Source organism: Bradyrhizobium septentrionale, from assembly GCF_011516645.4.
Taxonomy (GTDB): Bacteria; Pseudomonadota; Alphaproteobacteria; order Rhizobiales; family Xanthobacteraceae; genus Bradyrhizobium; species Bradyrhizobium septentrionale.
In genome coordinates this window covers 4655666-4713336 of record NZ_CP088285.1, presented here as the reverse complement: position 1 = coordinate 4713336, position 57671 = coordinate 4655666, and the positions used below count along the sequence as shown (strand labels likewise).

Sequence of the window (57671 nt, the reverse complement as noted above, 5' to 3'; positions counted from 1 at the left end):
CTCCGAACTGATCCCACAAGTTAGGACCACTCGGGGCCAGCGCGTAAGAGAATCGATCGACGAAGCCGGTAGGCTGCCGCTCTCAGTGGTGTCTTCATTCTGTTTCGCGCCGGGGCCCCACTCATCAGCTAATTCCCTATGTCGGCACACAGGTCTCGGGCACCGGGCAAACGACGGCGCACTGCGGCGCGTCAGAATTTCCTTCGCATTGGGTGCACTTGGTCGGATCGATCACATATATGTCGTTCTTCAGGCTAATCGCAGCGTTGGGACATTCGAACTCACACGCACCGCAGACGGTGCACTGGGACGCGATTATCTTGTAGGCCATCACTGCGGTTCCATAAGCAGAAGGTGCGGGACAGCGTCTTGCCTTCAAGTCTCGTGCCAATCAGTCTGGGCTGATTTGCCTCGGCTATCTTCCAGAGCGCATGTCGCCGCCTCGACGGCGTGTCGCAAACTCTACATTCGGAATCATAGTGGCTTGATCTCGGTGCCGTGGCGCGCACGATCAATGACGGCGGTCAGCCAACCACGTGAACTGCGTCCGCCAGCCCTATGGCGCGATCCTTCCCATGGCCGCGGTCACGCGGCTGCGATCGGGTCGCCTCTTCCCGAGTGCTCCGCCGCCAGGTCGGCCGGGCCCCATGTTATTGGTTCTGCTCACCGGAATGGCGGCGGATTCGACTAAAGCGCCACGATGAACAACCGGCGGGGGTTACACCGGCACGACGCACATCTCCACCGCAGAGCCAGAAACTGTCGCGGCGATCGCGCCAGACAAAGTCACTCCGATGATCGCGGCGTTTAGGTGCCGCGGCACCCGCTTTTCAAGCCCCGAAGATGACCGGTAACCTGCATTCATATGCCCTGTACGGGCAAAGGCACATTGCCTCGCATCATGGGGCAACTGAAAGCCAAGCGCGATCATCTGGTGTTCCCCGGCTTCGCTTCGCGTTTCAAACATCCGCCCGCGCTGGTTAGCAGTATCCGTCCGAGGGCGGCCGTCTTGCGAGTTTTTCCGATCTGTAGCTGACTGTCCTTATGGACGGACATAAGGACAGTGCGGTGCTGAGCCGCATGGATTTGGTGGAGACCGGTCGGCGGCGACGCTGGACGCGTGCGGAGAAGCTCAGAATCGTAGAGGAGAGCTTCTCGGGGCCACGACTGGTGTCGGCGACGGCTCGCCGGTATGGGATATCACGTCAGCTTCTGCTGAGCTGGCGCAAGGCTTGGACCTGTCATGATCCGGCCGAAGAGGATTCGATCGGCCCGACATTCGTCCCTGCGATAGTTGCGGCAAGTACGCCGCCAACGACGGAAGCTGTCGAGACAGGTCAGATCGAAATCGTGAGCCCTCAGGGGCTGCGCGTGGTCTTCGGCCCCGGTGCGGATATCGAGGCGGTCGTTCGAATTGCTCGGGGCCTGGCGCGCCGATGATCCCGATCCCGACGGGCGTGCGGGTGTGGCTGGCGACGGGCCATACCGACATGCGGTGCGGCTTTCCGAGCCTGGCTCTGCGCGTGCAGGAAGTGCTCAAGCGCGACGCCATGGGCGGCGGTCTTTTCTGCTTCCGGGGCAAACGCGGTGATCTATTGAAGGTCATTTGGCACGATGGCCAGGGCGCCTGCTTGTTCACCAAAAGACTCGAGAGAGGCAGGTTCATCTGGCCATCGGTTGCTGGTGAATCGGTAACGATCTCTCCGGCGCAGTTGAGCTATCTGTTGTCCGGGATCGATTGGCGCAACCCTCAAGAAACCCAGCGTCCGACGCGGGTCGGATAGTCGTTTTACGGTTTGAATCTGCTGCTCGATCTGATTCAATGGCTCCATGATATCGAAGCCGGATGATCTTCCATCGGACCTTGTCAGTGCCCTGGCGGCGCTGCAGGCCGAGCGTGAGGCGCGACAGAAAGCCGAGGCGAAGGCCGCCAACTGGCAGGCGCAAGCCGCGAATGCGCAGGCGAAACTGTCGGATACCGAGGCGCTGATCGCTCATCTCGAGTTGCGCATCGAGAAGCTGAAACGCGAACTGCACGGGCAGCGATCCGAGCGCTCGGCACGGCTGCTCGAGCAGTTGGAGTTGGAGCTCGAAGAACTCGTCACCACGGCGAGCGAGGATGAGCTTGCCGCACAGGCCGCAGCGGCGAAGACGCAGAACGTCCGCCCCTTCATGCGCAAGCGGCCGGTGCGCAAGCCATGGCCTGACGATATCGAACGCGAGCGCGTCGTCATTGAGACTCCAACGACCTGCGCCTGCTGCGGTGGATCGCGGCTGGCGAAGATCGGTGAGGATGTGACCAAGACGCTGGAGGAGATCCCGCGCCGCTTCAAGCTGATCGAGACGGTACGCGAGAAGTTCACCTGCCGCGATTGCGAGAAGATCAGCCAGCCGCCCGCGCCGTTCCATGCCACGCCGCGCGGCTTCATCGGCCCACAATTGCTGGCGACGATCCTGTTCGACAAGTTCGGCATGCATATCCCGCTCAACCGCCAGAGTGCGCGCTTTAAGGCCGAGGGGATCGACCTGCCGTTGTCGACGCTGGCCGACCAGGTCGGCCACGGGACCTTCGCCGTCATGCCGCTCTTCCACTTGATCGAACGCCACGTGCTCGCTGCCGAGCGCCTTCATGGCGACGACACCACCATCCGTATTCTGGCGAAGGGCAAGTGCACGACCGGGCGGATCTGGACTTATGTGCGGGATGACCGGCCGTTCGCCGGGCCTGCGCCGCCGGCAGCGGTCTATTACGCCTCGAGCGACCGACGAGGCGAGCATCCACAGAGACATCTGGCCGCCTTCGCCGGCATCTTGCAGGCGGATTGCTACAGCGGCTTCGAGCCGCTGTTCGACCCGCAGAAGAAGGCGCTGCCGATTACGCCGGCGTTTTGCGTGGCCCATGCGCGGCGGGGCTTCTTCGAGCTGGCTGATATCGAGAAAAATGCTCGGGAAGGCAAGAAAGGCAAACCGGTCTCCCCGATCGCGCTGGAGGCTGTCAGACGCCTCGATACGTTGTTCGAGATCGAGCGCGCCATCAACGGCCGCGGTGCCGGCGAGCGGCGTGCCGCTCGCCAGGAACAGAGTAAGTCACTTCTCGAGGACATGCATGCCTGGCTGCTCCGCGAGCGCGAAACCCTCTCGCGTTCCTCCGAGGTCCTGAAGCCGATTAACTACATGCTCAGGCGCTGGGACGGCTTCGCCCGCTTCCTCGACGACGGCAGGATCTGCTTGACCAACAATTGCGCTGAGCGCGCATTGAGAGGCATCGCCTTGGGAAGGCGCAACTGGACCTTCGCCGGCAGCCAACGCGGCGCCGACCGTGCCGCCATCATGCTGACGATGATCACGACCTGTCGCCTCAACGACGTCGATCCCAAGGCCTGGCTCGCCGACGTCCTGGCCCGTATCGCCGATCATCCCGCATCGCGTCTGCACGAGCTCTTGCCCTGGGAATGGAAGCTCCTGCGCCAGGCCGACAAGCCAGCCAATCAGCAGGCCGCCTGACCTTCACCCTTCACCCAATGCCATCATAGACCTCGCCGTGCCCGCGCGCATGCGTCAATCAGGCGGCCTCCGTCGTATGCGTACGGTTAGCAAATTGATCGAGCCGAAAAAAACCACCCCGAAGGGTGGCCCAAGTCAGGGAGGAAACGCCCGTAAGGGCCTCTGGGATCAGGCCGCAGCCTGTTCGATCGGTGAGAAAGGCAACCCGAGGCTCTCGGCCACGGCCTTGTAAGTTAGCCGGCCCCGATGGACATTGAGGCCCGCGCGCAGGTGCGGATTTTCGAGCGCGGCGACAAACCCCTTGTTGGCCAGTGCCAAACCAAACGGCAGCGTGGCGTTATTCAGTGCCTGGCTTGAGGTCAGCGGCACGGCGCCGGGCATATTGGCCACGCAATAATGAATGACGCCATCCACTTCGCAGGTTGGATCAGCGTGAGTGGTTGGGTGCGATGTCTCAAAGCAGCCGCCCTGATCGATAGCGACGTCCACGATCACCGCCCTCTTACGCATCGAACTCAGCATACCCCGCCGAACGAGCTTCGGCGCGCTCGCACCTGGAACAAGTACCGCACCAATCACAACATCGGCCGCAAATACCTCTTCCTCCACGGCGTCGATGGTCGAGAATCTGGCCCGAACGCGCCCTTCAAAAAGCTCGTCCAGTTCGCGGAGCCGGGGTATCGAGCGGTCGATGATGGTGACCTCTGCACCCAAACCGATCGCCATGCGCGCCGCGTGCGTACCAACGACGCGACCTCCAATCACCACGATCCGGGCCGGCTGAACACCGGGCACTCCACCGATCAACAGCCCTCGTCCGCCAGCACTACGCCTCAGGGCGCTACCCGCCCCTTCAATCGCAAGCCTATCCGCGACCTCGCTCATAGGCGCCAGCAATGGCCCCTTGCTCATCAGTTACGGTCTCATAGGCGATCTCGGTGCACCCAGATTTTAGGAGCCCCTTGGCCTGCTCGGGGTCCGGGGCCAGATGCAGATAAGTGAAGAGGATCTGGCTCTCCCGCAGCTGGCTCCATTCGGACGGCTGAGGCTCCTTAACCTTTGCGATCATCTCGCTCGACGCGAATACCTCGACTGCGGACGCCAGAATCGTTGCGCCGGCGTTGCGATAATCTTCATCCGTCGCGCCAATGCCCGCGCCAGCATCGGTCTCGATCATCACGCGGTGGCCCGCCGCCACGTATTCGCGGACAGCTCCAGGGGTAAGGCCCACGCGATATTCGTGCGCCTTGATTTCCTTGGGGACTCCGACCTTCATTTGAAAACTGCCTGCCTGGAGCGGCTTTCTAATCGGAAGTACGTAACGATACTGCGACGCGAGCGCCACAATAGCGCAGGAATTCAGCGATCTTTGACCAGCTGCGCAGGATTTCAAACAAGATGCGGCAAGATGCTGAGTGGCTTAGATAACCATACTCGCTGAGCTCAACGATCGAGCCCTCCGCAGCCGACGCGAACTGAGCTGCTGCCGGTTTGATGGACACCCGCTTAAGCTAATCCCACCTTGCGCTCGAACTCAACCGGGCTGAGATAGCCGATGGTCGAGTGCCTGCGGGTCGTGTTGTAAAATCGTTCGATGTAGTCGAACACATCGGCGCGTGCCTCATCTCTGGTTTGATAAATCTTGTTGGCCGTACGCTCGGTCTTGAGCGAGGAGAAGAAGCTCTCCATCGCCGCGTTGTCCCAGACGTTGCCGGAGCGGCTCATGCTGCAAACGATGCCGTGGTCGGCCATCAGGCGCTGGAACTGCTCGCTGGTGTACTGGCTGCCCTGGTCGGAGTGATGCAACAGCGCATCCGGCTTGCCGCGCCGCCAGACGGCCATCAACAATGCGTCCGTCACGAGCTGTGCCGTCATGGCGGCACTCATCGACCAGCCCACCACGCGGCGTGAGAACAGGTCGATCACCGCTGCGACATAGAGCCAGCCTTCGGCCGTCCAGAGATAGGTGAAGTCGGCGATCCACTTCTGGTTCGGCCGCTCGGCGGCGAACTGCCGGTCAAGGAGGTTCGCCGGTACGGTCTCGAGCTGTCGATCGCCGCTGTCCTTCGGTAAGCGCCGACGTCGCGGCCGCGCCCGCAAGCCTTGCAGGCGCATCAGCCGCTCAATCCGGTGCAGGCCGCAATCCGCCCCGTCGGCGAGCAGGTCACGCCACACCCGGCGTGCGCCATAGGTGCGGTCGCTGGCGGCGAAGCTGGCCTTGACCTTGCCGCCGAGCTCCTCGTCGCTGCGGGATCTGGCGCTGGGAGAGCGGTTCAGCCAGGCATGGAAGCCCGACCGCGACACTCCCAGCGCATCGCATAGCCATGCCACCGGCCAGATCGTCCGGTGCTTCGCGACGAAGGCGAACTTCATGTCGCTTCCTTCGCGAAGTAGGCTGCGGCCTTCCTAAGAAACAGCCTGATTGGCGTTGCACGGAATGGCCTGCAAGACAAAGCCGAGCGATTTGGCCCGGCGCTGAAGGTTAGCGAGGACGCGGCTGCGATATTGTCGCTCATATTGGTCGGCACCTGGATCCCTGTAGCTCATGCCATGCCGGAGTGTGTTGTAGAATAAAACTGCAATCTTGCGGGCGGTCGCCGTCACCGCCTTCGACTTGCCCGCGCGTGAGGACAGCCGGCGATAGAATGCTCCGAGCGCCGTATCGCTCCGCCCCACGGTTGTGGCTGCCAATCGCAGTAGTGCGGCTGCCCGGCTGGAGGATCTCCGCGTGCGTGAAGATAGTACCTTGCCACCGGAGATTTTGTTGCCGGGTGCGAGGCAGAGCCAAGAGGTGAAGTGCTTGGCGGTTGGCCACGCCCTCAGATCCTTGCCGCACTCGCCGACGAGCTTCAATGCGAGTGACGGACCCAGCCCATGGATCTCAGTCAGATCAACGCCGAGCACACCGTACAGCGCGGTCCTGACATCGAAGGTGGGTGTGTTGACCTGCTTGGTCTTTACGCGTGGCTGGGATAGCTTTCCGACCGGCTTTGCTTCTCTGTTGCTAAGCGCGGCGATCAAGACTTCGAGCTTGCGGTCGCAGTCCAGCATCTTCGCCTGGTAGATGTCGTAGAGTTCCAGCGATTGGGTCAGAGCGAAGACATGTTCCTCCCGGTCGTTGCCGATCAGCGCCGCGCGGATCGTCTCCGTTGAAGAATGGCAGCGCACGTCTCGATAGGTTGCCAGAACGTCGGGATTGCGCTCGCCTGCAACAATGGCTCGGATAATCCGCATACCAGTCGCTCCGGTGATATCCGAGACGACATGATGGAGCTGCAGGTTCATCTCCATCAGAGCCTTCTGCATGTGCTGGATATGGGCGGCAGCATATTCAACCAGCCGCTCCCGCTGGCGCAGATAAGCGCGCAGGGTCGCAATCTCGGCATCGGGACGGAAGCTGCCGCGTAACAGCCCATAGGAATGAAGCTGGCGTAACCACGCAGCATCGCTGACATCGGTCTTGCGCCCGGGCACATTCTTGGCATACCGCGCGTTGACCAGAATGACCTCGAACCCGCGCTGCTCCAGAATCTCGTAGACCGGGATCCAATAGACGCCAGTGGATTCCATCGCGACGCTGGTCACACCGCATGTCTTGAACCAGTCCGCCAGACTATGCAGGTCCTGTGTGAACGTGCTGAACGTGCGCACTGGGACATCGGTGCAGGCCGGGTTCACGGCGGCCATGTGCATCTTTGATCCGATGTCGATGGCAGCCGCCCCGACGTTGACTGGCTTCAATTCCGGGCGATCTGCAGTTGTCGTCTTGAGCATTGCGGGTCCTCCGTCCAATCATGGGCAGGAGGGTCTGGGTTATGCCAATTTGTCATCTTCCTAATCGGGATCGCCGCCGGAGCGCCGTCACCACTCTCAAGTCCGCATGCACCCATGGACCACGTTTTTTAACGGGGACAGTGCCTCCAATAAGCTGACGGCCGCTACCCTCCCGGCCTCAGACGATAGCACAAGGCTGTTTCTACCCCGCGCAGGCACGCCACGGCGCTGGACAGTTTTTTAGGATATCCCGCTCGGCCTTCAGCTTGGCGACCTCACGGCGCAGCCGCTCGATCTCCTGCTGCTCCGGCTTCATCTGCCCGTGGCCGGGAAAGGCTTGCGCCGGGTCGGAGCCCAACTCCTTCACCCATTTGCGGAGAACATTCTCATGAACATCCAGGTCACGGCCAGCTTGCGCCACCGACACCCCACGTTGCCGCACCAGCTTGACCGCCTCGACCTTGAACTCGCGGCTGAACTTCCGTCTTTTCATCGCCACCTCCGGCTTCATGAAACACCTAATCTCGGTGTCCATCAAACCGGCAGCAGCTCAAACAGGCTCTCGACCGCAATGGCACCCGCGCTGAAAAAATCATATAACGGATCCGTGGGCGTCTTGAAAACGTCTACAGAACTACCTTCGCCGCGATGACAGGGTCCTTCCGCTCTGGACCAAACCTATTCTCATCTCATTACCTGCGAATCACGCGTTGGCTATGCACGAGGTCGGCGAATGCACGGACCTCGGTGTCAGTGCCTTCTCCTAAGCCGCCGAGATTCAGGGGAGCAGATCGATGATCTCTTATTTCTAAGCTGCTCTTGTGCGACACTAGGCTACAAACTAAGCGGCGCGACTTGAGCCAAGGCGCTGTAAAGAGCCTCGTAAGAGCGCCTTTCGCCTCACCTTAACCTCGAAGTGTCAAGTGGGGAGCAACGACTTTGGGTGTGCGACGGATGGCGCATGAATAAAACGCTTGGGACTGGGTTCGCGGCTTGGGAATGCCACAAATGAAAATCCAGCCTTGCCGAATTTCTGGAAGAGCGAGCATCACAGTCCGCCAGCTGGGCAGGTCGTAGACTTTAGCTCATTTTTTTGAATGGCTAATAACCGCTGATGCGTGCCCCCTCATGCCCGCCGCAGTTGGGCGTGACATGTTCAACAGATCCGAGGCAATTGTTCGCCCGACAGCCAATCGACAACTCGTCCGCCACCGAAACTGGTCGCCATCTGCACAAACTTGTGATCGTCAGCTACCGCCTCTCCAATATCAGCTGCATCGCACCCGAGCGGATGCGCCTTCATGGCTGCAAGCACAGCATCAGCAGAATCAGGCGCGACGATCGCAACGAGCTTGCCCTCGTTAGCGACATGGATCGGATCAAGCCCAAGGAGTTCGCAGGTCGCCGCAACCGCAGGCTTCACAGGAATGGCGGCTTCCTGCAGACGGAAGCCGAGGCCCGATTGATGCGCAATCTCGTTGAGCGAGGCGGCAAGGCCGCCACGCGTGGGGTCACGCATCACCCGGATACCGCTGCCACCGGCCGCAACCATGACGGCTACGAGGTCGTGCAGCGCGGCTGATTCCGAGCCGATCTCGATTTGAAAGGCGACGTTCTGGCGCCTTGACATGATCGCCACCCCATGATCGCCGAGGCTACCGGACACCAGGACACGGTCGCCAACCCTTGCCTTGTCGGCCGAGAGATCGAGCGCATCGGCCAGGAACGCCGGCGTCGCGCGCCGCTACGCCCATCGAATCCGCAATCGTTTGCAGATCCGAAAATCGGAACCCCTCCTCGATGATAAAGCTAGCCGATAGATAGAGCGGACGCGCGCCGGCCATAGCGACATCATTGATCGTGCCGTTCACAGCGAGTGACCCGATATTGCCGCCAGGAAAGAACAGCGGTGAAACCACATAGCCGTCCGTCGTCATCACCATTCTGCCTGTTGCAACATCAAACGCCGATTGATCATTGCAGCGGGCGAGCCATTCGTTACCGAAGGCTCGGTGAAAAATGTCCGAGATTAGCTGCGCCATGGCACGGCCCCCGGACCCGTGAGAAAGATCAATGCGTCCGTTCTCGACATCAAGTCTGCGTTGATTGGCCTTTACGCTCATGACAACCGTCCCAGCTGATCATCGCGAACTCGGCCATACGTCCAATACGCGGCGCAAGCGCCCTCCGATGAGACCATGCAGGCTCCTATGGGATTTTCCGGCGTGCAAGCAGTTCCAAACAGCTTGCAGTCGACCGGCCGCTTGGCGCCGCGCAGAATTGCGCAGCACTCGCACGCTGGATTGTCAGCGACACGCAGTTCGTGCATCGCAAAACGCGCCTCGGCGTCAAATCTCGCGTATGCCCGCTTCAGCTTCAGTCCGCTTTTGGGTACGAGTCCAAGTCCACGCCATTCGAACTGCTCACGCAGTTCGAATATCTGCGAGACCTCGTCCTTGGCGCGCTGATTGCCTTCGCGCGTAACCGCACGGCTGTATTGATTTTCCACGCCGCAGCGGCCTTCGTTCACTTGCCGCACCAGCATCAGGATCGCCTGCATGACGTCGAGCGGTTCAAATCCCGCGATCACGATCGGCTTACCGAATTGTTCTGCCAGAGGTTCGTAAGGTCGCGTACCGATGATGGTGCTGACATGTGCAGGCCCGACGAAGCCATCAATTGCGCCCCCGCCGATATTGCGGATCTTCGGGTTCTCGAGAATGCTGTGCATGGCGGACGGTGTAAGCACGTGGTTGCAGAACACGCTGAGGCTCTTCAGCCGCTTCTTCTCGGCAATCCGGATCATCACCGCCGTCGGTGGCGTCGTAGTCTCAAATCCAATGGCAAAGAAGACCACGTCCCGGCTCGGCGCCTGTTCGGCGAGCCGAATAGCGTCGATCGTCGAGTAAACCATCCGAATGTCAGCGCCTAGCGCCTTGGCTCCCAGCAATGACTGTCCTTGCGACCCGGGCACGCGCATCAGGTCGCCGTAAACGCACAGGATGACCCCCGGGCGCTCGGCGAGCCGGATCGCCATGTCGATCCGGCTCGCGGGCAGAACGCAGACGGGACAACCAGGCCCGTGGATCATGCGGACGTTCGCGGGCAGCAAGTCCACCAGGCCGTAGCGGGAGATCGCATGTGTGTGTCCGCCGCAGAATTCCATGAACCGATAGGCCCTATGCGGACCAGCTTCGGCGCCAATCGCACGCGCTATTCCCTGCGCCAAGGTCTTGTCGCGAAATTCGTCGGCATATTTCATGATCGGAGTTCCGGTGCTGCACTGCCTAGCTCTTGCAGGAGCTTCAACGTACGCTTGGCTTCGATCGGGTCGATCTTGGCCAGCGCGTAGCCGACATGAACGAGGACCCAGTCGCCGACGTCGAGCTCGTCGATGAGTGCGATCGATATTTCCAGGCTGACGCCATCTATGGATACGATCGCCATGTCGTCGGGAAGCATTTTTGCGATCTTAGCCGGGACCGAAAGACACATATCAGACTGTTCCTTCCAGGGCTGACGCTGTTCAGCAATCCGCAGGGCGGCAATCCACGCCTGGCCAAGGCTCAAACCGCCATCATTGGGAGGTACCTGCCGTGGCATCAGCGGGGTGAGACCGGCGCTGCTGCACCCGCGCGTAATTTGGTCAGCCAGCACCGCGTTCAAAAAGCAGCCGCCGCTTAGGACGACGGTATTGACGCCGGTTGTTCGCGCAAAGCGCGTAACCCAGTCAATGCAAGCGGCGGCGAGAGTGCCATGAAACAGCCCCGCTCCGTCCGTGGCGCCTACGTTGTCTGTAATCAAGTGCTCAAAAAGCGGACGAAGCGACAGCACGCCGCCATCCATCGTCCAGCCGGCATCGAGAATCTCAGTCCGCCGCACCAGCGCCTCGAGCTTCATTGCGGCCTCGCCCTCATAGCTCTGCAAACTCGCAATGCCCAGCAGCGCCGCCGCCGCATCAAACAACCGGCCCGCGCTGGTTGTGATGGTCCCGCCCTGCTGATTTAGCAATGCGCGCACGCGCTCAGACTGGCGTTGCGCTGCAAAGCGATGGCCGATTTCGGTTCCCCTGCCAAGCAACTGCAACATTGCGCTCGCCATGCGCCACGGCTCGCGCGCAGCACGATCTCCACCAGGCATTTGCAGAGGAGCGAAATGTCCGATGCGCCGACACCTCGTTCCTTCGCACAACAACAGCTCGCCACCCCAGTTTCCGCCGTCCGAGCCAAAGCCATGGCCGTCGAGCACCAGGGCAAGCGTAGGTCCCGCATGACCGTGCTCAGCGATGACGGCGGCAGCATGCGCGTGGTGATGCTGGACAGCGACCAGCGCGCGGCCGCTTGCCTCCGCAAAGCGCGTGGACGCCATATTGGGATGCAGATCATGGGCGATGATGGCAGGTTCGACGTCAAGAATCGATGTGAGATGACGAATCGTCTCTTCAAACACACGAATGCTTTCGGCCGTATCGAGATCGCCAATATGCTGGGAGACGAACGCTTCGTTGTTCCGCGTGACGGTGATGGTCGACTTCAACGCACCGCCAACAGCGAGTACGGACGGCACAGATCTCGCAAGCCGGATCGGTTTCTGGAACATAGCCACGGGCGCGACGAATGCGTTGGGGGCGGCCCGCCACAACCGACACGACGGAGTCATCCGCACGCGTTAGGATCTCGCGATCATGGGTCACGACAAGGTCGGCGATTCCCTCAAGCCGCCGCAGCGCCTGCGCGTTGTCGATCAGCAGCGGTTCGCCACAAAGATTGGCACTGGTGGCAACGATGACGGGGCCAGTCCCCACAAGCGATACTCCGGTCGAACGAAGCACCTGAAAGATGAGGTGATGCAGCGGGGCCGCGGGCAGCATGACACCTACCCGCGATAAGCCGGGAGCTATCGCGGGTGCTAAATTATGGCGCGAACGTAGAAGGACGACGGGACGAGCTACGGATTCGAGTAGCGCGAACTCGGGCTCATTCGCTTCCGCGATCTCATTGACCCGCTCTATGGAACCGACCATGACCGCGAATGGCTTCTCAAGACGCCGCTTTCTGCCGCGCAAACGCTGCACCGCGCCCTGGTTGCGCGCGTCGCAAAGCAGCTGGTATCCGCCCAGCCCCTTTATCGCCACGGTTTGGCCCTCGACGATTGCCGCGACAATAGCGTTGATTCCATGGCTGAGCCGTGGGCCGCATGTCGGACACGCGATCGCCTCCGCATGGAACCTGCGACTCGCCGGATCGAGATATTCGCTGACGCAGGCGGCACACAGCCTAAAGGCCTTCATGACCGTGTTTCGGCGATCGTAGGGAAGCTGTTCGGAGATGGTATAGCGCGGGCCGCAATGCGAGCAACTAATGAAGGGATAACGGTAATGGCGACTTTTCGGATCGAACAACTCACTGATGCACAGCTGGCAGGTCGCGGCATCGGCGACGATCCGCGTTGACGACTTGCCACCTTCGCTGGTGCCGATCGAAAAGTCTTTCGCCGCGAGCGCTCCGGTCTCCTGAACGCAGATGTGGTCGATGCATGCCAGTGGTGGTGCTTCAAGCGGCAAAGCGGCGACAAACTCCGACGCACGGTTACCCTCCACCTCGATCGTAACGCCCTCTGGATCATTGACGACAAACCCCGCCAATCCGTACCGCGTGGCCAGGCCATAGACGTAAGGACGAAATCCGACCCCTTGCACGGCTCCGCTCACGCGCACGCGTAGCCGAGTTTGGCCGCAGGTGGGGGCGGCGCTCATCGCCTTGTGTCCCTCTCGGCGAGTCTCTGATGCGCCTGATTGTCGATCCAGGCATAGAGCGCGCCGAAACCCTCGCCAGTACGCGCCGAGACCGTGAGCACTTCGATCCTTGAATTGACGCACCTTGCATACTCGATGGTCTTGCTCACATCGAACTCAAGGAATGATGTCAAATCAATCTTGTTAATCAGCATGAGCGACGAAGCGGCAAACATATCCGGATATTTGAGCGGCTTGTCTTCACCTTCGGGGGTCGATAGCATCACGATCTTGCAGGCTTCGCCTAGGTCGAAGGCTGCGGGACAGACCAGATTACCGACGTTCTCGATGAAGAGAATACCGCGCGTGAGCCGCGGCAAGCGGCGGTAGGCCTCGCCGATCATTGAAGCATCGAGGTGGCACCCCCTGCCGGTATTGACTTGAACAACCGGCACGCCAGCCGCGCGAACGCGTTCGGCATCATTCGAGGTCTGTTGGTCGCCTTCGATGACCCCGATCGGGCGAGTGCGCTTGAGCTCGGACACGGCGCGGACGAGCAGCGACGTTTTGCCTGCACCGGGACTGGACACAAGATTAAACGCCAGCAGGTCATCGGCCACGAAGAGCGCGCGATTATCCGCCGCGATCCTATCGTTCTTGCCAAGTATGTCGCGTCCGACCTGAATGACCCGCTCGCGGTTCGTGTCCGCTACCTTCAAGGTAGCCGCACCGGCCCCGCAGCTCTGAATGGCCTGCCCATCATGAGCCTGCGGATGGCCAGGATGATGATGGCGAGCATGTTCTTGGCGAGCATGGTAGGAATGCAGCAAGCTTTGATCACCATGCACATGGGCGCCGTGGCGATCACCGTCCTGCACACGAGCATGATAGCGCCAGTGGTCTTGCGCATCATGAACTTCGACGCGTCCGGTCGAATACATTCCTTCACTGCAACCGCATACGGTACACATCAATTGACCTCCAGCTCTTTCACGCGCATCTGTTCGCCTGCCGTTATCTGCAACTGATAACTGCCGCAGTAAGGACAACACTCAGCGCGCAGAGCAATTTCGACACTCTTCGAACAGGCCATGCACCAGGCCATGCCAGGCACTTCGATGATTTTAAGAACCGCGCCGTCGGCGACGGTCCGTGTTGCGACAGCTGTGAAGCAGAACTTAATAGCTTCGGGCGCGACATGGCTCAGGGCCCCGATCTCCAGACAGATGCTCCGCACCTGCGAAATCGATCGGCGACGCGCCTCCTCCTCGACAATTTCGATGATGCCCAGACAAAGCGCCATTTCATGCATCGCCAACCTCGCGAAAATTGAGCGTGAACCCGGCGCAAGGATCGAGCGATGCAATCACCGCACGAACCCCTTCCTAATGTGGTCTCGCCGTCAGCACCGCGCCCCGAAGGCCCCGGACAAGTGGTCCGCACCGATGGAAATTCCATTCCGTCGGCGCTAGGAATTCGAAGTGGGATATCCGGCCCCGAGGATCAAGCTCAACCGCGTGATAGAGGCGCCCCCTGGCGCATTCGACTGCTGCCGCTGCACGGCCAGGACCTAGCCTGTAGCTTTCGATGATCCCATGTTCCGCCGACTCGAGATGAGCACCAGCCTCGAGCCAAGCGCACAGCCGAACCATCTCCGTAATTCTGGCCATCAGCCGCTCAACCGCACCCGGCCGGCCCGGCGGAAGCCGATCACGCGTCATTTGGCGCGCCAACGGCCCCGTTTCGGGCGCATGCCCCTCGAGATCCGGACAACAGCAGAACGTGTCGTCGTCCGCGAGTAGCCGTTCAACGATATTGCGGTCGTCGGCAACGGACAGGAACGAGTGCTCGATCGAAATTGACTTCAAGTCGACCTCATCAAGCTCTGCAATGCGAAGCGCGAACGGGCTGCCGGACTTCAGCGCGCCAGCCTCTCTCGTTATGCCGAGCGCGGCCATCGCGGCCCCAATTCGCGCTATTGCTTCGCGTCGAGCAGGGCCGCGGATTGGCTGTTCGCTGCCGATAAACACTGATATTCCGTGCATCACGGATCGAACCGCTGCCGCACTGCCGACGTTCGGCGTAAGATGACCGACAAAGAGGCCACGCAGCAATTCCGCGATACGCTCGGCAACGACCAAGGTAATACGATGCTGCTTTGTCGCGAGGATGATCTCTTCTTCGCGCGCCGCCTCGATCGCGGCCAGTAAGGCAGATTGCTGCGCAGCGGCACATAGCGCGAAGAGCCGCGGCAGCCCCTCAAGCACCGACGAGGCCTGTTTGCCGGCGAACAGCCACGCCAGCGGCGGCCGGGCTCGGGGCACGATCTCGACTGCGGCGATTACGTCGGCAGCAATCGATACGGTGACATCAATCTTGTTGCGGGAGGCGAGGCTCATGGGCGGCGCTCCTCCATCATCTCACGCGACAAATTAGGGCGCTCAGCTGCGGACCCGTTAAATGAGGCGGTCCTTATAGAGAATGGCCCCAGCAACCTTGGGGCCTGTAGGGGCAGGCGGTTGCTGGGGCCATCTACCAGCCCGTTTGGTGCGGGCGGGCTAGGTAGTCAGATGAACAAAGCAAATGCAGCAAGGGCGACCGGGCAAATTCCCAGCACGACAATGCCGATGCGAAAGAAAATCTCTGGCATAGAGCAATCCTCCGGTGCTTGCTAAATCAGCACACGGCTCAGCTCTCGTCTGAGCAAAATTGCTCACTTCCTCTTGCAGAGGGGCGCTCGACTACATCGTCAGGATGAAAACTAAGATCAGCACGGAAAGTGCAATTGTGGCGCAACCGGCTATCGTTATCCCGTCCCATTTCATGCCGTGAACGCCGAAGGCGTTGCCGCGCCGCTCGTTGATCTACTAGGCCCACGGACAGCCTGCACCTGCTTTGCTAAAAAATCCATCCCCTCCCTTCCAGGGAGGAATTGCGTTCGCCTGCCCGTTGGGGTTGAGTCCGATGGGAGGCCGCAATGGGGCAAAAGAAGATTCGAAAAGCGCGGTTTCTGGCGCTTCATCCGCGCTGCTGTTTTTGCGGGGGCAACGAGCGTACGGCTGACATTGATCACCAGCCGGCTCGCGCCTTGTTTAACGGTCGGGTTGGTCCGGAAGATTTCGAATTTCCTGCCTGTGCCGCGTGCAATCAGAGCAGCCGCCATCATGAGAATGCCATGGCCGTTCTGGTTAGGCTGCGCGACACGCGAGATGACCTCGAAGTTTACCAAGAGGATCTACGGAAATATTTCACCTCGATGGGCAACAACTTCCCAAGCCTGGTGCGCCCGATGACCAGCAACGAGAAGCGCTCGTTTCTGAAAGATGAAGGTGTCCAAAGACCGCCAGGGTATGTGCTCAGCGACCTGAAGATGGTTACTGGCAGCGACTTTGCCATTGACGCCATTGAGAACGTCTTCAGGAAATTGTTAGTCGCCTTGCACTACAAGCATTCTGGCAGGATCGCGGCTGCGGGAGCAGCAGTGACTCTTGTCTGGTTTACGAATGCCTATGCTGACCGGGCGAAAGAAATCGAGCAGTTCATCTCGGCGTTAATGGCCGAGGAATCGTCAAAAGAGGCAATCAAGATCTCTCTGATCAGTTCATATACAAATATGGCGTTGACCACGCGGAGGAGTTCTCAGCCTTCGCTTTTGCGTTTCGAAACTCGCTCATTGCAATGGGTTCTGTCTGGAGCAGCAGCGAGGCCGTCGCTAAGGTCGAAAACCTGGGATCAAATATAGATGCAACATGCGCGCTATTCTCATGGCAGAGGCATCATCTCCACTGCGGGTTCAATCGCGCAAGGGCTTAGAACATGATGCAGGGCGAGACGGATGGATAGAACAGATCTTCTCCATGGCAATCACTGGCTATAAGCTAAGTCAGATCGTCGAGCATGCCTTTAAGAATATCACGCTTGTCATTTTCAACTATGACCGGTGCATCGAGCATTATCTCTTCTGGTCACTTCGGCGACTTGAGGTCACGTTACCCGATGCACAAGCTGCGATAGAGAATCTGAACATCATTCGGCCTTATGGAGGGCTAGGACCAATATTTCGGGATTCAGGAAGCAATCTCGTCTTCGGCGCGGCGCCGCAAAACAACTTATGGGGTCAAATTGATAGAATTCGTACTCTCACCGACAATGAGGTGATGCATGACCCGCAAAAGTTTTCTGCAGCGTGGGAAGCTGCTCAGCTGGTGATTTATCTTGGGTTTGGATTTCATCCACAGAACATGAGCCTACTGGCAAACCACAGTTTACAGCAGCGACGCGCCGTTAAAGTGCTCGCCACTACGGTCGGCATGCCTCCGTCTTCAGAGCTACGGACATCCCTCGCTAACGTCGCGATGACGACTGAACCAAAGGTCGAATTGCACGATATGACAGCCTCAAAGCTTTTGTCCGATCTTCGTTGGAGAATTAACTCGTTCGTCGGGTAAAGCGTGCAAGAAGGCACGCGTTTGCCGTCCGGCCCGGTCAGCAGATTCCCATGTCCTGATACTCGAGCGGCCGATTGAAGTTGCTGTTACTCACCACCGGGGCCCCCACCAGGCTCCGAGAACGTCAGCGCCACTGCGTCACCCTCGTCCGGGCTCGGCATCCCGCGCTTGCGCATGTCATCCTTGCTCTCGAGCATCAGGCGGCCGTCGCTGGTACTCGCGCTTGAAGTAATCGCCTCGATCTGCGCAGATATTGCATCAAGGAGATCTGGCCTCCTCGATCCGTCACAATCCGACTATCGATCAGCTTGTAGTGGAAAAGCGGCACAGGACTGGCGCTGCAATTCCGGTGCCGACCTAGCCTGCAAAGCCTGGAGAGTCCGAGAGTCCCCGACCTAGCCCGTCTTATTCGTCAGAGGGCGCCTGAGAGGCTGGCGAGCGTGGTGTAAAGCGCTAATGCGGCGTAGGATTCGGTTGCAAAGCCAACCCCATCACCTTCAGCCGCGAACACCACGCCCGCCATGACCGATGATACGATTCTGCCCTTCTCGTTTCCAGCCGTTCACGCCAGGAAAGTCACAGCTGCCTTCGATGGCGTCGGCTGACCTCGAACGGGGGCGTGATGCTTCTGGCGATGGCCGAGCGGCGTCTCGGCTTGGCCGACAATTTGGCCCGGGTGTTCCCGGATCGGCGCGATCCGACGCGGGTCGTGCACAGCCTTGTCGATATGTTCCGCGCGCGCATGTTCGCGATCTGCTGCGGCTACGAGGACGCCGACGACCTCGATCATCTGCGGTCCGATCCCGCATTCAAGCTGGCCTGCGGACGGCTGCCGGAGACGGGTCGCGATCTGTGTTCCCAACCGACGCTGTCGCGGCTGGAGAATGCTCCGCGCCTGCGCGACGTGATCCGACTGACCTACACTTTGGTCGACGCATGGATGGATAGCTACCCGCGCGAGCCGGCATCCGTCACGCTTGACATCGATGATACCTGCGATGTCGTCCACGGCCATCAGCAGCTCTCGCTGTTCAACGCTCATTATGACGAACGCTGCTTCCTGCCGATCCACGTCTACGACGCGGAGAAGAGCCGGCCCGTGGCGGTCGTGCTGCGGCCCGGCAAGACGCCGGGCGGCGTCGAGGTGCGTGCCCATCTGCGCCGCCTGATACGGCATATCTGGACGCGGTGGCACAACACGCGAATTACGTTCCGTGGCGACGGGCGCTATGCTCGGCCGGAGGCAATGGCGTGGTGCGAGACCAACGGCATCGACTACATCTTCGGTCTGTCCGGCACCAAGCCGCTCGCCAGAAAAGTCGACGAGGCCGCCGACGACATCCGCACGCGACGCGCCATCGAGAACCTGCCGGTTCTGCGTGGCTATACCGAGACGCGCCACAAGGCAAAGTCCTGGGATCGCGAACGGCGTACCGTCGCCCGTATTGAGGCGACGATGCTCGGCCTCGACATCCGTTTGGTCGTCACCAGCCTCGATGTCGGCTCGGCCGAGTGGATCTACGACAGCCTGTATTGCGCGCGCGGCCAAGCCGAGAATCTGATCAAGCTGCATAAGACACAGCTCGCCTCCGATCGCACCAGCTGCCGTTCGGCGCTCGCCAATCAAGTCCGCCTCGTTCTCCACACCGCCGCTTATTGGCTGATGCTGACCGTGCACGACGCGATTCCCAAAGCCCGGGAATTGGCCACAGCCGAGTTCGCGACGCTGCGCTGGTTCCGGTCCTTCGTGCCCGGGGGCCCAGGCCGTCGGCGTGAGCCGCTCCAGCCTGAGCTATCCGCCCATGGCGACATCAGCCCCTGAGTCGGTTCTGCAGTGCCTGCCGATTGGCAACGAGGTTGCTGAGGTTCAGCAGGTCTGGTTCCCGTCCTTGCTCCAATTGCCTAACCAGCGCCCGCGTGCCGTCCACCACGAAGACGCCGCAATCATACCCGTTCCGCTGCCGGGCCATGCCGGCTGGCTCCAGGCGGAGGTCCAGCCGACCTGCGAGATGTTCTGCATCCTTGTGGTTGAGTCCCCCGTAGGAATCGTAGTGATAGGCGACCGGCCGCCCCCGGTCTCTGCGATCAACGAACAGCAGCGACCAATGGTTGCCGAGGCTATTAGGATCTTCAGGATCGGCATTAATCACGGGCAGGAACAGGAAGTCGGCTGTATCGTTACCATTATCGTAGACGATGCGCTGGAATTCGGTTCGCACGACGCCATCGTCGTTAGAGCGCAGATAATTTAGGACGATGAGGGGATTCACGAACCGCGTCCGGGCGGCGAGATCCGGATGGTTCCTCCGCAAATCCAGCTCCTGGAGCCGGTAATCCCTGTCGATATGCTCGTCGCCCAGCCATTCCGTGTCCTCGAGCACCAGCCCGCGGCCGTGGGAGGAGGCTGTCGGACCTAAAGCCCCGATCTGAGCATCAGCGGAGGTGCTCGGAAACGGCCGTACAGAATTAGCATCGTCGCGTGATTCGGACGGCGTGGGCGCAGTCAGATCAACCAATGGAAAACCACGGTAGGTGTCTGAGCGAGCCCTGGCAGCGGGCGCCGGCGCTGCTTCCAGGGTCGGCCACATACTCCAATCAAAGTTGAGCGGCATCTGCGGCGACCAGGTTGAGGTGGACCTGGCAGGTTCCTGCTGTCCAGCTTGGACTATGTCCTGCGCCTGCTCAGGGGGAACCCCGGACCACGGTGGGCCGTCTTCCACCATCAAACGCAGGTCCTGATCGTAACCTTCCGGGAGGACCAATGGCCGACTGACAGCTCCCTGCGGCGCGCTGTGCTGCGCAGCGGCGCCTCCGACGTACGTCGCGACCACATGCGGCGCCGTGGCATCTTCGTGCCCGCTCGCCTGCATCATCGGCTGCGCCTGCCATGGCGATGCACCCTGTTGATGGGTGGGGGACGCCGACGTCAGCAGGCGACCGCCTGAATTGGCGATCTCGCTCAGCTGCCGCTCGCCGGCAAGGCCGTGCAGATTGTCTAGGGGCCTCGGCCTCTTCGCTGGCCTCAACTCAGCTGTGTCATGCTCATCGTTGATGAGGACCTCCTCGCTTGGCAGGAGGTTGCTCCTGGCAAGTGCACCCATCGACTCGTCCGGGAACTGCTGGCGGTCGTAGCCCCAGTTCAAGGGACGAATGGTCTCTCCGGGATCCGATGACTGGTCATGGCGCGCGGCTGGCTCGAGAGATGACGACGGGCCGGGTTCGTCCATCAGCTCCCAAAGCAAATCCTGATCGTAGCCTTCTACAGGAAGCACCTCCTCTGGCCAACTGCCCGCGTCCTGCGACGCGCTGTGCTGCGCAGCGGCGTCGCCGACGCGCCACGGCTCCATCAGTGCCGCGTCTTCGGGATCAGGAACGGGGGAAATATAGCGCTCGAACTCCATCGCTTTAGCGCCGGCCTGCGATTTTCGGAGATCAGCCAGTGCGGCACCGATAGTCCGATTACCCCCGGCGTCCTTCCTATAGCGCTTAACATCTTCATCCAACGTGTTGCCGGAAAGCCGACCAGCAATGCCCTTCTTGTTGTTTTCACGCAGGTAGTCACTGAAACTGCGTAGAGATACTGCATACGTCTTGCTGGTCGCTCCTTCGTTACTATACTCTGTGATGAGGGCCACGTCCTGGGGGTGAGGCTTCAGCTGCGCGCGTCCTACGATCGGCACGACCCCGCCCGTCGAATGGAAGGTCCGGAGATGGTCTATTGCCTTTAGGAGGAGACCGGACTTACCGTTTCCGGCGAACTCGCGCGCATCATCGATCAGCGACTGGTCGTCGAGCCGAGCAGCAATCGGATCTTTGTTATTTGCGAAGAGCCAACGGCCAAAGCTGAGAAGAGTATTTACATTGTTCTTGGCGGTGCCCTTGGCGCCGTTGCCCTTGATGAGGCCCTTCTCAAGCCCCGAAATAAGGCGAGCGTCCTCCGAATAAAGAGGCTGCTTGCTCCGCCCCATCAAAACCCCAGCTGACTGAGCCGGCTGCAGCGCCGAGGCGGCCGGCATTGCTCCACCACCTCCACTTGAATTGGCGATCTCGCTCAGTTGCCGCTCGCCGGCAAGGCCGTGCAGATTGTCTAGGGTCCTCGGCCTCTTCGCTGGCCGCAACTCAGCTGTGTCATGCTCATCGTTGATGAGGACCTCCTCGCTTGGCAGGAGGTTGCTCCTGACAAGTGCAGCCATCGGCTCGTCCGGGAACTGCTGGCGGTCGTAGCCCCAGTTCAAGGGACGAATGGTCTCTCCGGGATCCGATGACTGGTCATGGCGCGCGGCTGGCTCGAGAGATGACGACGGGCCGGGTTCGTCCATCAGCTCCCAAAGCAAATCCTGATCGTAGCCTTCTACAGGAAGCACCTCCTCTGGCCAACTGAAAGCTCGCTGCGACGCGCTGTGCTGCGCAGCGGCGCCGCCGGCGCCCCACGGCTCCATCAGTGCCGCGTCTTCGGGATCAGGAACGGGGGAAATATAGCGCTCGAACTCCATCGCTTTAGCGCCGGCCTGCGATTTTCGGAGATCAGCCAGTGCGGCACCGATATTCCGATCCCCACCGGCGTCTTTCCTATAGCGCTTAACATCTTCATCCAACGTGTTGCCGGAAAGCCGAGCAGCAATGCCCGGCTTGCTGCTTTTACGCAGGTAGTCACTGAAACTGCGAAGAACACTTGCATACATCCTGCCGGTCCCTGTCGCTGCTTCGTTTTTGTACTCTTCGATGAGAGCCACGTCCTGGGGGTGAGGATTCAGCTCAGCGCGGCCTGAGATCGGCCCGACTCCGCCCGTCGACTGGAAGGTCCGGAGATGGTCTATTGCCGGACGGAGTGCCCTGTTATGACCCTTTTCGATGGCCTCGCGCGCATCATCGGTCAGCGACTGGTCGTCGAGCCGAGCAGCAATTGGATCTTTGTTATTTGCGAAGAGCCAGCGGCCAAAGCTGCGAAGAGAACTTACATAGGCGTAGGCGGTTTGGTTGGCGGCGTTGCCATTGCGGAGGGCCTCCTCAAGCCCCGAAATAAGGCGAGCGTCCTCGGAATAAAGAGGCTCCATGCTCCGCCCTATCAAAACCCCAGCTGACTGAGCCGGCTGCAGCGCCGAGGCGGCCGGCATTGCTCCACCACCTCCATTTGAATTGGCGATCTCGCTCAGCTGCCGCTCGCCGGCAAGGCCGTGCAGATTGTCTAGGGTCCTCGGCCTCTTCGCTGGCCGCAACTCAGCTGTGTCATGCTCATCGTTGATGAGGACCTCCTCGCTTGGCAGGAGGTTGCTCCTGGCAAGTGCAGCCATCGGCTCGTCCAGGAACTGCTGGCGGTCGTAGCCCCAGTTCAAGGGATGAATGGACTCTCCGGGATCCGATGACTGGTCATGGCGCGCGGCTGGCTCGAGAGATGACGAAGGGCCGGGTTCGTCCATCAGCTCCCAAAGCAAATCCTGATCGTAGCCTTCTGCAGGAAGCCGCTCCTTTGGCCAACTGCCCGCGTCCTGCGACGCGCTGTGCTGCGCAGCGGCGCCGCCGGCGGGCATCGGCTCCATCAGTGCCGCGTTTTCGGGATCAGGAACGGGGGAAATATGGCGCTCGAGCTCCATCGCTTTAGCGCCGGCCTGCGATTTTCGGAGATCAGCCAGTGCGGCACCGATATTCGGATCCCCACCGGCGTCCTTCCTATAGCGCTTAACATCTTCATCCAACGTGTTGCCGGAAAGCCGAGCAGCAATGCCCGGCTTGCTGCTTTTACGCAGGTAGTCACTGAAACTGCGAAGAACACTTGCATGCCTCTTGCCGGTCCCTGTCGCTGCTTCGTTTTTGTATTCTTTGATGAGGGCCACGTCCTGGGGGTGAGGATTTAGCTCAGAGCGGCCTGTGATCGGCACGACTCCGCCCGTCGACTGGAAGGTCCGGAGATGGTCTATTGCCGGACGGAGTGCCCTGTTATGACCCTTTTCGATGGCCTCGCGCGCATCATCGGTCAGCGACTGGTCGTCGAGCCGAGCAGCAATCGGATCTTTGTTATTTGCGACGAGCCAGCGGCCGAAGCTGCGAAGAGAATATATATAGCGGTAGGCGGTTTCGTTGGCGGCGCTGCCATTGCGGAGGGCCTCCTCAAGCCCCGAAATAAGGCGAGCATCCTCGGAATAAAGAGGCTGCTTGCTGCGCCCTTTCAAAACCCCAGCTGACTGAACCGGCTGCAGCGCCGAGGCGGCCGGCATTGCTCCACCACCTCCATTTGAATTGGCGATCTCGCTCAGCTGCCGCTCGCTGGCAAGGCCGTGCAGATTGTCTAGGGTCCTCGGCCTCTTCGCTGGCCGCAACTCAGCTGTGTCATGCTCATCGTTGATGAGGACCTCCTCGCTTGGCAGGAGGTTGCTCCTGGCAAGTGCAGCCATCGGCTCGTGCAGGAACTGCTGGCGGTCGTAGCCCCAGTTCAAGGGATGAATGGACTCTCCGGGATCCGATGACTGGTCATGGCGCGCGGCTGGCTCGAGAGATGACGACGGGCCGGGTTCGTCCATCAGCTCCCAAAGCAAATCCTGATCGTAGCTTTCTGCAGGAAGCCGCTCCTTTGGCCAACTGCCCGCGTCCTGCGACGCGCTGTGCTGCGCAGCGGCGCCGCCGGCGGGCATCGGCTCCATCAGTGCCGCGTCTTCGGGATCTGGAACGGGGGAAATATGGCGCTCGCGCTCCATCGCTTTAGCGCCGGCCTGCGATTTTCGGAGATCAGCCAGTGCGGCACCGATAGTCGGATTACCCCCGGCGTCCTTCCTATAGCGCTCAACATCTTCATCCAACGTGTTGCCGGAAAGCCGAGCAGCAATGCCCTTCTTGTTGTTTTCACGCAGGTAGTCACTGAAACTGCGTAGAGCAGTTGCATGCCTCTTGCCGGTCCCTGTCGCTGCTTCGTTTTTGTATTCTTTGATGAGGGCCACGTCCTGGGGGTGAGGATTCAGCTCAGCGCGGCCTGCGATCGGCCCGACTCCGCCCGTCGACTGGAAGGTCCGGAGACGATCTATTGCCGGACGGAGTGCCCTGTTATGACCCTTTTCGATGGCCTCGCGCGCATCATCGGTCAGCGACTGGTCGTCGAGCCGAGCAGCAATCGGATCTTTGTTATTTGCGACGAGCCAGCGGCCGAAGCTGCGAAGAGAATATATATAGCGGTAGGCGGTGTGGTTGGCGGCGTTGCCATTGCGGAGGGCCTCCTCAAGCCCCGAAATAAGGCGAGCATCCTCGGAATAAAGAGGCTGCTTGCTGCGCCCTTTCAAAACCCCAGCTGACTGAACCGGCTGCAGCGCCGAGGCGGCCGGCATTGCTCCACCACCTCCATTTGAATTGGCGATCTCGCTCAGCTGCCGCTCAAAGGTCGCCGCATCTGCGGACGGCGCCGCGGGTGAACTCTCTTGCGGGCCCGTGCTGTCCGATTGTTCACGCACCCACTTGATCGAGGGGAAATCCATCCCTTCTCCCTTTCAAAATATGAACCTAGCCTTCGATCTGACATGCTGGGAATCAGCAACAAACCACCCTTTACAGCCCTCGACAGGCACGCACCGTGAGCATCGGCAGCCGATGTGCTTCCAGTGCGACCAACCCTGTTAAATGGGGAAGCTGTCGAGAACCTGATGACCAACGTGCCGCGCCAAGACAGCATGGTGCATGTGCCTGCGCGCTTCGCCGTCAACAGCCGATAGACCGAAGATTCAGAGACAAAATACTGCTTCTCAATTCCCAAAGTCCGGGAATTGGCCACTGCCGAGTTAGCGACGCTGCGTCTTCGGCTCTTGAAAATCGCCGCCCGTGTGGTCGAGACCACGCGCCGCACTCGCCTTGCATTCGCCGCGGCATGTCCCGAAGCCGACCTGATCCGCGGCTTGCCCGGCGCGCTGCTGCCGCTCGGTCCTTGACCGGCGGGGCGTCCGCCCCCCGTTCGCCCAACCTACACCTCAAGCGCGTTGCAAAGTACGGGTCGTCAGGCGGTGAAAAGCCGAAGGCAATCCCGCGCGCCTCGTCAGAGCAGATGTGCGGCCACATCAATCGGACTAAAAAAACGCACTCTCACGAATAGGACGGGCTAGCGCATCCCCTGACGTCCAGATTCCAATAAGTTCTTTGAAAAACTCTTCGATTAATCCTGGAACATCTCCTGAAGGCGGAGCGTGATAAATAACCTGCCCAGTTTGAATATTGGCGACTTGAACGGGAACGTCGCGATATTCGCCCGGCTTGTCCAAAAGAAATAGCGTCCCGCACCGATGCAGTTCTCGAAGCGCCATTTCATTTGGAGCGTTAGGGACCTCGTTAGGTTTGTTGAAACTAATGAGAAGTGTAACCAGTGCTTCTAGGAGCTTGTCTGGATAGTCGCTGTTCAAATCTGGTCGGGTCTGATTCAACATTGGGCGATGAGCAAGTATTTTCGGCCTTGGAACATCGATCAGACGCTGCTTCTGCCGCCGAATGTGCAGGACTTCGTGCCGAAAGGCCATGTCTCGCGGTTTATGGTTGATCTGGTGCGGGAGAGCCTCGATCTCAGGGAGATCATGGGCAGCTATGTGAGCGGGCTTGGGCAGCCGCCGTTTGATCCGCGGATGATGGTGGCGCTGCTGCTGCATAGCTATGCGAGTGGGCTGTATTCGTCGCGTCGGATTGCCAAGGCCTGCCGGGAGCGGAACGATTTTGTGATGATCGTGGCGCTGGATGCGCCGGATTTTCGGACGATCAGCGACTTTCGCAAGCGACATTTGAAGGCGCTCGGCGCGCTATTCGTGCAGGTTCTGAAGTTGTGCGAGACGGCCGGGCTGGTCAAGCTCGGTCATGTCGCGCTGGATGGTACGAAGATCAAGGCGAACGCGTCGAAACACAAGGCGATGAGTTATGAGCGCATGAAGAAGCGCGAGGCGGAATTGAAGGCCGAGGTCGCTCGCATGCTGGCGGCCGCCGAGGCGGCGGATGCCTCGGAGGATGAGACTTTCGGCAACAGCGACGAGCTGCCGGACTGGACCGTCGACAAGCAGAAACGGCTGGCGAAGATCCAGCGATCCAGCAAGCGATGGCGGCGCTGGAAGCGGACGCCAAACTGGCGGCTGAGGAAGAGCGCCGCATCGAGGCCGAAAAGGAACAGCAGCGCCAGGCCGAAGGCCGCAAGAAGCCGGGCAAACCGGCGGCGCTGCCATCGGAGGAACCCAATCCCAAGGCGCAACGCAACTTCACCGATCCGGAAAGCCGCATCATGCCCAGGCGGCCGTCGATGCACATGCCCAGATCATTGTCGCGCAAGAACTGACCCAGCACGGCAGCGATCAGGGCCAGTTGGTGCCCCTGATCGAGGCCATCGAGAGCAATCTTGGCCGCAAGCCGCGCACGCACGCGACGCGCCATCGAGAACCTGCCGGTTCTGCGCGGCTATACCGAGACGCGCCACAAGGCCAAGTCCTGGGATCGCGAACGGCGTACCGTCGCCCGTATTGAGGCGACGATGCTCGGCCTCGACATCCGTTTCGTCGTCACCAGCCTCGATGTCGGCTCGGCCGAGTGGATCTACGACAGCCTGTATTGCGCGCGCGGCCAAGCCGAGAATCTGATCAAGCTGCATAAGACACAGCTCGCCTCCGATCGCACCAGCTGCCGTTCGGCGCTCGCCAATCAAGTCCGCCTCGTTCTCCACACCGCCGCTTATTGGCTGATGCTGACCGTGCGCGACGCGATTCCCAAAGCCCGGGAATTGGCCACAGCCGAGTTCGCGACGCTGCGCTGGTTCCGGTCCTTCGTGCCCGGGGGCCCAGGCCGTCGGCGTGAGCCGCTCCAGCCTGAGCTATCCGCCCATGGCGACATCAGCCCCTGAGTCGGTTCTGCAGTGCCTGCCGATTGGCAACGAGGTTGCTGAGGTTCAGCAGGTCTGGTTCCCGTCCTTGCTCCAATTGCCTAACCAGCGCCCGCGTCCCGTCCACCACGAAGACGCCGCAATCATACCCGTTCCGCTGCCGGGCCATGCCGGCTGGCTCCAGGCGGAGGTCCAGCCGACCTGCGAGATGTTCTGCATCCTTGTGGTTGAGTCCCCCGTAGGAATCGTAGTGATAGGCGACCGGCCGCCCCCGGTCTCTGCGATCAACGAACAGCAGCGACCAATGGTTGCCGAGGCTATTAGGATCTTGAGGATCGGCATTAATCACGGGCAGGAACAGGAAGTCGGCTGTATCGTTACCATTATCGTAGACGATGCGCTGGAATTCGGTTCGCACGACGCCATCGTCGTTAGAGCGCAGATAATTTAGGACGATGAGGGGATTCACGAACCGCGTCCGGGCGGCGAGATCCGGATGGTACCTCTGCAAATCCTGCTCCTGGAGCCGGTAATCCCTGTCGATATGCTCGTCGCCCAGCCATTCCGTGTCCTCGAGCACCAGCCCGCGGCCGTGGGAGGAGGCTGTCGGACCTAAAGCCCCGATCTGAGCATCAGCGGAGGTGCTCGGAAACGGCCGTACAGAATTAGCATCGTCGCGTGGTTCGGACGGCGTGGGCGCAGTCAGATCAACCAATGGAAAACCACGGTAGGTGTCTGAGCGAGCCCTGGCAGCGGGCGCCGGCTCAAAGTGAGCATCGTCGCGCAATTCGGTCGGCGTGGGCAAATCCAGATCAACAAAAGACTCAAGACCGCCGTAGGTGTCTGAGCGAGCCCTGGCAGAGGGCGCGGGCGCAAAGTGAGCATCGTCGCGTGATTCGGACGACGTGGGCGCATCCAGATCAACAAAAGACTCAAGACCGCCGTAGGTGTCTGAGCGAGCCTTGCTGGTTGATGGTGAGGCCGGTTCTTGCATCTGCCGCAGCGCCAGCTCCTCGCGCAACCACGCCAAAGCTTCATCATCCGAGAAGGCTGGCGCCGGAGAAAGCCCCTGCGGCGAGCCGGGCTGTCGAGCGCCCTGGTGATGACCCGGTACTGGCCCGGCAAACGGCGGCGGAAAGTCAGGCGCCGGGCTCCAAGCATTGTCACGCAACTCGAACGGTGCGGGCGGATTCGGATGAACCGCGGCCTCAAGACCGCCCTCGATGTCTGAAGGAGCCCTGGCAGAGTGCGCTGACGCTGCTTCCAGGGTCGGCCACATACTCCAATCAAAGTTGAGCGGCATCTGCGGCGACCAGGTTGAGGTGGACCTGGCAGGTTCCTGCTCTCGAGCTTGGACTATCTCCTGCGCCTGCTCAGGGGGAACCCCGGACCACGGTGGGCCGTCTTCCACCATCAAACGCAGATCCTGATCGTAACCTTCCGGGAGGACCAATGGCCGACTGACAGCTCCCTGCGGCGCGCTGTGCTGCGCAGCGGCGCCTCCGACGTACGTCGCGACCGCATGCGGCGCCGTGGCATCTTCGTACCCGCTCGCCTGCATCATCGGCTGCGCCTGCCATGGCGATGCACCCTGTTGATGGGTGGGGGACGCCGACGTCAGCAGGCGACCGCTTGAATTGGCGATCTCGCTCAGCTGCCGCTCGCTGGCAAGGCCGTGCAGATTGTCTAGGGTCCTCGGCCTCTTCGCTGGCCTCAACTCAGCTGTGTCATGCTCATCGTTGATGAGGACCTCCTCGCTTGGCGGGAGGTTGCTTTTGGCAAGTGCACCCATCGACTCGTCCGGGAACGGCTGGCGGTCGTAGCCCCAGTTCAAGGGACGAATGGTCTCTCCGGGATCCGATGACTGGTCATGGCGCGCGGCTGGCTCGAGAGATGACGACGAGCCGGGTTCGTCCATCAGCTCCCAAAGCAAATCCTGATCGTAGCCTTCTACAGGAAGCAGCTCCTTTGGCCAACTGCCCGCGTCCTGCGACGCGCTGTGCTGCGCAGCGGCGCCGCCGGCGGGCATCGGCTCCATCAGTACCGCGTTTTCGGGATCAGGAACGGGGGAAATATGGCGCTCGAGCTCCATCGCTTTAGCGCCGGCCTGCGATTTTCGGAGATCAGCCAGTGCGGCGCCGATAGTCCGATTACCCCCGGCGTCCTTCCTATAGCGCTTAACATCTTCATCCAACGTGTTGCCGGAAAGCCGACCAGCAATGCCCTTCTTGTTGTTTTCACGCAGGTAGTCACTGAAACTGCGTAGAGCAGTTGCATACGTCTTGCTGGTCCCTGTCGCTGTCGCTGCTTCGTTTTTGTACTCTTCGATGAGAGCCACGTCCTGGGGGTGAGGATTTAGCTCAGCGCGGCCTTTGATCGGCACGACTCCGCCCGTCGACTGGAAGGTCCGGAGATGGTCAATTGCCGGAAGGAGTCCCCTGTTATCACCCTTTTCGATGGCCTCGCGCGCATCATCGGTCAGCGACTGGTCGTCGAGCCGAGCAGCAATCGGATCTTTGTTATTTGCGACGAGCCAGCGGCCGAAGCGGCGAAGAGAATATATATAGCCGTGGGCGGTGGGATTGGCGACATTGTCCTTGATGAGGGCCTTCTCAAGCCCCGAAATAAGGCGAGCGTCCTCGGAATAAAGAGGCTGCTTGCTCCGCCCTTTCAAAACCCCAGCTGACTGAGCCGGCTGCAGCGCCGAGGCGGCCGGCATTGCTCCACCACCTCCATTTGAATTGGCGATCTCGCTCAGCTGCCGCTCGCTGGCAAGGCCGTGCAGATTGTCTAGGGTCCTCGGCCTCTTCGCTGGCCTCAACTCAGCTGTGTCATGCTCATCGTTGATGAGGACCTCCTCGCTTGGCGGGAGGTTGCTCCTGGCAAGTGCACCCATCGGCTCGTCCGGGAACTGCTGGCGGTCGTAGCCCCAGTTCAAGGGACGAATGGTCTCTCCGGGATCCGATGACTGGTCATGGCGCGCGGCTGGCTCGAGAGATGACGACGGGCCGGGTTCGTCCATCAGCTCCCAAAGCAAATCCTGATCGTAACCTTCCGGGAGGACCAATGGCCGACCGACAGCTCCCTGCGACGCGCTGTGCTGCGCAGCGGCGTCGCCGCCCCGCCTCGGCTCCATCAGTGCCGCGTCTTCGGGATCAGGAACTGGGGAAATATAGCGCTCGAGCTCCATCGCTTTAGCGCCGGCCTGCGATTTTCGGAGATCAGCCAGTGCGGCACCGATAGTCGGATTACCCCCGGCGTCCTTCCTATAGCGCTTAACATCTTCATCCAACGTGTTGCCGGAAAGCCGACCAGCAATGCCCTTCTTGTTGTTTTCACGCAGGTAGTCACTGAAACTGCGTAGAGCAGTTGCATGCCTCTTGCCGGTCCCTGTCGCTGCTTCGTTTTTGTATTCTTTGATGAGGGCCACGTCCTGGGGGTGAGGATTCAGCTCAGCGCGGCCTGCGATCGGCCCGACTCCGCCCGTCGACTGGAAGGTCCGGAGACGATCTATTGCCCTAAGGAGGAGACCGGGCTTACCGTTTCCGGCGAACTCGCGCGCATCATCGGTCAGTGACTCGTTGTCGAGCCGAGCAACAATGCCCTTTTTGTGATTTGCGAAGAGCCAGCGGCCAAAGCCGCGAAGCGAATATACATAGTCCTTGGCGGTGCGCTCGGCGCCGGTGCCCTTGATGAGGCCCTTCTCAAGCCCCGAAATAAGGCGAGCGTCCTCGGAATAAAGAGGCTTGTTCCGCCCCATTAAAACCCCCGTTGACTGAGCCGGCTGCGGCGCCGAGGACGACGGGCCGGGTTCGTCCATCCGGCCCAAATCCTGATCGTAGCCTTCCGCAGGAAGCAGCTCCTCTGGCAAACTGCCCGCGCCCTGCGACGCGCTGTGCTGCGCAGCGGCGGCGCCGACCCGCCTCGACTCCGTCAGTGCGGCGTCTTCGGGAGCAGGAACGGGGGGAATATGGCGCTCGCGCTCCATCGCTTTAGCGCCGGCCTGCGATTTTCGGAGATGGGCCAGCGCGGCACCGATCCTCGAATCAGCACCGGCGACCTTCCTATAGCTCTCGACATCTCCATCCAGCGCATTGCCGGAAAGCCGACCAGCAATGCCCTTCTTGTTGTTTTCACGCAGGTAGTCACTGAAACTGCGAAGAACAGCTGCATACGTCTTGCCGGTCCCTGTCGCTGCTTCGTTTTTGTACTCTTTGATGAGAGCCACGTCCTGGGGGTGAGGATTTAGCTCAGCGCGGCCTGTGATCGGCACGACTCCGCCCGTCGACTGGAAGGTCCGGAGATGGTCAATTGCCGGAAGGAGTCCCCTGTTATGACCCTTTTCGATGGCCTCGCGCGCATCATCGGTCAGCGACTGGTCGTCGAGCCGAGCAGCAATCGGATCTTTGTTATTTGCGAAGAGCCAGCGGCCGAAGCTGCGAAGAGAACTTACATAGCCGTAGGCGGTTTGGTTGGCGGCGTTGCCATTGCGGAGGAGGACCTCCTCAAGCCCCGAAATAAGGCGAGCGTCCTCGGAATAAAGAGGCTGCTTGCTCCGCCCTATCAAAACCCCAGCTGACTGAGCCGGCTGCAGCGCAGCGGCGGCGGGCATTGCTCCACCACCTCCACTTGAATTGGCGATCTCGCTCAGTTGCCGCTCAAAGGTCGCCGCATCTGCGGACGGCGCCGCGGGTGAACTCTCTTGCGGGCCCGTGCTGTCCGATTGTTCACGCACCCACTTGATCGAGGGGAAATCCATCCCTTCTCCCTTTCAAATTATGAACCGAGCCTTCGATCTGGCATGCTGGGAATCAGCAACAAACCACCCTTTACAGCCCTCGACAGGTACGCACCGTGAGCATCGGCAGCCGATGTGCTTCCAGCGCGACCAACCCTGTTAAATGGGGAAGCTGTCGAGAAACTGATGACGACAACGTGCCGCGAGGATGGTGCATGACCTGCGCGCTTCGCCGTCAACAGCCGATAGACCGAAGATTCAGAGACAAAATACTGCTTCTCAATTCCCAAAGTCCGGGAATTGGCCACTGCCGAGTTCGCGACGCTGCGTCTTCGGCTCTTGAAACTCGCTGTCCGTGTCGTCGAGACCACGAGCCGCATTCGCCTTGCGTTTGCCGCGGCATGTCCCGAAGCCGACCTGATCCGCGGCTTGCCAGGCGCGCTGCTGCCGCTCGGTCCTTGACCGGCGGGGCGTCCGCCCCCCGTTCGCCCAACCTACACCTCAAGCGCGTTGCAAAGTACCGGTCGTCAGGCGGTGAAAAGCCGAAGGCAATCCCGCGCGCCTCGTCAGAGCAGATGCGCGGCCACATCAATCGGACTAAAAAAACGCACTCTCACGAATAGGACGGGCTATTAGGGCTCAGTTGATGTGGATCCTTCGGTGGAACGCTCATCATCAGCGTGCCAGCAAGGTTTTGCCAACCATTCACGCTTTCCACTCTGGCCGCTAACGGATCGAAAATAATTCTGCCGCAAGTTCGCACACGTGAAAGACATGGGGGATCCACACATGACCGGGCTGGCCGTTGAAGAAAATGTGCGCCGCTATCGTGCGATAGCTTCGCTATGCCGTCAGGCCGCGGCATTTCGGCCCCTTCAGCGGTGTTCATTGCTCGCCCAGGCTAATGAGTGGGAGCACAGAGCAGTTGCCGAGCTCGAGGGGCATTTCAGCGGTTCGGTAACGCCGTTTGAGCGTCCCTGCGCTGAGCGCCTTCAAGGGACGACTGGGCGAGAGTCGATCCGACGGGAGGCTTATTCGGAAGAGTGACTGGCTCTGGAACCTTTTGGGACCAGCGGGCGGAGAGAGGGATGGAAAATCCATCAGGTGGAGGGAAGCCGCGTCACCCCAACTTTATTCTTGGTGCCTGAGACGCAATAAGAAGACTCTGGAGAGGCCATTCCCAGCGGCCCAGCCCCCCTTCGATCCGGAAGCGAGCAAACGAATCCTGTTCGCGACGACCGCACCCGATTTGCCGCCAAGCCCGGCGTCCACGCAACCTTCGCGCGGGATTAATCTCCAGGTGACGGAAATCAATCCGGCGAAGCCATCCTTCCTACTAGACGATCGATTTCATGAAACCTGCATCGTGGAACCTATGGGCTGATGTCGGATTCCTGTTTTGCAGTTGGCGAAACGAGGAGCGGCATCGACGCCAACAGGTTCAACGATCGTGCAATGGGCCGTCCACCGCAAACGCACGCGCAGACCAAGTTCCTTGCCGACCGAGGTATAAGCAGCTTAACTCTGTCCACTCTTTTGTGAGAAGAGCACTTCGTTCCTCCCTTCTTCGCCTTCTTCAACAGCTGTAGCGGGCACTATCGGAACCAAGGCCGCATCCGAAGCCTCGACCGTAGGCACCAATGGAAGACAGTGACTATTTGAAATGGCCTTCAGGTCGCATCTCGGCAAAGATCCGAGAGCGAGAGCCTCGCGTGTTAGATAAGTCGCCGCCAATCCATTCCAGGATTTCGCAACACGATACCAGTGCTCTTTTCGGGTTGGCAACAGTTGAAGCTTTCTTTGCGCCTTGCGCGCAGCCGCAAGCTTTCCGTCGCGCTTAGCTAGTTCCAGACTCTTACGCTCTAGTTCTTCGGTTCGTTTCCATCCATCCCCTCTGATTCTGCCCTCGGCAAAGTACTCGAAGGCGAGCCGGAAGGTCAGAGCACGACCTGCGGCGGCCCTTGGATCCAACTCTGGTTCGGTCAACCAACGCTGAAGAGTGTCGAGCTCCTCCGGCCCGCCAAGCGTGAGAACGTCACTCTTCCTAAAGATCGAGAATGTCACGTATGCAGCGACCTCAAGTTGAGTGTCTAAGTCCTGTGATTCCAGCCAGCGGCTGATTGCTTCTAAAGGAGACATGGCTTTAGCTCTGCTTCCTCGCAGTCGCGCTCAGAGCCCTCGCGACTGGCAAAAGGTGGTTTGACCGCGATTTGGCTCAGAGAACGCTGCGCTGGTCAACTACAAGAATCCACAGTTCATGCGGATAGCCGTGCTCCTTGGCCTTGTCGCACGCCAGCGACACCAACCAGGCTTTGGCTTCCGGCGTGATGATCGGTTGCCCGCCGTGGCCGATCCTCGATCGCCGCTGGCGGCCTAGTGGCTCTGCACAGTGATTTCGACAGGTTGGGTTCGGCGGTCAGATTAGCTCCGGCAGGAGTTTCGGATCAACGAGGACCTCGATGCTGCGAGGTGTCCTGGGCTGCCGTCTGATAAGGCCGGCGCTTCCAGCGTCAGCACCATCTGGTGGACCGAAGGCGGGCTGACGCGGAAATATTCTTGCATGTCGGTTTCGGCCGGGGGCCTGCGATGCAGCCGGGTATAGAGGTGGATAAAAGCCAGATACTGCCCCTGCGTGGGCGTGAAGGGTTTTGTCGAAGGACTCACGCCGGCCATCCGATTCAGTTGTTCGTGCGTGCCTCGAACGAGGAGGCACGCCATGAATGTACGCTATCGGGTCGAACTCAGCCAAATCGAACGCACCGAACTGAGGGCGCTACTCAGCGGCGGCAAGCATGCGTCCCGCAAGCTCAAGCGAGCGCAGATTTTGCTGGCTGCCGATGCCGGGGCCGGCGACGAAGAGATCGCCAGGAGCGTTGGCGTGAGCGGTTCGACCGTGTATCGGACCAAGCGACGCTTCGTGGAAGGCAATCTGGAGCCGGCGCTGAGCGAAGAGCCGCGTCCCGGAGCGGAGCGCAAACTCACCGGCAAGGAAGAGGCGTTGCTGGTGGCGGACCGCCTGTGCCAGCCCCCCAAAGGGCCGTGCCCGCTGGACGCTCAAGCTGCTGGCAGGCGCGATGGTCAAACTCACCGAACACAAGAGCCTGTCGCACGAGACGGTTCGGCGGCGCCTGGCCGAAAATGACCTCGAACCCTGGCGCAAAGACATGTGGTGCATTCCGCAGGTCGACGGCGAATACGTCGCCCGCATGGAGGATGTGCTCGACCTCTATGCCGAGGCGCCCGACTCCAGACGGCCAGTGGTGTGCTTCGACGAAAGCCCGGTGCAACTCATCGGCGAAACGCGTCAGCCCATTCTGGCCAAGCCCGGCAGGCTCGAACGTTACGATTATGAGTAAGGCGCCTATCCCGCCACTTCCAAAGAGTCATAATCACTGTGACGAGGGTACTAGTACAACATCACCTTCATTCGTGGACGCTCGAATGATTCTCGCCAACAGACCCATCAGCTTCTGAGTTGGGTATCCGATCTTTCGCCCTTCTTACCGGTTGCTCGCTTCTCAAGCCACTGAACTGCGGTTTCAGTGCGCGGCCTTTTCAGACTGTGTCGCTTGGTGCGAGCCGGTAACACTGGGCTTTGGAGTCACGAGGTTAAAAGTGTGGTTGGTGAAGGCGCCTTGTGGGCACAAGAAGTGTGGCGCGGCCTGCATGCCGAAAGCGGTCTCTCCGCCGGTGACGCCGACCCTTAACGCTCCGTCGCGGTCGACATCACATCGCGCCGCCCGACGCTTCCTCGCGCTCTCGCGGCTCAGCAGTTCCAGAACGAATTGTCGGCGCCATGGATGGCATGGATGACGCAGCGATGCTCTGAATGCGCCCTTTATTGCAGGCGAGTTTGGAGCGGGACATGGAAGCGTAGCGCAGGATGACGCCGATCGTTAACCCTCTTGATTTCCACCTGGATGATCCGTCCTGTACGGATTCGGTTGGCTGGCCGTCCGATACTTTTCCAGATCGCCGCCGAGAAACAAGACTTCGGTCTCCTCGGTCGGTGTTCCGCTCACCCACCTTCGCAAATCGTGGTCTACAGGATCCCTCGAGCGGGCAAGAATGCCATCGATGCGATCGGCCGGCCAAGCGGCAACACGCGGTACCCTGTAGGTGTGCAACTCCCTAGCGCTTTCAGCGATTGCCCTCGCGGAGTCCGTGTCCTCTGAAAGGAGCAGTCGCGAAGGGTCCTGGGCCAACGACACGAAAGAAGATTGTTCGGTGTAGCCGTTCGTGTGAAGTGCAGCACTGCGCGCCCTATCAATTTCATCAAGGTCGTCAGTGCAGAACGCCTCAGAGACATGCCGGATGCCGCGGGAACGCAAATCGGCGAGGGAGCGTACGTGGCTCATGGCATTCACATCGTCGTCCATGCGCGGCTTGCAATGACTGATCTCGTCCTGAAAGCGGTGCAGCTGCAGATACGACGACGTTAATACCTCATCGAAAACGCGGTCGCCATCGACGCGGGCGGAAGGTCCGGCTGTGCTTGGCCACTGTGCCGATCGCTGCTCGGCCCGCTCGATCTCGTTCCTGAGCGACTCAACGTTCGCTCCGGCCAGCGATGCGGCAAGTTCGGCGCGGCCCCTGACATAGGATGCGGCGGGGCACCGTTCGTAGTCTAGCGGCAACTCAGTTAGCTGCCGCTCAAAGCTCGCTTGATGCGGGGGCGAGTGTACTTGTGAGTTGGCCTGTGCGCTCACTTCTTTCGACTGTTCCTGCAGCAGGATACTGTAAGACTCCATAAAGCTTTCTGTGTCCCATGGGTCGATATTCATCGCGTTGCCTCGTTGAGTAGCGCTCTCTTAATGCTTTGTATCTAATAATACTTTGATATCTAACCCAGCTTTCGAGAAGCTGACGAGCCCCGCGGTCGGCTACAGCGACAACCACCATACCCTTTATAGTAGAAGGAAAAAAAACGGCCCCAGAGCGGTACGAGCCGGGGCCGTTGGAGTATTTGTGTATCTAAACATTTCCAGCTGACATCAGGCTTACGCCATCCCGAAAACTTTCGTTCACCCACGGTAAAATCCCAGATTGCGCTCGGCTATAGGGCGGGCCGCATTGGCCCGGGGCATGGCTATTCGTTCTCGACCCGAGCGTTCCTTGCGCTAATGCGGCACCGGCTTTCTCACCCTGCCAGACCCCAAGCTTCCGCAGGCTTCCAATCTCGACTGACGCGGGACCGGTCATGTGGCCCCAGCAATCGCCCCTGGGCCTCCAAGGGTGGCTGGGGCCACATCGTGCTGTGATGTCTCAAGACGCGACGAAATGAAGAATAATGATGGCACCTATGACGCAGGTCGCTATGGCAACGATCGCGCCGGTACGCCTATTCGGGAAACGCCAAAAGCCAGGATCGCAACGGCTAACAATATGGCGATCCTGATGAAGATCGAGGCCAATGGGATTGCTTCCTGGGTAAATCATCCGCAATTATGGGACGTCTACAGTCAACGTTCCCAGCCCGAAACCTGCCGATCGTTCGTCGGAATATAACGAATGGAACTGTTCCTCCGCCTATGGTCAGTTGGTTACAAGCTCGAGAACGACCACGTCGTAATCCACGAGGCCGCGCGAGGTCGGCCGGCTATCCTCTTTAGGATGAGCGGTCGCTCAGGATGATTTGTTTATATACGAGAACGCAGGTTGCGCCATCGGACTTGGGCCTGATCGACAGCGTGATGGTGTCGCCCGCCGCGACACCATCGGGCAGATCAAAGTCCTTCTCAGTGCCCGGAGACACTATCTCATTGACAGCCTCGCGTCCGTTCACGGCTGCGACGAGGACGTTCGATCCGACGCAGCCGCGGCCGATCTCGTCGATCCGGCCGTGAACCACATGAGCCGCGGCGCGCAATCCTACCGAGGCGTTTCCGACATGCGAGGTCGAGTAATCGGCGCTCACTCCGATGTGGTTCGGTACCCCGTCGGGTGAGTAGACCCAAGCACCGCCGTTACTTCGCGGCGCCGCAAGAGCTATGTCCCCGCTCTTGCCGCGCAGGTAGCCATCCGCCTTCGTGAAGTAGTCGAACGGATCAAGGCTGTTGATGAGCTGAAGTCGAAAAGAAAGTTCCGACTCATTGGTGACGGCGTGAGCTGCCCGATCAGGCCACAGCTTTCGCCTCATCGAAAGACAGGATTTCGAGCAGAGATGCCTGTCCCGAAGCGGTGGGATCACGCCTGAAATAGGTTCCCCAAGTCACATCGAAGAAGGCCCATTTGCCGCTAATTTTCACTTCTGCCGCGATATGCGAGTGACGAACGTCGGCTTCATCCGGCCAGTAGAATTCGAGGCTGCGTGCCTCGAGGCCAACTCGTGTCGCGATGTTGAGAAATACAGAAACCTGATTCCCGCAAATGCCGATCCCGCGCGACAGGGCCTCTTCATCGTTGGCGGGCAGATCCTCGGGGGATGTATTCGCGACAGCGCCATATCGCGTCGAGCTGACCTGCTGCTGGACGAGGTTCATAGCCGTGAGCGCCAGCCCAAATTGCCGCACGCGGTCCAAGTCGACATCTTTATCCCAGGTCAAACGCTTAGTGAGATAATCAGCATCTACGCGAACCTGTTCGACTACTTTCGAGATGGCCGGCTCCGTAACCGTTTGCGCCTGAACACTCGAACTCGCGATCAAAACTAGAACGGCCAACGATGGCGCGCATCGCATTCGGAACTCCGTCAAGACCTGAACAACAGCAGCGGACTCGGGGAATTCACGCTAGCCAAACAACAGGGCCAAAGTGAGTTAAACGAAAGCCATGGACCTCTTCCTCCGCCCCAGCCGGGTCTTTGCCCTCTTCCTCTGGCGTAGGATCGCGGTCGGGCGTCTCGCCAGTGGCGATATCAATGATTCGCTTGGCGAGCTGGTTCGGGTCCCTAGGGCGTTCGGGGGGCATTTCGCATAACCCTGCGATCTTAGCCAAATTATCTTGCGGTTCCCATCTATCAACCGCGGGCGTCCTCGCGCTCCTTTCCCTCTGCGCTCTCTACGTGCCCCAGGCGACTGCTTTTCCTCCCTCACTGCAAAAGACTCATCAGCTTATGCAGGCACCAGCTCCATTGCCTTGCCGTACATCGTCTGCAGCTCGGCGACGGCATCAGGCCCGTCGCGCTCGGCCATCTCGCGCAGGACCGGCAGGCCGCTATCGATGCTGGCGATCACTTCGGCGCGGGTCGCGGCGCGGCCCTCGGCGAAGAACTCGACGCGCTCGGGATCGCCGACATTGAACAGCGCGCCACCGTGACCATCCTTGAAGATCGTGTAGCGCAGCGTCGTCCAGATCAGCGTCACGCCCGGATTCCTGCGCAGCGTCAGGCCAGCAGGTTCAAGATGCTCGGGCACGTCCTTCTCGTTGCGGCGCATCTTCGGCTGCGTCAGGAATGGACAGGCCCGCACCGCATAGAGCGCGCAGTCCCGATGGCTCCCGTTGAAACTCTACTGTTTTCAATAAGTTGCGTCGAACATACCGCTCCGAACCTGACGCAGTTAGCCGATGCCCGCCCCCGCCAACTTACTGATCAAAACGGCCCTATCGATCCCTCTCGGTCGGTATCTCGTTGCCGGGTGGAAGATCCTTCTCAGCGCCAAAATCGCAGCATTTGCAGGTACTTGACCAGGGAGCTGGCATGCAGCAGCCCAGCGAAAAGGCGGTTTCTCCCGACAAAAACAGGCATTTCGGGCTGTCCGAAATCGCCCAAAACTGGCCTGCGGATCAGGTATCGCGCTGCCCGATCCGCGAGCTGGTGCCCAATGCCCGCAACGCGCGACTGCATTCCGAGGAGCAGATCGAGCAGATCGCGGCCTCGATCAGCGAGTGGGGCTGGACCATCCCGGTGCTGGTCGATGAAGCCGGGACGATCATAGCTGGCCACGGGAGAGTGCTGGCTGCCGAGCAGATGGGCATCGATCAGGTGCCGACGATGGTAGCTCGCGGCTGGTCGGACGAGCAAAAGCGCGCCTATCTGATCGCCGACAACAAGCTGACCGAGAACGGCCAGTGGGATCGCGCGCTGCTGCGCATCGAATTGAACGACCTTGCGCGGCTGGGCCTCGATAGCCTGACCGGCTTTTCCGAGACCGAGCTGCGCGAGATGGGCGTGGGCGTCGAGGCGCTGGGCGGCATGCCTGTGCTTGCCGATGGCGAGCGCTCGCCCTTCCAGCAGATGACCTTCATCCTGCACGAGACGCAGGCCGAGACCGTGAGCACGGCGATTGAGCGGGCATCGCAGGCGCTGGGGCCGCCGAGCGAGGCCTCGGAAAACAAGAGCCGGAACGGCAACGCGCTGGCGGAAATTTGCCGCGCGTACCTGGCGCAATGACCAGCGCGAAGGAGATCGAGGTCCGCCCCATCGCCAAGCGCGATGCTGATGCGCTGATCCGGCGCGTGCATTACAGCGGCAAGGTAGTCCGCAACTCGACGCTATCGCTTGGCGTCTTCCTGCACGGCATGCTGGAGGGCGCGATGCAATTCGGCCCCAGCCTGCAGAAGTCGAACATCGTACATCTGGTCCGCGACACCGGCTGGAACGGCTTCCTCGAATTGAACCGGCTCGCCTTCACCGATGCGCTGCCGCGCAATTCGGAAAGCCGCGCGCTCGGCATCGCGCTGCGCATGATCAGGAAGAACTACCCGCATATCGAATGGATCATCTCCTTCGCCGACGCCTGCCAATGCGGCGACGGCACGATCTATCGGGCGGCGGGCTTTCTGCTCACGATGATCAAGACCAACAAGGACCTGCACATCGCCGAGGACGGCAGCATCGTCCACAAGATGTCCCAGATCACCGGGCGCAATCGGCTGCAGCATCTGGCGGCGACGGGCGGCCGATGGCGCGGCACTGGCCCGACGCTCGAAGGCTACACGCTGCGCTACATCTATTTCACCAATCCAGCAGCGCGCTCGCGCCTGATCGGCGAGCCGCTGCCGTACAGCGCCATCGAGGCGCGCGGCGCAACCATGTATCGCGGCGTGCGTGGGAAGCAGGCGATGGCTGGCACCAACCAGCACAGCGACGGCGCAGCACCGATCCCCACGCTCCAGCGGAAAGACGAGAGGAAGAAAGATGAAACCCGGAAAGCGGCCACTGCCGACGCACCTGAAGCTACTGCGCGGGAATCCAGGCCAGCGAAGATTGCCTGACGAGCCGCAGCCCGAGCAGCTGCCGGATGTCCCCGAGCCGCCGCCCTTCATCACCGGCTATGCCGCCGATGAATGGTGGCGCACCGCCCCCGAGCTGCATCGGCTCGGCCTGCTTACGGTGGTCGATATCCCGGCGCTCGCGACCTATTGCCATGCCTTCGGGCAATGGCGGCTGGCGTCTGAAGCGCTGGCGCGGATGCAGTCAGGCGATCCGGTCATGCATGGCCTGATCATCAAATCGAAAATCGGCGACGCCGTACAGAACCCGCTGGTCTCCATCGTCCGCAAGCATGCAGGCGATGTGGTCCGCTTCGCCGCCGAGTTCGGCCTCACGCCAGCTGCGCGCAGCCGCATCAGCGCGGGCATTCATGGCGACAATTCGCAGAGCAAGTTTGCCGGACTCCTCGCCGGTTAAGCGCACGCCTGACGGCAGGCGGCGCACACTGGCCGTTATCAAATTCATCGAGCGCCTGACCGTGCCCTCGGGGCACGGCATGGGGAAGCCCTTCAAGCTGCAGCCTTTCCAGAAGCTATTCATCCGCGCGATCTATGAGCCGCATCTCGGCCTGCGCCGCGCGGTGCGCCGCGCCATCCTCTCGATGGCGCGCAAGAACGGCAAGACCGCGCTGATCGCGGCAATCGTGCTCGCGCATCTGGTCGGCCCCGAGGCCGTGGTGCATGGCGAAATCTATTCCGCCGCCAATGATCGCGATCAGGCCGCCATCGTCTACAAATTCGCTCGCCAGATGGTCGAGCTGGAGCCCGAGCTGGCGAAGGAGATCGAGCTGGTGCCATCGACCAAGACCATGGTCGCGCGCCGCACTGCCTCGGTCTACCGCGCGATCAGCGCCGAGGCAGGCACCAAGCACGGCTATCTGCCGAGCCTCGTGATCTATGATGAGCTGGCCCAGGCGAAGAACCGCGGTACGCATACGACGAGGACCGCGTGATGGACGCATGCGCGCGGGTACGGCGAGCTCTATGATGGCGTTGCGTGAAGGTCAGGCGGCCTGCTGATCGGCGGGCTTGTCGGCTTGGCGCAGGAGCTTCCATTCCCAGGGCAGCAATTCGTGCAGACGCGATGCGGGAAGATCGGCGATACGGGCGAGGACGTCGGCGAGCCAGGCTTTCGGATCGACGTCGTTGAGACGACAGGTCGTGATCATCGTCAGCATGATGGCGGCACGGTCGGCACCACGCTGGCTGCCGGCGAAGGTCCAGTTGCGCCTTCCCAAGGCGATGCCTCTCAATGCGCGCTCAGCACAATTGTTGGTCAAGCAGATCCTGCCATCGTCGAGGAAGCGGGCGAAGTCGTCCCAGCGCCTGAGCATGTAATTCATAGGCTTCAGGACCTCGGAGGAGCGAGAGAGGGTTTCGCGCTCACGCAGCAACCAGGCGTGCATGTCCCCGAGGAGCGGCTTGCTCTTTTCCTGGCGCACGGCGCGCCGCTCTTCGGCGCCGCAGCCGTTAATGGCGCGCTCGATCTCGAACAACACATCCAGGCGCCTGACCGCCTCCAGCGCGATCGGAGAGACCGGTTTACCTCTCTTGCCTTCCCGGGCATTCTTCTCGATGTCAGCCAGCTCGAAGAAGCCCCGCCGCGCATGGGCGAAGCAAAACGCCGGCGTAATCGGCAGCACCTTCTTCTGCGGGTCGAACAGTGGCTCGAAGCCGTTGTAGCAATCGGCTTGCAGGATGCCGGCGAAGGCGGCCAGATGCTTCTGCGGATGCTCGCCTCGTCGGTCGCTCGAGGCGTAATAGACCGCCGCCGGCGGCGCAGGCCCGGCAAAGGGCCGGTTATCCCGCACATAAGTCCAGATCCGCCCGGTCGTGCACTTGCCCTTCGCCAGGATACGGATGGTGGTGTCATCGCCATGAAGGCGCTCAGCAGCGAGCACATGGCGTTCGATCAAGTGGAAGAGTGGCATGACGGCGAAGGTCCCGTGGCCGACCTGGTCGGCCAGCGTCGACAGCGGCAAATCGATCCTCTCGGCCTTAAAGCGCGCACTCTGGCGGTTGAGCGGGATATGCATGCCGAACTTGTCGAACAGGATCGTCGCCAGCAATTGTGGGCCGATGAAGCCGCGCGGCGTGGCATGGAACGGCGCAGGCGGCTGGCTGATCTTCTCGCAATCGCGGCAGGTGAACTTCTCGCGCACTGTTTCGATGACCTTGAAGCGACGCGGGATCTCCTCCAGCGTCTTGGTCACATCCTCGCCGACCTTCGCCAGCCGCGATCCGCCGCAGCAGGCGCAGCTCGTCGGAGCGTCAATGACGACGCGCTCGTGTTCGATGTCGTCCGGCCAAGGCTTGCGCACCGGCCGCTTGCGCGTGAAGGGGCGGACGTTCTGCGTCTTCGCCGCTGCGGCCTGCGCCGCAAGCTCATCCTCGCTCGCCGTGGCGACGAGGTCTTCGAGCTCCAGTTCCAACTGCTCGAGCAGCCGCGCCGTGCGCTCGGAGCGCTGCCCGTACAGTTCGCGTTTCAGCTTCTCGATGCGCAACTCGAGATGAGCGATCAGCGCCTCGGTATCCGACAGTTTCGCCTGCGCATTCGCGGCTTGCGCCTGCCAGTTGGCGGCCTTCGCCTCGGCTTTCTGTCGCGCCTCACGCTCGGCCTGCAGCGCCGCCAGGGCACTGACAAGGTCCGATGGAAGATCATCCGGCTTCGATATCATGGAGCCATTGAATCAGATCGAGCCGCAGATTCAAACCGTAAAACGACTATCCGACCCGCGTCGGACGCTGGGTTTCTTGAGGGTTGCGCCAATCGATCCCGGACAACAGATAGCTCAACTGCGCCGGAGAGATCGTTACCGATTCACCAGCAACCGATGGCCAGATGAACCTGCCTCTCTCGAGTCTTTTGGTGAACAAGCAGGCGCCCTGGCCATCGTGCCAAATGACCTTCAATAGATCACCGCGTTTGCCCCGGAAGCAGAAAAGACCGCCGCCCATGGCGTCGCGCTTGAGCACTTCCTGCACGCGCAGAGCCAGGCTCGGAAAGCCGCACCGCATGTCGGTATGGCCCGTCGCCAGCCACACCCGCACGCCCGTCGGGATCGGGATCATCGGCGCGCCAGGCCCCGAGCAATTCGAACGACCGCCTCGATATCCGCACCGGGGCCGAAGACCACGCGCAGCCCCTGAGGGCTCACGATTTCGATCTGACCTGTCTCGACAGCTTCCGTCGTTGGCGGCGTACTTGCCGCAACTATCGCAGGGACGAATGTCGGGCCGATCGAATCCTCTTCGGCCGGATCATGACAGGTCCAAGCCTTGCGCCAGCTCAGCAGAAGCTGACGTGATATCCCATACCGGCGAGCCGTCGCCGACACCAGTCGTGGCCCCGAGAAGCTCTCCTCTACGATTCTGAGCTTCTCCGCACGCGTCCAGCGTCGCCGCCGACCGGTCTCCACCAAATCCATGCGGCTCAGCACCGCACTGTCCTTATGTACGTCCATAAGGACAGTCAGCTACAGATCGGAAAAACTCGCAAGACGGCCGCCCTCGGACGGATACGAACCGCGACCTCTATGACGTGCTCGATACCTCCTTCGGCGCGCGGGATGAACCGCTCTTCATCGTGATCTCAACGCAGAGCAACGATCCTGAGCACATCATGTCGAAGCTGATCGATGACGGGCTTTCCGGCGTCGATCCCGCCATCGTCTGCCATCTCTACGCCGCCGCCGAGGACTGCGAGCTGGCCGATGAGAAGCAATGGCACAAGGCGAATCCTGCGCTCGGCAAATTCCGCGACTATGAGGACCTCGCGACCGCGATCCGCAAGGCGATCCGGATGCCCGCCGAGGAGCCGAAGGTCCGCAATCTATTCCTGAATCAGCGCGTTTCGTCCATCGCCTCGCTGATCTCGCGAGCGGAATGGATGGCCTGCGCTGGCGACGCCCCGCTGGCGCAGGGCGAGGAAGTCTATCTCGCGCTCGATCTTTCGAGCACCGTCGATCTCACCGCGCTGATGATCGGCTCCGTCGATGATCCCTGCCGCATCGAGCCGCATTTCTGGAAGCCGCGCGATCATCTCACCGAGCATTCGAGCCGCGACTTCGGCTCGGGATCGCATCGCTACCGCGAGTGGGCCGAAGCTGGCCATCTCAAGATCAGCCCCGGCAAATCGATCAACCCGGAGGTGATCGCGCTCTTCATCGCCGAGATGACGCAGCGCTACAAGGTCAAGGGCATGGCCTATGACCGCTGGCGCATCAACGACATCCTGCGCGAGTTCGACCGCATCGGCCTGCAGGCTTCGAGGACGGCGAGAAGGGCGGCGACGGCCTGCGGCTGGTGCCATGGGGCCAAGGCTTCAAGGACATGGGGCCTGCCATCGATGCGCTGGAGCTGGCGATCATCGAGCGCAAGCTGATCCATCCCGGCAATCCGGTGCTGAACTGGAACATGGCGAACGCTGTGGCGACCACGGACCCGGCTGGCAATCGCAAGCTGGACAAGGACAAGGCGCGCTTTCGCATCGACGGCGCGGTCTCCATCGCCATGCTGCTCGGTCTGCGCGCTCGGGATCGCGGCAATGAGAAGCCCATCGATATCGCGGCGCTGATCGGATGAGCCGCGAGGACTGGAAGCATTTCTACGACACCGCCTTCTGGCAGCGCCGCCGCAGGCAGCAGCTGCTCGCGCATCCGCTCTGCAAGTTCTGCGCAGCGGACGGCATCGTCACCCCGGCCACCCATGTCGATCACGTCGAGCCGCATCGCGGTGACTGGACTCTGTTCTGCCTGGGCGCGCTGCAAAGCCTTTGCTCGCCCTGCCATAGCTCGACCAAGCAGCGGATCGAGGCGCGCGGCTTCGATGTCGCGGTCGATGCCGATGGCTGGCCGACCGATCCGAACCATCCCGCCAACCGGCACCGCTGAAGGAGACGCATCATGCCGCTTCAGGTTATCGACGGACCCACTATCGCAGCTGGCGAATCCCTTTCCGATGGCATTGATTGCTCGGCTGGCGTGATCGTCCGCATCACCGTTCCGCAGGAATACACGGCAGCGAATCTGACGCTGCAAGTTTCCAGCGACGGCAACTTCTACAATGATCTGTACGGCAGCAACGGCGAGGAAGTGACCATCGTCGCAAAGCCGAACAGCGGGATCGTCATCGCCGAGCATTGGGCTCGCGCCATTGCCTTCCTGAAACTCCGCTCAGGCACGCGCGATCATCCGGTCGATCAGAAGGTCGATTGCAAGTTCGCCATCGCTGTCGAAACAGCGGCCTAGTACCCACTTTTCTTGGAACGTGAGTCGTGATTCAAGATATGGATGATCCCCGAAGCAAGAGAAGTCCACCTTTCGCGGAGAGACCGCAAGGTTCTTGAGGCGTGCTGTCGCTCGCCGGTGACGCTGCAGCGCGATTTGAAGCGGGCGCGGATAGTTCTGTTGGCGGCGGACGGGCGCAGCACCCGCTCGATCGCCAAAGAAGTCGGAGTCCAGCCGCGGATTGTCAGCCTTTGGCGACACCGCTATGCCGATCATGGCCTTGAAGGACTGCACGACAAGCCGCGGCCCGGCAAGCAGCCGATCTATACGAAGGCCACCGACAAGCGGATTCTGAAGCTGCTGCATAAGCCGCCACCGCAGGGGTTTGCGCGCTGGACTGGCCCGCTGCTGGCCGAGGCGCTGGGCGATGTTGATGTCCAATATGTCTGGCGGTTCCTGCGTAGCCACAAGATTGACCTTGCGGCTCGCAAGTCCTGGTGCAAGAGCAACGACCCGAACTTTACGGCCAAAGCCGCCGATGTTGTTGGCCTCTACGTCGCCCCGCCCGCGAAGGCCATTGTGCTATGCGTGGACGAGAAGCCCTCGATCCAAGCTTTAGAGCGAGCGCAGGGTTATCTGAAGTTGCCCAATGGCCGCGCCTTGACCGGCCAGAGCCACGATTACAAGCGGCATGGCACTACGACATTGTTTGCGGCGCTCGAAGTCGCCACCGGAAAGATCATCGCGGCTCATTCAAAACGCCGTCGCCGCGTCGAGTTCCTCGACTTCATGAACGGCGTTATCGCGGCCTTTCCGGGCCGAAAGCTTCACGTCATCCTCGACAACCTCAACACCCACAAGAAAAACGAGCACTGGCTCAAGGCCCACCCCAACGTGCAATTTCATTTCACGCCGACAAGCGCGTCCTGGCTCAATCAGGTTGAGGTCTGGTTCTCGATCTTGCAGGGGCAGTCACTTAGCGGCACCTCCTTCACAAGCCTCAAGCAGCTTCAGGAACACATCAATGCCTACAACGACAAAGCCGAGCCCTTCGTCTGGACCAAGAAAAAGGTTCGTCAACGCCCCTTCAAAGGCCGCCGTATCACTCAGCTCTGATTCCGGGTACTAGACGCAGATCTCACGCGGGCCCACACTAATAATCCGGCGGCACCACCGGCGGACGATCCTGATGGTCTAGGAGCCCAACCTGTTCCAGCACCGAGTGAATAAAATGCGGGGCGCCCGCCTCGTGGGGAGACAGCCCATAGAATTCCTGCGCCGCCATCGAGACCAACTGCTCCTGCTGTTCCCGCGGAATCTGCTCTAGGGCTTCCCTCGCTTTTGCGGCGAACTCGGCCGACACTACCTGAGTTTCCAAAAAGCGATCCTGTTGGGTCGGATTTCGGCGCAACTCCTCCAGCCACCCTGCTGTGTATTCGTCTTCGTCCGGGTGGACGAGAGGTATCAGTCGCTCGACGCGATCTTTCAACCACAGGGCGCCGTCCTTGTCGATACTCAGGTCCTCTCCCTCCACCTGGACGTTCGCCCACGCGCTGTCTTTCAGCCGCACCGCCGGGCCGTTCGACCAGCCGTCCTGCACGATGGTCGTCTCTCCATCGCGTCCGTTGCCGCGGCGTAGCTCGTTCCATGCGTGTCCAGTTCGCGTGGCCGAGATGGTGTGATCGGCGTTCAATTCCATAATTTCCACCTCGCCGCCTGCATTCACGACCGATTCACCATCGCGCAAATGCGGCGCGTGCGAGACTGCAGCGAGGCGCGCGAATTGATCGCAAAAGCCTGCGCCCAGCGCGCCCGCCAATGCCATCTGGTTGTCGCGATCGAGGCCGCGGTAGGCCAGACGTGCGCCTACGACGTTGTGCCCGTGGGACGGCTCGCCATCCGCATGAACGTTGCCGCGTCCGTGCCTGAGGAGCAGGCGAACGTCGTGCACTGTCTGACCGGCCGCGGTGATCCGAGCGGGGCTTCTGACCGGATCGCCAGTCATCATGGCCGCAATGAGGTAGGCGAGTTGCTGCATCTCATGTCGCTGTAGTGCCACACCGCGTCGTTGTTGCAACGTGTTCGGCGACGTTCCCAGAGCGACTCGGGGAGCCATCGCGGCCGGTTCCGATGCCGTCGCAGCCGGTCCCGATGCCGTCGAAATTAGCGCGGACCATTGGCGATCGCTGGCGCCGCTGTCGCTGCGGGCCGTTGAGTGCGAGGCGCCGTCGGCGCTCGAACTATCATAAGGCGAGCCTACTCCTGAAGGCTTTGAACAACAAATTCCCACAAGCAATCTCCTTTATGCTGATGAAATTTCACTGCACCAATGCCCCTACAGAGGAGCTCAGGCGGCACCGTTAAGCTAACGGATTGGAGCGGCCGGGATATCCCCTTCGCGCCCGGCACGCGGAAAACGGAACATGATAGCCTTCATGCACATTCCCTTTAGTCTATCTAGACTCTCATTCCGCCGGTCCTCCGCGGAAATTGAGCGCCCGCGCCACGTACCAAGAAAGATCATCGTCGGACGGCTCTGACTCGACACATCCTTCGTCTTCGTCGCTACTTCGTTCAACGGGATCCTCGCTCTCGGCTTGAAGATACAGCCGGGGCTTGTCTGCCCGCTGCCATTCACCCTCGTTGTTCATCGTTATCGCCCAACTGATAGCTGAAGTACTTCGAACCCGCCTCGTCATCTACGGTCGCACCGACTCTAGCGACAATTGCGGTGCGCTCAGCTTTTGAGGACACGAAATCCAAGTACTCTTGAGGATTATTGGCTATGTGCCTGACGTCGACACCATAGAAGTCCCTCAACTCTTGCCTGAACTCATCACTGTCCATCTCGTAGATAGAAGGTTCAGCGGTAAGGGAACACGGCCGTGTCGCTGACGACGAACTAGTGCCGGTCAAGCGATTCCGTAAACCTCTGATTATCTGCTGCCTGCTCCGATTCATCGGCATGGCCTGCGCTTGTGGGTTGGCTGGATGAACCAGTGATTCTGCTAACCACGCGATTCGCTCCTATCGACTGATCTGCGCTGTAGTCAATATCGGTCTACTTAAGACTTGCTAGCAGGGTAAGCGAGCAATCTGACAACAAGCTGACGAGCCTTCCTTCGACGGCGCGGCAGTCTGACGCTGTGGCTGACGGAAGAAGCCTTGGCCGGCAGGCAGTCGCTTCGACGCACGACGCGTGGCGGCCGACCCGCTATTCCGATCTTGCCATCGAGACGGTCCTGACGCTAGTACCCACTTTTCTTGGAACGTGAGTCGTGATTCAAGATATGGATGATCCCCGAAGCAAGAGAAGTCCACCTTTCGCGGAGAGACCGCAAGGTTCTTGAGGCGTGCTGTCGCTCGCCGGTGACGCTGCAGCGCGATTTGAAGCGGGCGCGGATAGTTCTGTTGGCGGCGGACGGGCGCAGCACCCGCTCGATCGCCAAAGAAGTCGGAGTCCAGCCGCGGATTGTCAGCCTTTGGCGACACCGCTATGCCGATCATGGCCTTGAAGGACTGCACGACAAGCCGCGGCCCGGCAAGCAGCCGATCTATACGAAGGCCACCGACAAGCGGATTCTGAAGCTGCTGCATAAGCCGCCACCGCAGGGGTTTGCGCGCTGGACTGGCCCGCTGCTGGCCGAGGCGCTGGGCGATGTTGATGTCCAATATGTCTGGCGGTTCCTGCGTAGCCACAAGATTGACCTTGCGGCTCGCAAGTCCTGGTGCAAGAGCAACGACCCGAACTTTACGGCCAAAGCCGCCGATGTTGTTGGCCTCTACGTCGCCCCGCCCGCGAAGGCCATTGTGCTATGCGTGGACGAGAAGCCCTCGATCCAAGCTTTAGAGCGAGCGCAGGGTTATCTGAAGTTGCCCAATGGCCGCGCCTTGACCGGCCTCGCGGGAGCTGGCGGGGTTGCCTCGATCTGGCTGAGAGGCACCACCTGTTGCTGCACGCGCGGCTCGTCGCCATCCTTTGCTCGATCCAGACCTTCGAAGGCTCTGGCCTCATTGGGCGCATAGATGCCGCCCTGAACGCCGCGCGCCAGCGCTTCGATCCGATCCTTCAGCGCCGAACGCAGCAGCGCCGCAGTATCGAACTCGACATATTCGTCAGGCTGGCCCTTCAAGCCGAACAGCAGCCCGATGGATTCCTCGATGTGGTTGAGCGCGAAGCCGAGACCGGACGAAATCCAGCTCTGCATCAGCAGCTCGGTCGATGACAGATTGTTGCCGCCGATGCCGAGCACCTGCGGCGGGATGCGGAAGGCGAGCGCGATATGCTCGTTTGACAGCTTCAGCATCTCGGCAGTCGCGGCATCCTTGCCGCCCTGCGACCACGGCAGCACCTTCAGCCCTGCGGTAAGAATCGGCGTGCCGCCCTGATGCTGGCCCTTGGCCTGATCGTTCCAGCGATCCCGCAGCGCCTGGACCTGATCCTTGTCGAGCACCAGATCGGTCGAGAGCACCGCCGAGGGCCGCGCCTCATTCATGTAGAAGCACAGCTGCTGCTGCGCGATGGCCGCGCCCATGCCGACATCGCTGTAGGCCGCGACAACCGGCGACTCGCCGACCAGCGGAGTCGGGAAGCGCTGCCGCATGCTGTGCAGCCGGATGTGCAGCACATCGCGCTGCGGCACGATCAGGGTCTCGTCGCCGAGCCGCTTGGCGATGATGTCGTTGCCGCCGAGCTGATAGAAAATATCGCCGGTCTGCGCCAGCCGGGGATAGGAGAGCTTCGGCTGCATCAGATGCAGCTCATCGATCTCAAAGCGGTCATTGCGCAGCGCCAGCGCATAGCAGTTGCCGTCGAGATAGAGCGAGCGCGTGCCGTTCAGCAGGAAGTCGCTGATCGATTGATAATCATTCGGATGCCGAAGCAGGCGGGAGAGGGCCGAGGTTGTGACCCGATCTCTCCCGCCCTTATCGTTCAGCCGCCAGTGATCGCCGGGGCACATCGCAACGGTCTGCGCATAGGCAGAGACGCAAGCCTCGACCATTGCCGACTGTGCTGTTGCCGAGAGAACACTGTAGCCGTTCTGCCACCAGTTGATGCTATCGCCGACATCGGCGGGCAACCAGCCGCCGCTGACCGGCAGATACCAGGCTCCGCATGCGTCTCGCCCTCTTATGAGACAAGCGCGTTGCTGCGGCCTGCTTTGATCCGCACGCGAGGCTTGGTGGCGAGGTCAGTCATTCATGCTTTGCAGGAGCCGGGTTGGACGAGCGAGTCGAATAGTCGCCTCGGCCCTGCGCGGGTTTGGCGGCTTCGGCCTGCCGGGTGCGATGCTCCTGACCCTTCGGCATCGGCTTGCCGTCCGGACCCTGCTCGGGAGAGCCGTCCGGTTCATGCTCGCCAGTATGAAGGCCCATCGCCGCCTGATCGTTCTCATCCTGCGTCGGTGTCGGCTTCGCGTTGGCCATGTCCTCGGCCATCTTGGTGCGCGCGGCTTCCCGCTCGGACTTCTGATCGGCCAGCTGCTTTTTGATTGCAGCCTCGCGTTCGGTGTCGGTCATTTCGATTCTCCTTCTGGGGTTTGCCCCGCTTACCAAGTGACGCCGTTGACGACCGAGACCACACCGGGCCGACGAATGGTCCAGTTGATGGGCAGGATCAGGCGAAGCGCGATGCTGTCAGTCTGGAACATCGACTTCACCGGGTTGGCAGGCGTGCCAGGCGCTGCGCCGCTCACGATGTCGAGCGGTGCGGTGTCCTCCATGTGCAGCGTGGCCTGATCGCTCAGCTCGAAGCGCGGTGCATCGCCGCCGACCGAAACGTAGTCGGCTGCATCCATCGCGATCACGGTGCCAAGCGGGACCGTGCCCGAGCCGATGATCGGCCAGCCCGAGAGCCTGCCGTTGCTGATCTCGTCGCGGAACGGGAAAGCGCCCGCGCCGGGAGCTGCGACGAGACCAGCGCTGTCGACCTGCTGCGGATTCATCAGCCAGACCGGCGTGCGCACGTTGCCCTTGGTCGCGGTGAGCAGCTGGCCGCTGATCTGCTTGATGTCACCGACCAGAGCATTGAAGCCACCACCAGCAGTCGGCGTCAGCGGCGTGATGCCGTTGAGGATACCGGCAGGGCGGATCGTCGTTGCCGGGTTGCTGTCGATCAGGACGCTATGAGCGAGATCGCGGTATCTTCCTGAATCGCATTGCGCAGCAGGCCTTCGATTGCGGGCACGCTGTGCTCGCTGATCTCCCGCGTCCAAGTGGTGATGACCGCCATCTTCTTGGGCGTCAGCACCTGCGAAGTGAACAGACCCTGACGAACAGGGATCGGGAGACCTTCACCGACGAAGGAGCCCGCGATGGTCGGCGTCAGTGCCCGCGTCGGCACCACGATCTTGCCGTTGGTGCCAAACGACAGGTTCAGACCTGCAGCCGACAGGCGCGGATAGATCGACTTCGGCATCAAGGTTTCCATGAAGCCGATGTTCATCTGCTGCACCAGCTCAGCGGCCCAGCCGACTACGGTCGCCATTGCGGGTGCTGTCGCGGCCTTCACTGCCCAATCGTAGACAGCGCGCAGTGCTTCATCCTCGCCATAGACCTCGCGCATGATGAGATCGACCGGCTTGCGCTGCTGATGCGCCAGCAGCTGGACCACACCCAAGCGGACCAGCAGCTCCTGCGGCTCGATCTTCTTGCGCTGCACCGAGAGCGGGCGCAGCGGCTCAGCATGGGGCCGAACTGCTGTGCTGCCACGCTGCACCACGATGGTGCGGCCACCATCATCAGACTACTCGCCGAGAGTCTTCTCGGCACCGCGCAGGGCTTCGAGCGTTTTCTCTTCGCGCTCGATCTTCTCGTTCAGATCATTGGCGATCTTCAGCTGCTCGTCGCTGACATTGGTTTCGTCGGTCTTCTCCCAGTGCGCAGCAAGCTGGTCGCGCAATGCGACGAGCCGCTGCTCGGAGTTAGCGATCCTTTGAGCAAACGACATTGTCGTGCCCTTTCTACCAAACGATGGGGTGTCGGCTTGCCCGCCGGTGATCCCGCGCCGCTTGATCCCGTCCTTGGTGCTTTTCCCGGCAAAGACGAGGTCGATAGTCGCGGGGGAAATTCTCAGAGACTTGGCGACCGCGAGCGCATTCGGATTCGCGGGCACGGAGACGACGCTGGTCTCGACCAGCTCGCTTTTGGTGAAGAACAGGCCGAAGTCGGCCCCCGGTCGCGGCTTGCTCTCTTTCGGTTTGAAGCCGACGCTGACAGCGCGAAGGATGTCGGCATCGATCAGCCGCCTGATCTCATCGATGCGGTCGGAAGTGCCTTCCGGGGCCAGCTCCAGAACACCGCGCAGCTCCTTGTCTACGACGCGGACATTCTTCCACTTGCCAATCGGGAAGCTGCTTTGATGGCCGAACAGCGCAATCGGATTGCGCTTGAAGTTCGTGAGGTCCCAGCCGTCCGACATGATGACATCGTCCATGCGATCCGGCGTTTCATCGGAGAGCACGAACTCGAGACCGTTGACCTTGGCGGCATGCGTCTTGTAGCGGATGCCATCGGCGGCGCGATTGTCCCAGATAATCTGGCACTCCTCGGCATCGCCGAGTTCGTCGATGCATCGATCCATGAAGTCGGAATGCGACTCGTCATCATCGGGCTCGATGTCCTGTCGCGTGATATTCTTGTTGCGCTTCAGCATCCCCGAGATCGCCGACGCTATCGCCGCCGCGATCAATGCGGATGTGACGCTGCCGGTCACTGCTGCATCGGTGACTGGCGCGGTCACGCTCACCTCGGTGTTCAAGAGCGTCAAGCCCCTTGAGCAGTTTCTCGGCCGGCTCCTTGAACTCGGCTTTGCCTTGCGCACAACCGATGATGTATCGCGCCAACGGCCCGACCTCGACCGCGTGGCCGCGCCAACGCGGCGCTTTGATCCAGGAATACTTGCCGCCTTCATCGAGCTCCTTGATATCTGTCTTGCTGCCTTTGACCTTTGCCCCAAGCTGAAAACTTGGCTCGGTGATGCCATCCCAAGGATGCAGTCCGCAGACCCCACCGGGATATTTATACCATGAATGGGCGACGAATTCCTGAATCTGCTCGGGATCACCATGGTCGATCGGCAACACCTCGCTGAGATCGCCATCAAGAATGACGCCGCGCGGCAGCTTGAGACTTTTCGCGGAACAGTCGTTGGCATTTTCGGGGATGTCGCCATAGGACATCACACCTTTGCCCGAAAGCCCGCTGCCATGCAGCCAGTCCTTGTAGAACGAGCCGATCGCTGCAATGTCCGGCAGATAGACCTGCTCGACAAACTCGATCGAACGATCGATGATCGAGGACACTAAGCTAAGCCGCTCCATATTGATCGCACCCACCGCGCCAGTTCCGTCGATATTGATCGCGCAGGGCACGCCGCCGACCAGCCAGTTCGGATGCGGGTTCTTGCCCCCATAGACCGCTTGGACCTTGACGATTTCTTTCTGGAAATCGAGCGCCTCCAGATAATGCGCCACGGCCATCAGATTCGCTTCCGGTGGAAGCTTGTAGGCCGGATGCCCCCAATAGCCATTCTTGAACGGACCGGGTTGCCCGGATCCGAAGAACTTAGTGAGCCTGATCTGAAAATCCTTAAAGTAGCCAGGGGACGACAGCGGCCAGGGCGAGATAGACTGCGCCAGCGCCGACGTCGACTTGGGATTGGCCTTGAGCGCGGACATCACGTCAACCCAATCGAGCGCGTGCAAGTGGTAGAAATGCACCAGGTGATCATGCACAAGCAGACACAGTTGCATGATATTGCGTATCGAGTTGGCATTCTCCGGAATGGCGATCCCTAGCGCATTTTCAACGGCGCGCACGGAGGTGAGCGCATGGGTGCCGGTGCAGACACCGCAAATCCGCTCGGTGAAGGCCCAGGCGTCCCGCGGATCGCGCCCGCGCAGGATGACTTCGATGCCACGCCACATCGTCCCGCTCGAGACCGCATTGCGGATCACATTATCAGAATCGACATTGGCCTCGACGCGCAGGTGGCCTTCGATGCGGGTCAGCGGATCGATGACAATTCGCTTGCCAGAAGGATCGAGATTGAACCCATTTGGTGTCTGGACAGCCACCGTCACCTTCCCCTCAACTCGGCTTACTTTTGTCAGCTGCGCGATCCGGCTTGTGGGTCAACCGTTTCACAGCCGTGACCGCCGCATGCGCAGCGACGGTCAGCCCAACAACGCCGGCAGCGGCCATGCCAATCTGATCGGCGTTCTTCTCAATGCCGAACTGCTTGATGGTCGTGAGTCGGTCGTAAAATGAACCCTTGTCCCAAAAGCCGTCTTCGGAGCAGCCCAAGCAGCCGTGGCCAGATTGAATCGGGAATGACACGCCGCCGTTCCACCGAACGGCCGAACAGGCATTGTAAGTGGTCGGCCCCTTGCAGCCCATGTTGTATAAGCAATAGCCCTTGCGTGCGCCCTCATCGTCCCACTCCTCGACAAATTGGCCAGCGTCGAAATGGGAACGCCGATAGCACTTGTCGTGAATGCGCTCGGAATAAAACATCTTGGGGCGTCCCTGGCGATCGAGCTGCGGCAGCTTTCCGAACGCGGTCATGAAGGTCACCAGGCCGGTCATGACCTCTGCGATGGGCGGGCACCCGGGCACCTTGATGATCGGCCTGTTGCTGATCACCTTATCGATCGGCACCGCCCCAGTCGGATTGGGCTCGGCCGCTTGCACGCAGCCCGAGGACGCACACGTGCCCCAAGCGACGATCGCCATGGACTCTTCCGTCATCGACCTGAGCTTTTCAACGAACGGCTTGCCGCCGTCTATGCAGAACATGCCCCCTTCGTTCAGCGGCGGATTGCCTTCCACGGCAAGCACATACTTGCCCTTGTACTTGGCACGGGTTTCCTCCAGGATGGCTTCGGCCTGGTGTCCTGCCGCCGCCATGATCGTGTCGTCATAGTCGAGCGAAATCATCGATAGCAGCGTGTCTTTAATCAACGGATGAGCCGATCGGATACAGCTTTCCGAGCAGCAGGCGCACTCGAGCCCGTGCATCCAGATGACCGGCACACGCGGCTTGGTCTCTAAGGCGGAAGCAATACCGCTTGCGGCGAGCGAACCGAGTCCGAAGCTCGCGGCTGTCAAACTGCAGAATTTGTGGAAACTACGACGCGTGATACCCTGACGTCTGATCACGCTGTAGAAAGTTTCCGATGCCCCGCCCATGGCCCCTTCCAAGTGACTTGTCGGCCGTAACAATTACTGACCTCGACAGCAAGAAACAGGCCACCGCATGGGAGCACACTCGGCAGATACGCGCCGCCGCTTCGCGATTATCGGTAGGGATGAGCGAACCGAGCTCGCGAGGCACAAGCTACGCGTTGTCCGCCATTCGTGCTAATGATCCGTCGGGGCGGATCGATCCGATGCATCTTTCATTCAGTGGGCGCTTGCTGCGCGAGCACTTTCACAGGATCTATAATCGGAGTCTGGACCTTCAAAGCTCTCATCCAGCGGCGCCAGTCCAGGTCAACTTACCTGAATTGCCTGGAAGCGCCGAGGAGCCCTTTCATTCGCGCACAGCCGCTCCGAGTCCCAATCCCGCAAAGTCGTTGGAGATTATGTGATGCGCCGTCTTGAGATCTCGAAAGCGTTGCCCATCGAGGTCCTGCCGTTTAGCAGCATTTGTCCAAACCGCACATCGTCATGGACTGTCGCAAATACGCAAACTCCCCCGCAGTCAAACTTCGTCGGACTTTCGAGGAGCTCGAGTTCTGTGGCTTTCCTGTCAGAGGGGCGTCTAGAAATTGACGCGCGGGGCGCTCGCGTTGCGATCCCGACAAATGGAACGTGGCATCTTGCGTTTCGATCAGCCTCCACGGGCTGTTCGCAGGATACTGTCACAATCGCTGTTCGCTGACTTTTCGACGACAATCCCGAGCACATCGGTCGAGAAGATGGGGCAGCGGCAGCTTAGTATGGCTTCGATGAAAGCCTGTTCATCGCTCTTGACCGGCGGAGCTACGAAATCCGGATGAAGACGCGCTGCTTGATCCGAGCTATCCGGGCGCGCCATAAGTGAGGCTGATCTATGGCGCCCTCGGCGTTCGAATTTTTGATCAACCGTCAGGCTGCCCCCCCTCTACTTTCATGTTTTTGCGAAGTCCGGGTAGTGAGCGGTAATCTCGGCCTGCAGGGGTAGGCAACTTGCCGCATCAGCGTAATAGGCAATCGCCATTATCGGTTTGGCGACGGACGCGACTGCGAATATCGCTTCGAAGCGCATCGATGTTGCTTTCGCAGGGATCGA

The 57671-nt window shown here is 60.7% G+C and carries 43 protein-coding genes and 14 pseudogenes; 25 read left to right on the top strand and 32 right to left on the bottom strand.

The genetic code is table 11. The features are described 5' to 3' along the window. Positions 1-136: 136 nt before the first annotated feature. Both HAP48_RS24235 and HAP48_RS24230 read right to left on the bottom strand, forming a co-directional pair. On the bottom strand, positions 137-331 hold the full coding sequence (locus HAP48_RS24235) for a 4Fe-4S binding protein (RefSeq protein ID WP_084518765.1): 195 nt from the start codon (positions 329-331) through the stop codon (positions 137-139). Between the two features lie 387 nt (positions 332-718). Further along, positions 719-931, bottom strand: coding sequence for a hypothetical protein (locus HAP48_RS24230; RefSeq protein ID WP_156929026.1), 213 nt, complete (start codon positions 929-931; stop codon positions 719-721). A 113-nt stretch (positions 932-1044) separates the two neighbouring features. Here HAP48_RS24230 and tnpA (HAP48_RS24225) point away from each other — a divergent pair, with 113 nt between their 5' ends. Genes tnpA (HAP48_RS24225) through tnpC (HAP48_RS24215) form a run of 3 tightly spaced genes read left to right on the top strand, consistent with a single transcriptional unit; the run spans position 1045 to position 3504 of the window. After that, entirely contained in the window at positions 1045-1440 is a 396-nt protein-coding gene (tnpA, locus tag HAP48_RS24225) for an IS66-like element accessory protein TnpA (protein WP_166202956.1), read from the top strand. Next, positions 1437-1784 (top strand): IS66 family insertion sequence element accessory protein TnpB, encoded by a 348-nt coding sequence (gene tnpB / locus HAP48_RS24220; protein ID WP_063676425.1) that lies wholly within the window; start codon positions 1437-1439, stop codon positions 1782-1784. Before tnpA (HAP48_RS24225) ends, tnpB (HAP48_RS24220) begins: the two co-directional genes overlap by 4 nt. A gap of 46 nt (positions 1785-1830) precedes the next feature. Next, entirely contained in the window at positions 1831-3504 is a 1674-nt protein-coding gene (tnpC, locus tag HAP48_RS24215) for an IS66 family transposase (protein ID WP_166205228.1), read from the top strand. Positions 3505-3672: 168 nt separating this feature from the next. Here the strand turns inward: tnpC (HAP48_RS24215) and ald are convergent. The 11 genes and pseudogenes from ald to HAP48_RS24160 form a co-directional block, all read right to left on the bottom strand. Beyond that, positions 3673-4780: pseudogene (gene ald, locus HAP48_RS24210) on the bottom strand (alanine dehydrogenase). Positions 4781-5010: 230 nt separating this feature from the next. Then, positions 5011-5910, bottom strand: a pseudogene (locus HAP48_RS24205) (IS3 family transposase); the annotation flags it as partial. Then, positions 5911-7278, bottom strand: coding sequence for an IS110 family RNA-guided transposase (locus tag HAP48_RS24200; protein ID WP_166204212.1), 1368 nt, complete (start codon positions 7276-7278; stop codon positions 5911-5913). A gap of 238 nt (positions 7279-7516) precedes the next feature. Then, positions 7517-7771, bottom strand: a pseudogene (locus HAP48_RS24195) (transposase); the annotation flags it as partial. A gap of 663 nt (positions 7772-8434) precedes the next feature. Continuing rightward, positions 8435-9401 (bottom strand): annotated as a pseudogene (locus HAP48_RS24190) (HypE family hydrogenase expression/formation protein). Continuing rightward, positions 9398-10540, bottom strand: coding sequence for a hydrogenase formation protein HypD (gene hypD / locus HAP48_RS24185; protein ID WP_029084747.1), 1143 nt, complete (start codon positions 10538-10540; stop codon positions 9398-9400). The pseudogene HAP48_RS24190 and the gene hypD overlap by 4 nt, the downstream one beginning before the upstream one ends. Then, positions 10537-10725, bottom strand: a complete 189-nt coding sequence (locus tag HAP48_RS24180) for a HypC/HybG/HupF family hydrogenase formation chaperone (protein WP_234583993.1) — start codon at positions 10723-10725, stop codon at positions 10537-10539. The genes hypD and HAP48_RS24180 overlap by 4 nt, the downstream gene beginning before the upstream one ends. A 49-nt stretch (positions 10726-10774) precedes the next feature. Next, positions 10775-13033, bottom strand: a pseudogene (hypF, locus tag HAP48_RS24175) (carbamoyltransferase HypF). Continuing rightward, entirely contained in the window at positions 13030-13983 is a 954-nt protein-coding gene (gene hypB, locus HAP48_RS24170; RefSeq protein WP_029084746.1) for a hydrogenase nickel incorporation protein HypB, read from the bottom strand. The pseudogene hypF and the gene hypB overlap by 4 nt, the downstream one beginning before the upstream one ends. After that, a complete protein-coding gene (gene hypA / locus HAP48_RS24165; RefSeq protein ID WP_029084745.1) occupies positions 13983-14324 on the bottom strand; it encodes a hydrogenase maturation nickel metallochaperone HypA in 342 nt (113 codons plus the stop codon). The genes hypB and hypA overlap by 1 nt, the downstream gene beginning before the upstream one ends. Before the next feature lie 73 nt (positions 14325-14397). Beyond that, positions 14398-15411, bottom strand: a complete 1014-nt coding sequence (locus tag HAP48_RS24160; RefSeq protein WP_224496565.1) for a hypothetical protein — start codon at positions 15409-15411, stop codon at positions 14398-14400. Positions 15412-15989: 578 nt separating this feature from the next. On the opposite strand from HAP48_RS24160, the gene HAP48_RS24155 reads away from it, so the two are divergent. The 3 genes and pseudogenes from HAP48_RS24155 to HAP48_RS24145 form a co-directional block, all read left to right on the top strand. Further along, positions 15990-16754, top strand: a complete 765-nt coding sequence (locus tag HAP48_RS24155; RefSeq protein WP_156929025.1) for a hypothetical protein — start codon at positions 15990-15992, stop codon at positions 16752-16754. A 7-nt stretch (positions 16755-16761) separates the two neighbouring features. After that, a complete protein-coding gene (locus HAP48_RS24150; RefSeq protein WP_165128087.1) occupies positions 16762-17460 on the top strand; it encodes a hypothetical protein in 699 nt (232 codons plus the stop codon). A gap of 521 nt (positions 17461-17981) precedes the next feature. After that, positions 17982-19192: pseudogene (locus tag HAP48_RS24145) on the top strand (IS1380 family transposase); the annotation flags it as partial. A gap of 79 nt (positions 19193-19271) precedes the next feature. Here HAP48_RS24145 and HAP48_RS24140 read toward each other — a convergent pair. Beyond that, positions 19272-24917 carry a C48 family peptidase gene (locus HAP48_RS24140; RefSeq protein WP_224496564.1) on the bottom strand — a complete coding sequence of 1882 codons (5646 nt, stop codon included), beginning with the start codon at positions 24915-24917 and terminating at the stop codon, positions 19272-19274. 264 nt (positions 24918-25181) lie between these two features. Here HAP48_RS24140 and HAP48_RS24135 point away from each other — a divergent pair. Further along, a pseudogene (locus HAP48_RS24135) lies at positions 25182-25364 on the top strand (transposase); the annotation flags it as partial. 135 nt (positions 25365-25499) lie between these two features. Here HAP48_RS24135 and HAP48_RS50835 read toward each other — a convergent pair. Then, the gene (locus HAP48_RS50835; RefSeq protein ID WP_176540649.1) at positions 25500-25853 is read right to left on the bottom strand and encodes a hypothetical protein; all 354 of its coding nucleotides are present in this window, start codon (positions 25851-25853) and stop codon (positions 25500-25502) included. A gap of 6 nt (positions 25854-25859) precedes the next feature. On the opposite strand from HAP48_RS50835, the pseudogene HAP48_RS50830 reads away from it, so the two are divergent. From HAP48_RS50830 to HAP48_RS24120, 3 genes and pseudogenes are all read left to right on the top strand, one after another. After that, positions 25860-26135: pseudogene (locus tag HAP48_RS50830) on the top strand (transposase); the annotation flags it as partial. Positions 26136-26506: 371 nt separating this feature from the next. Then, entirely contained in the window at positions 26507-26740 is a 234-nt protein-coding gene (locus HAP48_RS24125) for a hypothetical protein (RefSeq protein ID WP_166202881.1), read from the top strand. Positions 26741-26806: 66 nt separating this feature from the next. Next, positions 26807-27208: pseudogene (locus tag HAP48_RS24120) on the top strand (transposase); the annotation flags it as partial. A 79-nt stretch (positions 27209-27287) separates the two neighbouring features. Here the strand turns inward: HAP48_RS24120 and HAP48_RS24115 are convergent. Next, positions 27288-32036 carry a C48 family peptidase gene (locus tag HAP48_RS24115; RefSeq protein ID WP_175612299.1) on the bottom strand — a complete coding sequence of 1583 codons (4749 nt, stop codon included), beginning with the start codon at positions 32034-32036 and terminating at the stop codon, positions 27288-27290. Between the two features lie 258 nt (positions 32037-32294). Between HAP48_RS24115 and HAP48_RS24110 the strand changes: the two are divergent. After that, positions 32295-32477: pseudogene (locus HAP48_RS24110) on the top strand (transposase); the annotation flags it as partial. 327 nt (positions 32478-32804) lie between these two features. Further along, entirely contained in the window at positions 32805-33062 is a 258-nt protein-coding gene (locus tag HAP48_RS24105) for a hypothetical protein (protein ID WP_224496563.1), read from the top strand. 471 nt (positions 33063-33533) lie between these two features. Here the strand turns inward: HAP48_RS24105 and HAP48_RS24100 are convergent, their stop codons facing one another. After that, on the bottom strand, positions 33534-34154 hold the full coding sequence (locus HAP48_RS24100) for a hypothetical protein (protein WP_063618996.1): 621 nt from the start codon (positions 34152-34154) through the stop codon (positions 33534-33536). A gap of 577 nt (positions 34155-34731) precedes the next feature. Between HAP48_RS24100 and HAP48_RS24090 the strand changes: the two are divergent. Then, a pseudogene (locus HAP48_RS24090) lies at positions 34732-35368 on the top strand (IS630 family transposase); the annotation flags it as partial. A gap of 543 nt (positions 35369-35911) precedes the next feature. Here the strand turns inward: HAP48_RS24090 and HAP48_RS24085 are convergent. Next, positions 35912-36799 (bottom strand): hypothetical protein, encoded by an 888-nt coding sequence (locus tag HAP48_RS24085; protein WP_029084777.1) that lies wholly within the window; start codon positions 36797-36799, stop codon positions 35912-35914. 496 nt (positions 36800-37295) lie between these two features. Between HAP48_RS24085 and HAP48_RS24080 the strand changes: the two genes are divergently transcribed. Next, on the top strand, positions 37296-37523 hold the full coding sequence (locus HAP48_RS24080; RefSeq protein ID WP_156929034.1) for a hypothetical protein: 228 nt from the start codon (positions 37296-37298) through the stop codon (positions 37521-37523). A gap of 100 nt (positions 37524-37623) precedes the next feature. Here HAP48_RS24080 and HAP48_RS24075 read toward each other — a convergent pair whose 3' ends face one another. The 3 genes from HAP48_RS24075 to HAP48_RS24065 form a co-directional block, all read right to left on the bottom strand. Next, on the bottom strand, positions 37624-38154 hold the full coding sequence (locus tag HAP48_RS24075; protein ID WP_166209457.1) for a hypothetical protein: 531 nt from the start codon (positions 38152-38154) through the stop codon (positions 37624-37626). Further along, on the bottom strand, positions 38132-38677 hold the full coding sequence (locus HAP48_RS24070) for a transglutaminase-like domain-containing protein (RefSeq protein ID WP_166209460.1): 546 nt from the start codon (positions 38675-38677) through the stop codon (positions 38132-38134). Before HAP48_RS24070 ends, HAP48_RS24075 begins: the two co-directional genes overlap by 23 nt. Before the next feature lie 390 nt (positions 38678-39067). Next, the gene (locus HAP48_RS24065; protein WP_051346770.1) at positions 39068-39391 is read right to left on the bottom strand and encodes a hypothetical protein; all 324 of its coding nucleotides are present in this window, start codon (positions 39389-39391) and stop codon (positions 39068-39070) included. 263 nt (positions 39392-39654) lie between these two features. Between HAP48_RS24065 and HAP48_RS24060 the strand changes: the two genes are divergently transcribed. From HAP48_RS24060 to HAP48_RS24045, 4 genes are read left to right on the top strand one after another with little or no spacing between them, the layout of a single operon-like run. After that, positions 39655-40347, top strand: a complete 693-nt coding sequence (locus HAP48_RS24060; protein WP_165128073.1) for a ParB/Srx family N-terminal domain-containing protein — start codon at positions 39655-39657, stop codon at positions 40345-40347. Next, entirely contained in the window at positions 40344-41171 is an 828-nt protein-coding gene (locus HAP48_RS24055; RefSeq protein ID WP_063618995.1) for a Mom family adenine methylcarbamoylation protein, read from the top strand. Before HAP48_RS24060 ends, HAP48_RS24055 begins: the two co-directional genes overlap by 4 nt. Beyond that, complete coding sequence (locus HAP48_RS24050) at positions 41164-41586, top strand: phage terminase small subunit P27 family (RefSeq protein WP_051346768.1); 423 nt, start codon at positions 41164-41166, stop codon at positions 41584-41586. Before HAP48_RS24055 ends, HAP48_RS24050 begins: the two co-directional genes overlap by 8 nt. Further along, positions 41564-42121, top strand: coding sequence for a terminase large subunit domain-containing protein (locus HAP48_RS24045; RefSeq protein ID WP_224496562.1), 558 nt, complete (start codon positions 41564-41566; stop codon positions 42119-42121). Before HAP48_RS24050 ends, HAP48_RS24045 begins: the two co-directional genes overlap by 23 nt. A gap of 51 nt (positions 42122-42172) precedes the next feature. Here HAP48_RS24045 and tnpC (HAP48_RS24040) read toward each other — a convergent pair whose 3' ends face one another. From tnpC (HAP48_RS24040) to tnpA (HAP48_RS24030), 3 genes are read right to left on the bottom strand one after another with little or no spacing between them, the layout of a single operon-like run. After that, positions 42173-43846, bottom strand: coding sequence for an IS66 family transposase (gene tnpC / locus HAP48_RS24040; protein ID WP_166204039.1), 1674 nt, complete (start codon positions 43844-43846; stop codon positions 42173-42175). 46 nt (positions 43847-43892) lie between these two features. Continuing rightward, positions 43893-44240 carry an IS66 family insertion sequence element accessory protein TnpB gene (tnpB, locus tag HAP48_RS24035; RefSeq protein ID WP_063676425.1) on the bottom strand — a complete coding sequence of 116 codons (348 nt, stop codon included), beginning with the start codon at positions 44238-44240 and terminating at the stop codon, positions 43893-43895. Next, a complete protein-coding gene (gene tnpA, locus HAP48_RS24030; protein ID WP_166204038.1) occupies positions 44237-44632 on the bottom strand; it encodes an IS66-like element accessory protein TnpA in 396 nt (131 codons plus the stop codon). The genes tnpB (HAP48_RS24035) and tnpA (HAP48_RS24030) overlap by 4 nt, the downstream gene beginning before the upstream one ends. 77 nt (positions 44633-44709) lie before the next feature. Between tnpA (HAP48_RS24030) and HAP48_RS24025 the strand changes: the two genes are divergently transcribed. The 5 genes from HAP48_RS24025 to HAP48_RS24010 are packed head-to-tail and all read left to right on the top strand — an operon-like array spanning position 44710 to position 47512. After that, complete coding sequence (locus tag HAP48_RS24025) at positions 44710-45552, top strand: terminase TerL endonuclease subunit (protein ID WP_166209463.1); 843 nt, start codon at positions 44710-44712, stop codon at positions 45550-45552. Beyond that, the gene (locus HAP48_RS50100; protein ID WP_166209466.1) at positions 45501-45752 is read left to right on the top strand and encodes a terminase TerL endonuclease subunit; all 252 of its coding nucleotides are present in this window, start codon (positions 45501-45503) and stop codon (positions 45750-45752) included. The genes HAP48_RS24025 and HAP48_RS50100 overlap by 52 nt, the downstream gene beginning before the upstream one ends. Further along, entirely contained in the window at positions 45749-46060 is a 312-nt protein-coding gene (locus tag HAP48_RS24020) for an HNH endonuclease (protein ID WP_029084774.1), read from the top strand. The genes HAP48_RS50100 and HAP48_RS24020 overlap by 4 nt, the downstream gene beginning before the upstream one ends. Before the next feature lie 12 nt (positions 46061-46072). Then, positions 46073-46417: a hypothetical protein gene (locus tag HAP48_RS24015; RefSeq protein WP_165128069.1), complete on the top strand. Its 345-nt coding sequence runs from the start codon at positions 46073-46075 to the stop codon at positions 46415-46417. 42 nt (positions 46418-46459) lie between these two features. Then, complete coding sequence (locus HAP48_RS24010; protein ID WP_165128067.1) at positions 46460-47512, top strand: IS630 family transposase; 1053 nt, start codon at positions 46460-46462, stop codon at positions 47510-47512. A 37-nt stretch (positions 47513-47549) separates the two neighbouring features. Here the strand turns inward: HAP48_RS24010 and HAP48_RS24005 are convergent, their stop codons facing one another. After that, on the bottom strand, positions 47550-48434 hold the full coding sequence (locus tag HAP48_RS24005) for a type III secretion protein (protein WP_156929136.1): 885 nt from the start codon (positions 48432-48434) through the stop codon (positions 47550-47552). Between the two features lie 1100 nt (positions 48435-49534). On the opposite strand from HAP48_RS24005, the pseudogene HAP48_RS24000 reads away from it, so the two are divergent. Then, positions 49535-49647 (top strand): annotated as a pseudogene (locus tag HAP48_RS24000) (IS5/IS1182 family transposase); the annotation flags it as partial. Positions 49648-49690: 43 nt separating this feature from the next. After that, a pseudogene (locus tag HAP48_RS23995) lies at positions 49691-50296 on the top strand (IS630 family transposase); the annotation flags it as partial. On the opposite strand, the gene HAP48_RS23990 reads toward HAP48_RS23995, so the two are convergent. The 7 genes and pseudogenes from HAP48_RS23990 to HAP48_RS23960 form a co-directional block, all read right to left on the bottom strand. Beyond that, positions 50260-51399: a phage portal protein gene (locus tag HAP48_RS23990; protein WP_051346710.1), complete on the bottom strand. Its 1140-nt coding sequence runs from the start codon at positions 51397-51399 to the stop codon at positions 50260-50262. The pseudogene HAP48_RS23995 and the gene HAP48_RS23990 sit on opposite strands and share 37 nt — an antisense overlap. Positions 51400-51592: 193 nt before the next feature. Then, complete coding sequence (locus HAP48_RS23985; protein ID WP_029084510.1) at positions 51593-51916, bottom strand: hypothetical protein; 324 nt, start codon at positions 51914-51916, stop codon at positions 51593-51595. A 29-nt stretch (positions 51917-51945) separates the two neighbouring features. Further along, positions 51946-52611, bottom strand: coding sequence for a hypothetical protein (locus HAP48_RS23980; protein WP_166209469.1), 666 nt, complete (start codon positions 52609-52611; stop codon positions 51946-51948). Further along, on the bottom strand, positions 52512-53117 hold the full coding sequence (locus HAP48_RS23975; RefSeq protein WP_156928975.1) for a hypothetical protein: 606 nt from the start codon (positions 53115-53117) through the stop codon (positions 52512-52514). The genes HAP48_RS23980 and HAP48_RS23975 overlap by 100 nt, the downstream gene beginning before the upstream one ends. A 24-nt stretch (positions 53118-53141) precedes the next feature. Next, on the bottom strand, positions 53142-54050 hold the full coding sequence (locus tag HAP48_RS23970; protein ID WP_166209472.1) for an HK97 family phage prohead protease: 909 nt from the start codon (positions 54048-54050) through the stop codon (positions 53142-53144). 109 nt (positions 54051-54159) lie between these two features. Then, a pseudogene (locus HAP48_RS23965) lies at positions 54160-55473 on the bottom strand (nickel-dependent hydrogenase large subunit); the annotation flags it as partial. A gap of 13 nt (positions 55474-55486) precedes the next feature. Beyond that, the gene (locus tag HAP48_RS23960) at positions 55487-56587 is read right to left on the bottom strand and encodes a hydrogenase small subunit (RefSeq protein WP_029084511.1); all 1101 of its coding nucleotides are present in this window, start codon (positions 56585-56587) and stop codon (positions 55487-55489) included. Positions 56588-57671: the final 1084 nt, after the last annotated feature.

Excerpts from the sequence above, each read along its gene's own strand:
- HAP48_RS24125 (WP_166202881.1), top strand. The coding sequence starts at position 26,507 with ATGGCGGCGCTGGAAGCGGACGCCAAACTGGCGGCTGAGGAAGAGCGC.
- tnpA (WP_166204038.1), bottom strand. The coding sequence starts at position 44,632 with ATGGACGTACATAAGGACAGTGCGGTGCTGAGCCGCATGGATTTGGTG.
- HAP48_RS24055 (WP_063618995.1), top strand. The coding sequence starts at position 40,344 with ATGACCAGCGCGAAGGAGATCGAGGTCCGCCCCATCGCCAAGCGCGAT.
- HAP48_RS24100 (WP_063618996.1), bottom strand. The coding sequence starts at position 34,154 with ATGTCTCCTTTAGAAGCAATCAGCCGCTGGCTGGAATCACAGGACTTA.
- tnpC (WP_166205228.1), top strand. The coding sequence starts at position 1,831 with ATGATATCGAAGCCGGATGATCTTCCATCGGACCTTGTCAGTGCCCTG.
- HAP48_RS24105 (WP_224496563.1), top strand. The coding sequence starts at position 32,805 with ATGACCGGGCTGGCCGTTGAAGAAAATGTGCGCCGCTATCGTGCGATA.
- HAP48_RS24020 (WP_029084774.1), top strand. The coding sequence starts at position 45,749 with ATGAGCCGCGAGGACTGGAAGCATTTCTACGACACCGCCTTCTGGCAG.
- HAP48_RS24015 (WP_165128069.1), top strand. The coding sequence starts at position 46,073 with ATGCCGCTTCAGGTTATCGACGGACCCACTATCGCAGCTGGCGAATCC.
- HAP48_RS23970 (WP_166209472.1), bottom strand. The coding sequence starts at position 54,050 with ATGCTGAAGCGCAACAAGAATATCACGCGACAGGACATCGAGCCCGAT.
- HAP48_RS50835 (WP_176540649.1), bottom strand. The coding sequence starts at position 25,853 with ATGTTGAATCAGACCCGACCAGATTTGAACAGCGACTATCCAGACAAG.
- HAP48_RS24140 (WP_224496564.1), bottom strand. The coding sequence starts at position 24,917 with ATGGATTTCCCCTCGATCAAGTGGGTGCGTGAACAATCGGACAGCACG.
- HAP48_RS24230 (WP_156929026.1), bottom strand. The coding sequence starts at position 931 with ATGATCGCGCTTGGCTTTCAGTTGCCCCATGATGCGAGGCAATGTGCC.
- HAP48_RS24150 (WP_165128087.1), top strand. The coding sequence starts at position 16,762 with ATGCGCGCTATTCTCATGGCAGAGGCATCATCTCCACTGCGGGTTCAA.
- tnpA (WP_166202956.1), top strand. The coding sequence starts at position 1,045 with ATGGACGGACATAAGGACAGTGCGGTGCTGAGCCGCATGGATTTGGTG.
- HAP48_RS24060 (WP_165128073.1), top strand. The coding sequence starts at position 39,655 with ATGCAGCAGCCCAGCGAAAAGGCGGTTTCTCCCGACAAAAACAGGCAT.
- HAP48_RS50100 (WP_166209466.1), top strand. The coding sequence starts at position 45,501 with ATGGGGCCTGCCATCGATGCGCTGGAGCTGGCGATCATCGAGCGCAAG.
- hypA (WP_029084745.1), bottom strand. The coding sequence starts at position 14,324 with ATGCATGAAATGGCGCTTTGTCTGGGCATCATCGAAATTGTCGAGGAG.
- HAP48_RS24085 (WP_029084777.1), bottom strand. The coding sequence starts at position 36,799 with ATGAATATCGACCCATGGGACACAGAAAGCTTTATGGAGTCTTACAGT.
- tnpB (WP_063676425.1), top strand. The coding sequence starts at position 1,437 with ATGATCCCGATCCCGACGGGCGTGCGGGTGTGGCTGGCGACGGGCCAT.
- HAP48_RS24115 (WP_175612299.1), bottom strand. The coding sequence starts at position 32,036 with ATGGATTTCCCCTCGATCAAGTGGGTGCGTGAACAATCGGACAGCACG.
- HAP48_RS24080 (WP_156929034.1), top strand. The coding sequence starts at position 37,296 with ATGAAGAATAATGATGGCACCTATGACGCAGGTCGCTATGGCAACGAT.
- HAP48_RS23990 (WP_051346710.1), bottom strand. The coding sequence starts at position 51,399 with ATGGTCGAGGCTTGCGTCTCTGCCTATGCGCAGACCGTTGCGATGTGC.
- HAP48_RS23960 (WP_029084511.1), bottom strand. The coding sequence starts at position 56,587 with ATGGGCGGGGCATCGGAAACTTTCTACAGCGTGATCAGACGTCAGGGT.
- HAP48_RS23985 (WP_029084510.1), bottom strand. The coding sequence starts at position 51,916 with ATGACCGACACCGAACGCGAGGCTGCAATCAAAAAGCAGCTGGCCGAT.
- tnpC (WP_166204039.1), bottom strand. The coding sequence starts at position 43,846 with ATGATATCGAAGCCGGATGATCTTCCATCGGACCTTGTCAGTGCCCTG.
- hypD (WP_029084747.1), bottom strand. The coding sequence starts at position 10,540 with ATGAAATATGCCGACGAATTTCGCGACAAGACCTTGGCGCAGGGAATA.
- HAP48_RS24005 (WP_156929136.1), bottom strand. The coding sequence starts at position 48,434 with ATGCAGCAACTCGCCTACCTCATTGCGGCCATGATGACTGGCGATCCG.
- HAP48_RS24065 (WP_051346770.1), bottom strand. The coding sequence starts at position 39,391 with ATGCGCCGCAACGAGAAGGACGTGCCCGAGCATCTTGAACCTGCTGGC.
- HAP48_RS24180 (WP_234583993.1), bottom strand. The coding sequence starts at position 10,725 with ATGGCGATCGTATCCATAGATGGCGTCAGCCTGGAAATATCGATCGCA.
- hypB (WP_029084746.1), bottom strand. The coding sequence starts at position 13,983 with ATGTGTACCGTATGCGGTTGCAGTGAAGGAATGTATTCGACCGGACGC.
- HAP48_RS24155 (WP_156929025.1), top strand. The coding sequence starts at position 15,990 with ATGGGGCAAAAGAAGATTCGAAAAGCGCGGTTTCTGGCGCTTCATCCG.
- HAP48_RS24075 (WP_166209457.1), bottom strand. The coding sequence starts at position 38,154 with ATGAGGCGAAAGCTGTGGCCTGATCGGGCAGCTCACGCCGTCACCAAT.
- HAP48_RS24160 (WP_224496565.1), bottom strand. The coding sequence starts at position 15,411 with ATGAGCCTCGCCTCCCGCAACAAGATTGATGTCACCGTATCGATTGCT.
- HAP48_RS24235 (WP_084518765.1), bottom strand. The coding sequence starts at position 331 with ATGGCCTACAAGATAATCGCGTCCCAGTGCACCGTCTGCGGTGCGTGT.
- tnpB (WP_063676425.1), bottom strand. The coding sequence starts at position 44,240 with ATGATCCCGATCCCGACGGGCGTGCGGGTGTGGCTGGCGACGGGCCAT.
- HAP48_RS24010 (WP_165128067.1), top strand. The coding sequence starts at position 46,460 with ATGATCCCCGAAGCAAGAGAAGTCCACCTTTCGCGGAGAGACCGCAAG.
- HAP48_RS24200 (WP_166204212.1), bottom strand. The coding sequence starts at position 7,278 with ATGCTCAAGACGACAACTGCAGATCGCCCGGAATTGAAGCCAGTCAAC.